Genomic DNA, 57,671 nt, shown 5'->3' with positions numbered 1-57,671 from the left:
ATCATCTATTAGAAGGGCTGAATGACGCGCAGAAAGAAGCGGTCAAAGCAACAGACGGTCCCCTCCTCTTGATGGCAGGAGCAGGAAGCGGAAAGACACGGGTGCTCACACATCGAATTGCCTACTTAATGGCCGAAAAGCATGTGGCTCCGTGGAACATTTTAGCGATTACGTTTACAAATAAAGCAGCACGTGAAATGCGTGAGCGTGTACAAGCCATTTTAGGGCCTGGTGCCGATGACATTTGGATCTCTACGTTCCACAGCATGTGTGTGCGCATTTTACGACGCGATATTGACCGTATTGGTGTGAATCGCAACTTCTCTATATTAGACACATCTGATCAGCTTTCAGTCATAAAAAATATTCTGAAAGAACGAAATATCGATCCTAAAAAGTTTGATCCACGCAGCATTTTAGGTTCAATCAGCAGTGCAAAAAACGAACTCATAGACGCAGAGGAATACGCCAAAACAGCTGGTGATTTCTATGATCAAGTGGTCAGCGACGTCTATACAGATTATCAAAAACGGTTACTCAAAAACCAATCACTCGATTTTGATGATTTAATTATGATGACGATTCGTCTGTTTGAGCGCATCCCTGAAGTATTAGAACACTATCAGCGGAAATTCCAATACATTCATGTCGATGAGTATCAGGATACGAACAGAGCGCAGTACATGCTTGTGAAACTGCTCGCTCAGCGTTTTCAAAATATATGTGTTGTCGGTGACTCGGATCAGTCCATTTACCGCTGGCGCGGAGCGGATATTACAAACATTCTCTCCTTTGAAAAAGATTATCCGTCCAGTGAAGTGATTCTGCTTGAGCAAAATTACAGATCGACTAAACGTATTCTAAATGCCGCAAACACGGTGATCCAAAACAATTCAAACCGTAAGCCGAAAAATCTTTGGACAGAAAATGATGAAGGAGCGAAGATTGCCTATTACCGTGCAGATAATGAATTCGGTGAAGGTCAATTTGTTGCTGGAAAGATTCATCAGCTTCATCAGAGCGGTAAGCGTAAATTATCCGATTTTGCGATTCTTTATCGAACCAATGCCCAGTCTCGTGTCATAGAGGAAACATTATTGAAGTCAAACATTCAATACAACATTGTCGGCGGCACGAAGTTCTATGACAGGAAAGAGATCAAGGACATTTTGGCATACTTACGCCTAGTAGCTAACCCAGATGACGACATTAGCTTTGCACGTATTGTCAACGTACCAAAGCGTGGAATCGGTGCGACATCTGTTGATAAAATCGCAGCATATGCGGAGATGAATGACCTGTCTATGTTTGAAGCGCTTGGTCAGGTAGATTTCATTGGACTCAGTGCAAGGGCAGCCAATGCGCTTGATGAGTTCAAACAGCTCATTGATCAAATGACGAACATGCAGGATTATTTATCTGTCACAGAATTAACAGAAGAAATCCTAGAGAAAACAGGCTATCGTGAAGCACTGAAGGTTGAAAAAACGATTGAAGCACAAAGCCGTCTAGAAAATATTGACGAGTTTCTCTCCGTGACTAAGAACTTTGAAGAACAAAATGAAGACAAGTCTCTCGTGACTTTCCTGACAGATCTCGCCCTCGTCGCAGACATTGATAAGCTGGATGAGAATGAGGAAGAAGATCAGGATGCCGTCATCTTAATGACTCTTCATGCTGCAAAAGGTCTAGAATTCCCTGTTGTTTTCTTAATGGGCATGGAGGAAGGTGTTTTCCCGCACAGCCGTTCATTAATGGAAGATGCAGAGATGGAAGAAGAGCGCCGCCTTGCCTATGTAGGCATCACACGGGCGGAAGAAGAGCTCTATTTATCAAGTGCCAAGATGAGAACACTCTTCGGCCGGACAAACATGAACCTTGAATCAAGATTCATTCGAGAAATACCAGCTGATTTATTGGACAACCTAAATGAGAAGAAAGAAACGAAAACACCGTTTGGCCAAACAAGAGAAAGACCGCAAAGACGGGGACCTGTCTCACGTCCGCAAACTCAAACCATTCAAAACACAGGCGGCGGAAGTATTGGCTGGGCTGTGGGTGATAAAGCGGCTCATAAAAAATGGGGCGTTGGAACGGTTGTGAGTGTAAAAGGCAGTGGAGACAGCACAGAGCTTGATATTGCCTTCCCAAGCCCTACAGGCATTAAGCGTCTTCTCGCAGCATTTGCGCCAATTGAGAAGCAATAAACCGATAGCACTTATAAAACGGATGAATTGAAAGGAAGAAGCAGATGGATAAAGAAGCAGCGAAACGCCGGATCGAGGAACTGCACCAGATTTTGAACCAATACAACTACGAATATCATACACTTGATCGTCCAAGTGTTCCTGACGCTGAATATGATGCGCGGATGCGTGAGCTGATCTCTTTAGAGGAAGAGCACCCTGATTTAAAAGCAGCGGACTCCCCTTCACAAAGAGTAGGAGGCGCTGTGTTAGACGCCTTCCAAAAAGTGCGTCACGGCACACCGATGCTCAGCCTCGGGAATGCGTTTAATGAACAGGACCTTCTTGATTTTGACCGACGGGTTCGTCAAGCAGTTGGTGACGATGTCGCATACAATGTCGAGCTGAAAATTGACGGACTCGCTGTTTCTCTCCGTTATGAAAACGGTGTGTTTGTCCGAGGTGCCACGCGTGGAGATGGGACAACGGGTGAGGATATTACTGAAAACCTCAAAACCATTCGTTCCATCCCGCTCAAAATCAAACGTCCTCTGTCGATTGAAGTGAGAGGCGAGGCATTTATGCCAAAACCTTCTTTTGAAGCATTAAATGAAAAAAGATTACAAAACGAAGAAGAGCCGTTTGCGAACCCGCGTAATGCGGCTGCAGGCTCGCTTCGTCAGCTTGATACGAAAATTGCGGCGAAACGAAACCTTGATATCTTCGTCTACAGTATAGCGGAGCTTGATGAAATCGGTGTTGAATCGCAAAGCGAGGGACTTGATCTTCTCGACGAACTTGGCTTTAAAACGAACAAAGAAAGACGGATGTGCCACACGATTGAAGAAGTGATCGACCTCATTGAAACATTGAAAACGAAGCGTGCCGATTTTTCATATGAAATCGATGGAATTGTGATCAAAGTCGATTCGTTAGCTCAGCAGGAAGAGCTCGGCTTTACAGCAAAAAGTCCCCGCTGGGCTGTTGCGTACAAGTTTCCGGCTGAAGAGGTCGTGACAAAGCTGCTTGATATTGAACTAAGTGTAGGACGTACAGGCGTCATCACACCAACGGCGATTCTTGAACCTGTCAAAGTAGCAGGGACGACAGTGCAGCGTGCTTCTCTTCATAATGAAGATTTGATCAAAGAAAAGGATATTCGCCTTTTTGATCAAGTGATTGTGAAAAAAGCGGGCGATATTATTCCGGAAGTCGCAGGCGTACTGATCGATCAGCGTACAGGAGAAGAAAAGCCGTTTCACATGCCGACTGAATGCCCAGAGTGTCATAGTGAGCTGGTGAGAATTGAAGGCGAAGTGGCTTTGCGTTGCATCAATCCAGAATGCCCTGCTCAAATACGTGAGGGACTCATTCACTTTGTTTCCCGTAATGCAATGAACATTGATGGGCTTGGCGAGCGGGTCATTACACAGCTTTTCCAAGAACAGCTTGTGTCTCGTGTGTCCGATCTTTACCGATTAACGAAAGAAGAGCTCATTCAGCTTGAGCGAATGGGCGAAAAATCTGTCGACAATTTACTGCGTTCGATTGAGCAATCGAAAGAAAACTCTCTAGAGCGTTTACTATTTGGACTCGGTATTCGATTTATTGGCTCTAAAGCGGCAAAGACCTTGGCGATGCATTTCGGCGACATCGATCAATTAAAGCAAGCGACGAAAGAACAATTACTCGAAGTCGACGAAATCGGTGAAAAAATGGCTGATGCCGTCGTCACGTACTTTGAGAAAGAAGAAATTCTCAACCTGCTAAATGAACTAAAAGAGCTTGGGGTCAATATGACCTATACAGGACCAAAGCCGGTGAAGGTTGAAGAAAGTGATTCCTATTTTGCAGGCAAAACCATTGTACTGACAGGGAAATTAGAAGAAATGGCCCGAAACGATGCAAAAGCAGCGATCGAAGCATTAGGCGGCAAACTGGCAGGTAGTGTGAGTAAAAAAACAGATTTAGTCATTGCCGGAGAAGCAGCGGGAAGTAAGCTGACAAAGGCAGAAGAACTCAATATTGAAATTTGGGACGAAGCTAAAATGCTCGAGGAGCTAAAGAAATAAGAGGAGTGTTTTCTATTGAAAAAGTTGTTATTGCTGCTGACAATGCTCACACTGGTATTGTCAGCGTGTGCACCTTTTGGGGGAAAGGAAGAGGAAGAGGTTACACAAAAAACGGATGAAACGAAGGAAACAGCCATCATCCCGATGTACAATATCTCTGACTCCTATTACAAAATGGTGCTGCCGTTTAAACAAGGGGCTGCGCGAGGATTAACAGCAGAGCGTCTCAACACACGCCTGGACATCGATGAATTTGAAACAGGACTTATGCGCCTTGCAACAGAGTCATTTAATACAAACGACTATCTTTTCCAAGAAGGACAGCATTTAGATGAGGACACCGTTCTCAGCTGGCTGTCGCGCAAAAAAACAGGCAGTGATCTGAAAAAGGCAGAAAAAGAAGATAAAGACTTTAAGAATCTCGGCTTAAACCCAGCTCTTCCAAACTCAGGTTCAACAAAGTCTAAAAATGAAAATAGTCCAATTTACTTAGCTTCGATGCTAGAACATAATTACTTAATTCGAAAAGATAAAAACAGCTTACAGCTTGGCGGAGTTGTCATTGGTCTTGCACTGAACTCTGTTTATTATTACCGTGAAAATATCGGTGATCCGCAGCAAGAGGTGACGATCGATTCATCGAAAAGTTCAAAGAAACTTTTGGCAGAAGGTGAAAAAATCGCTGAACAAGTGATCAAACGAATTCGTCAAATGGATGGACTGCAAAAAGTGCCTGTCATGATTGCACTTTATAAGCAAGCACCAAAATCATCTATCGTTCCAGGAAACTTTATCGCCAAAACGGATGTGAAAGCAGGCTCAGCTGATATCGGCAATTGGGATACGATCAAAGAGGAGAATGTCTTCTTCCCTTCAGATAATGCGAAAGGCAACTACAAAGATGATTCCGAGCGATTTGACCGCTTCAAAACAAAAGTCGAAGACTACTTCCCGAATTACACTGGTGTCGTAGGAAAAGGCTTTTACAAAAACGGCAACCTGCAAAAAATGAAAGTCGAAATTCCAATGCAGTTCTATGGAAAAACGGAAGTTGTAGCCTTCACGCAATATTTAACAGGTGAAGTCATGGATTACTATAAGAGTACCAATATCGAAATTAACATCACATCTTCTGATCAACAAGAAGCCCTGATCACGAAAAATGCTGAAGACAAAGAACCAACTGTTCATATATATGACTAAATAAAAACCGCCTATTGGCGGTTTTTTAAATTAGGTAAAATGTATCAAGTTATGAAAATATTGTTATAAAAAGTAGAAGTGTAGAAAATAATGTATTATTATGGGTGATAATGAAGAGAAAATGGAGATCAATATGAAAAACAAATCATTTTACTTTTTATTAGGGGGACAATCCCTAGCTAATTTTGGGGATTCGCTATATGTCCTCGTTCTGACCATCCTGACATATCAATTAACAAATTCTACACTGATTGCTTCAATGGTGGCTGTTTCGCAGTTTGTTGGACAAGCCCTTGGAGCGGTACTCATTCCTTTCTTTATGTATCAATTTAAGCTGAAAAGACTCATTATCTATTTGCAAATGTGTCAAATTGCTTTCTTCGGTTGCTTGATTTTCATTTATATTCTACAACTATCAACTTTTACTATTCCTTTCTTTTTTATCATTGTATTTTTCCTGTCTTTGATAGATGGAGGAACCATTCCTGTTCGAAATTCGATGATCCCGCGTTTAGTAGAAAAGAACTTTTTACTAAAAGCCAATAGTTATATCTTAACTTCTGATCAAATTGTTCTTTTACTAGGCTGGCTTTTAGGAGGGCTGTTTATTGGTATTCTTGGACCGCAGTTTCTCCTATTGACGACACTTGTTTTATACAGTTTGTCGCTCATATCTATGCTCTTTATGATTGATACTGGGGCTGCAGCTAAACAAGAGCAACAGTCTGAATCATTTGCTACAAGGGTCTTTTCAGGGTGGAAGCTCATGTATGAAAAGCCAACTATTCGAACATTAACGGTTTTAGAAATGCTATCCATGAGCGGTAGAAGTATCTGGACTGGAGCCATTATCCTTGTGTATGTCACAGAAGTCTTACACCAGCCTGAAACATGGTGGGGATTTATTAACGCAAGCTATTTTGGCGGAACCATTCTAGGCGGCCTGCTCGTGCTGCGGTTCGCAAAGCATGTGGAACAGCGTTTGTTTGATCACATTTTTTACAGTTCGGTGATCGTAGCTGTGCTAACCCTTTGCTTAGGATTGAATCATTCAGCATGGATGAGTTTGTTGTTTGTCTTTTTATTAGGGCCAGCTTTTCAGCTTCGCAGCATTTCTATTCGTACCTATGTACAAGATACACTGAGTGAAATTGAATTGCCCAAAATACTGTCAGCTCAACATACACTATCAACTTTTATATACGGAATGTCCATCCTTGTTATGAGCACCATGACCGATCTCTTTGGGGCAAGAGTCGTCTTTTTTATAAACGTTGCTCTGTTTACTGTGTCGGCTTTCCTAGCGTCTAGATTAAAAAATGAACAAATTTAGACATTTTATCTCAATTATTTACAAAAATACCGTTATATGATTTAATATGTTCGTAGAAATGTTAACTATATGAAAAGTAGAGGTGGCGTAATTGACTAGTAGTTTAGTATATTGGCCATTAACACATCCGCAGCGGCGCGTGATGAACATGGAAACATTTTATCCAGAAACACCGATCAATCATATTGGCGGTATCATTTTCGTCAATGGGCCGTTGCAGCTTGATAAACTGAAGCAGGCCATTGCATCTTGTATCATGATGACAGAATCTCTTCGTCTCAAGCTAGTAGAGAAAGATGGTGAGACGCTTCAATACGTTGATCCAAACGCCGATAATCCAATTCCTGCCTATGAGTTTTCCACACATGAAGACATGCTAGAATGGGCCGAAAAAGCCTTCAAAACACCATTTCAATTAACAGAAACCCCTCTCGCCGAATTTGCTGTATTAAAAGTCGGTGAACAACAATCCGGTTATTTCATCAAATGCCATCATACAGTAGCAGATGGATGGTCGATGAAAGTAATCATCGATAAAATTAGCCAGCTTTACACTGCTCTTACCCAAAGCTCCTCTATCGAACAAGAAGCAGACAATCATTCTGTATTTATTGATAAAGAATCAAAATATATGAACTCCCCAAGATTTAAAAAAGATCAGCAATTTTGGAAAGAAACATTATCTGATGTGTCTGATAGTTATTTGGTACAGGGAACTGACCAAATCAAAGGCCATCGGCACAGCCATTACCTTGATCGACAACTCTCAGAACGAATCTATGAATTTATAGATACCCATCATTGTTCAATCAACTCTTTATTTACTTTAGGACTCTTCGTTTACTTGCATAAAAGATACCAGCAAAAAGATTTTATTATTGGGACGCCAGTTCTCAATCGTTCCGGACAAAAGGAAAAAGCCACGTCCGGTATGACCGTCAGTACAATGCCATATCGAATGAAGATCGATCCTCATCTATCTTTGTTAGAAAGTCTGACAGACGTTCAAAAAAGCTATAAGGCTTACTTTCTGCATCAGCGTTATCCTTATGATGCACTTGTCAAAGATTTAGAGCTTGCCAAAGCAGGATATGATCAGCTTTTTCAAATCTATATCAACTCCTACAGCACAAATATGGTGCAGGAGATGGAAGGATACAAAGTTGAATACATAGAGCTTTACAATGGCTTCCAGCCATATGGCTTACAAGTTGCTGTGAAAGAATGGGATGAAAAAGGGCAAATCGAACTTCAATATGACTACAAGATCTCAGATTACAGCAATGAAGACATCGACTTTCTACACGAAAGAATGCTTCTCTTTGTCGAAACCATACTCGCTCAGCCAAAGCAGCTGTTAAAAGACGTACTTCTCATGACAGAAGACGAGGAACATCGAGAGCTATATCAATGGAACGACACGGGCGTACTATTTCCACAGAAACAAAAAATCCATGAATTGATCACAGACATGTCAAAGTCTTCTCCTGATCGAATCGCGCTTCAGGACGGATCTCATATCATGACATACGGTGAACTTGAGAGAAAAACCAATCAAATGGCGCGTTTTCTACAAACACATGGCTTACAGAGACATGACTTTGTTGCAGTATGTATGAATCATTCACCAGAACTTATTGTGCTGCTGCTGGGGATTTTAAAGGCTGGAGGTGCATATGTTCCGATTGATCCTGAGTATCCGCAGGAACGCATTCAGTTTATTTTGGATGACAGCCAGGCAAAACTGTTTTTCACAGATCACGCATCTGCATACCATTTTAATGGCGGTACGTACAATATCTACAACGTGTGGGATCAGTTGGCTCAGTATGATGCGGAACATCCATTCATTGGGGATGCTGAAGACGTCGCATATATGATTTATACGTCTGGCTCTACAGGACAGCCAAAGGGAGTCATGATTGAGCACAGAAGCTTAGTAAACTATATTATGTCTGCCAAAACACATTATACTGATTCACCAGATGATCATTTTGCCTTGTATTCATCCATTGCATTTGATTTAACTGTGACATCCATTTATACGCCATTGGTCATTGGCAGTACAGTGGTGATCTATCGTCAAGAGGATCAGCCAGGCTTTTTATTAGAACATATTTTGTTTGATCAAAAAGCAAAAGTCATCAAGCTGACACCAGCTCATATGGCACTGTTAACAGATGCTGCACTTTCTCAATCAGTTGTGAAACGGATGATTGTGGGCGGGGAACAATTATCGACCGCTTTGGCCAAAAGAATCACAGAGGCAAGTGATGGAAGGATATCCATCTTTAATGAATATGGACCAACTGAAGCAACCGTCGGCTGTATGATTCATCAATTCCATCAAGATGATGGGGGGACATCGGTGTCAATTGGTGTGCCAATGCCAAATACAGAGATTTACCTTTTAGATGAGAATCAGCAAGCCGTGCTTCCTGGGACAGTAGGAGAAATCTATATTTCAGGTGCGGGTGTTGGCAGAGGGTATTGGCAAAGACCTGATTTGCAAGAATCGCGCTTTCTGCCCAATCCATTTGTAAACGATCGCCGCATGTATCGAACAGGTGATATAGCCAAACGAGCAAATGATGGAAAGATTGATTACATTGGCAGGATTGATCATCAAATCAAGCTGCGAGGCTACCGGATTGAGCTGGGAGAAATTGAACTTGCACTTATGGCACTTGAAGAAGTTGATAAAGCAGCTGTCATTGATCTAACCGATGAATCTGGAGAAAAACAGCTGGCTGCTTATATTGAATTGAAAGAAAAAGAGCTGACGTCCTTTTTACTTAGAAAGAAATTATCAGATCAGCTTCCAGCTTATATGGTACCTGCCTATTTTGTTTTACTAGATGAGCTTCCGCTTACTCAAAATGGGAAAATCAATCGGACAGCACTGCCTGATCCATTGTTGTCTCAAGTGGAAACAGCCGTTGAATGGTCCAAGGAAACAGCGGACATTGAAGAGATCATAGTAGATACAGCAAAAGACATCTTAGGGCATGAAACGATCGAACCGGCTGATCATTTTTATCAGCTTGGCGGTGACTCCATTAAGGCGATTCAATTTATTGCGAAGTTAAAAGACAAAGGACTCTATTTAAAAACCAAAGATCTTTTTACGTATCCCATTTTTAGAGAAATGGCACAAGTCGTTCAGCAGGAACCTGTCTTACATATTTCACAAGAGCAGGCTGCGGGCGATGTGAAATCGATCCCAATTATCGAATGGTTCTGGTCCCAGCGATTAAAAGATGAACATTTTTGGCATCAATCCATCATTGTTCATTCAAAGAAAAAGATGGATGAAAAAATCGTGCAGGATGCTTTCAAAGAGCTCGTCATTCATCACGACGGACTAAGGTTAAAAGTACATGAGGCAACAAACACGCTTCATTATGATGAAGACATTCAGGGTATTCCGCTGATGATCCACGATTTTACGGCATTGTCAGAAGAGAATGTGGAAGAAGCGCTACAAGAAGTAGGGTGTCAGGTCAAGCAAAGAACTCATCTTTATCAAGGACCATTGATTCAGGCAGCGCTTTGTCAAACTGCTTTTCAATCACATCTCATTTTTGCCGCCCATCATCTTTTAGCTGATGGTATGTCATGGCAAATTCTTGTGGAGGACTTGATTCAATTATTGCATGCAAAGAAGGTCACAGCTGAAGTGCTTCCGCCTAAAACCCATTCCTATCAAACATTTACAGAGCGGGTGAACGAGTATGCAGTATCAGAGGAGGTAAAAGAGTCGCTCAGCTATTGGCAAAAAGCGGTGCAGGATATTCAGCCTCTGTATCCAGTTTCTTCAAATGAGGGATATGTCAGAGACGAAGTCAAATTAACCAAGGCATTATCAGTGGAGCTCACGGATCAATTGATCAATCAAGCGAATAAAGCGTATCAAACGCAGCCTCACGAACTGTTAATTTCAGCCTTAACGCAAGCCTGTTATCAGCAAACGAATCAAAAGAGGATTTCTTTGGAATTAGAAGGTCATGGCAGGGATGCTGTGGAGGAAGATATTGATGTATCTAGAACGTTCGGCTGGTTCACCACCATGTACCCTGTGAATGTTCATGTGTCTGAATCTCTCTCAGATCACATACGGGCTGTCAAAGAAACGATACGTGAAGTGCCAAATAAAGGTGCAGACTATGGGCTGCTCTCACTCATCAATAGGCAGCTTCCTAATCATTCAGCGCCGCAATTACGCTTTAACTATCTAGGTGAAATTGATCAGGTGCTGAAACAATCATCTGATTATGAGATGTCTTACTTTACATCGGGGATTGATTCGTCATTGGATAATCCATTAACAACCGTCATCGATATGGTCGCTACCATCAAAGGCGGTCAGCTGATCTTCCATCTTTCTTTCAGCGAAAAACAGCTGCGTGAAACAGACATGACGCAGCTATTGCAAGCGGTAGAGCAGCAAATTGAGCGTTTGGTACAGCATTGCTTAGAGAAAGAAGGAATCGAATTTACACCGTCTGATTTTGAAACAGTGGATATGTCTCTTGAAGAAATGGATTCATTATTTACATGAGGAAAAATCAGTATGTTATCTATCTTTCATTTTTATTAGCGATCTTATGGATAAGCAGCTTTGCGGGGGGGACACATGCAAAAGCAGTGATTACACCTAAAGCCATTGATCAAGTGATAGAGGAACAGATGAAGCTTGGGCGCATTCCAGGCATGTCCGTTGTGGTTGTGAAAAAGGACGAAGTGGTGTACCAAAAAGGCTTTGGTTATGCGGATCGAAAGAAAAAGGAGCAAGTGACAGCCAGCACTTTCTTTGAAATTGGTTCTACATCAAAGGCGTTTACCGCCCTTGCTATTGTGGAGTTAGAGAAGCAAGGAAAACTTCATTTCAAAGATCCGGTGAGCAGCTATATTCCAGGTTTTTTTCCGACATACAATGGAAAGCCTCAGCGTTTGACGGTGGAGCAATTAATGCATCACACAAGCGGCATTCCCTTTCAAACCATTGCGCTTATCCAGCCTGATCATGCAAAGGATGCATTGAAAAAAACAGTTGATCAGCTGAAATCAATCGAGCTTAATCGTAAGCCAGGCAGCTCCTTTGAATATGCCACCATCAACTATGATGTCCTTGGTCTCATCATTGAAAATGTAACAGGAACGTCGTATGAGGCTTATATGAAAGAACTGTTTAAAAGGCATCATCTTGACCAAACGGAGGCTGGGCTAAAACGCATGAAGTCCGGTGTTGTCTCAGAAGGATTTAAACTGCAATTCCTTGCTCCGCATGCTTATGAAGCACCAGAATATCGAGGCAACACCCCTGCAGGCTATATTGTGATGAATAGTCAGGATGTGGGGACTTGGCTGCAATATCAATTGACCGATTCAACTTGGTCTCGTTTTGTAAAAAATCCTGATCATTTAACTGTGAATGTCCCAGAAGAAGGGAAGCATGTCTATTACAATGCCGGCTGGTATATAGAAAAGGCGCATGGGCAGGTGGACTCGCTTTTTCATGCAGGCTCTAACCCAAACTATTCATCATTTTTTCTGATCCAGCCAAAAGAAGATATTGCTATCGGAGTGTTAGCAAATATGAATAGCAGCTACACCGAGCAAACGGCACGTCTTATTGCCAATACGATCGCGGGTACAAATGAAGAAGCAGAGTCATCAATAGATCCATTTCAGCTCATTGATCAATTGAGTTTAGCAGCGACATGTCTTTTTATTTTGCTGCAAATGGTGTCTATCGTTCGTTTTATCAAGTGGAAAAAGCGTGTAAGAAACGGCGCTTTAGTTCGCAGGGACATGTCACTTGGCGTCTGGCTGAAAAGCATCGGCTGGGTGCTGCTGCTAATTGGGATATTGCTCCTGCCAATGATTCTTTCGCAACTAGCCTTTAATGGGCTGCCTTGGAAAATGACTTTTGTATGGGGACCTTCCTCTCTCATTGAATTAGCGATTTCTTATTATTTGTTTTTCATTTGGTTTTGTACGATTGGTTTCATCAAAGGATTTATGGTGACATCTACTGCTGGAAAGAGAGGAAAAAAAGATGACCGTCAAACAGATTTCGGGCATTCATCCTTATAATGATTTGTTTTATCGAAGCTGTTTCTTCAATTGCTTTTTTCCAATTGTGAAGCTGCATGATCAAGAAGTCGCTCCATACTTATTAAATGATCAATTTGCCTATGGGCTTTCAGAGGACGGCTTGCTGCAGATTGACTGGATGTCGGCACACGATCCAGAAAAGATTATGAATTTACAAGGCATTCAAGTTGAAAAAATGACGTATTGTGTCAATCTCATTGAAAAGGTCAAACAAGATGTGATGCGGGACCGCCCCGTCATTGTTTGGGTAGACCCTTACGTTCAGAGAGGCAGAAAAGAGTATTTGACAACCCATAGCCGTCATTCAATTTTAATTAAGGGTTTCGATGAAAATCAGCAAACCTTTCAAGTATTAGAGAATCGGCATTTAGATAATTTGTCTTATGAGCATCAAGTGCTGTCATTTAAAGATGTACAGAAAGGGTATGACACCTTTCATGATCATTTTCAACCGAATGATCAATTTCATTCCTATGCGTCCTTCTACTTTGATCCGGACAAGCTCTCGACTGAATTATTTGATCAAAAAACGACTTATTTCCTGAGAAATATGCATGGTCAGATAGACGTAATCGAAAAAGGAATCACAGCTCTTGAAACATTTTATGAGCAGTATCCGCAATTGGATGATATCGAGAAGCTCGTGGCGTCGTTCAATCAGATCATCAATACGAAGAAAGTGGAGCTGTATCGGCTGAATCTCATCAAAGGCGATCTACCTGAGCTGGTGGGATGGATGGAACGTATTGTATCAGAATGGGAGAAAGCGAGGCATCAGGCAGCAAAACTCCTTTTTTCAGGTGAGATGTCTAGTAGGTACCAAGCCAATATCAAAGCTTCTTTAGAACAAATCATCGTTGATGAAAAAGACTGGCTGGAAGCGTTGGCAATCAAATGCAAAAGGGAGTGTGGCGTGTCGTGAAGTTATTTTGCTTACCGTACGCAGGTGGGGCAAGTACCGTATTCAGTACGTGGAAATCTTATATAGACCAGTCGATAGAAATTCATGCCCTTGAACTCCCTGGGCACGGGACAAGAATGACAGAGCCTGTTCTAACCGATTTACAGCAGGTCGCAGATGATCTTTATGTACAGGCGTCCTCCTCTTTAAAAGAAGGAGAGCCCTATGCCATTTTCGGTCATAGCATGGGAGCCGTCCTTGCGTATGAATTACAAAAAAGAATGAAAACAAGGTTAAACAAAGAGCCTGTCCATGTCTTTTATTCTGGGCGCTTTCCACCACATATTCCAGAAAAGAAAGTCTATCATCAACTGTCAGATTCCAAACTAAAAGAGGCGATCATTGCGATGGGAGGCGTTCCTGAGGAACTTGCCGATAACCATGCAGTGCTTGATTTCTTTCTGCCGATTTTAAGAGCAGACTTTCAGCTTTTGGAGACCTATCTGTGTGATGAAGTCGTTCCAGCTGCTTGTCCAATTTCTATTTTTTATGGTACACGTGATTTGCCTTCTGTGCTGTTCGATTTAGACGATTGGGATCAATATACAAGCGAAGATTGTGCGTTTTTTGAATTCGATGGAGATCACTTTTTTATTCATTCATTAACAAATGAAGTCGTAGAAAAAATCAATGTCATTTTAAAGCGAATTGGAGTGTTGGAGAAATGAACACGAAGCACGTAGGTGTGATTGGAGCAGGTGTGATGGGGGCTGATATGGCATTAGACCTTTCAGCAAATGGCTATCAAGTCACATTAGTTGATGTCACAGAAGAAAAACTAAATGAAGCGCTGGAAAAAATCAAGAAGACCTATCAACTGGTTCAATTTGTGAGAAAGAAGAAAATCTCATTGTCTTTAGAAGATGTATTGTCTCAAATCCAGCTGTCAACTTCACTTGAAGGCTTACATGACGCGCATATCGTCATTGAAAATGTGACGGAAGATTGGGAGATTAAAAAAACCATTTATGAAGAGCTGCGAGATATTTGTGCGAAAGAAACCATCTATTTTGTAAACACGAGCTGTATTTCGATTACAAAGGTAGGGTCCCTTATGCATCACCCTGAGAAGGTCATTGGGGCGCACTTTATGAACCCTGTTCCTCTTAAAGCGTTGGTTGAAGTGATTAGAGGAAAAGCAACTTCTGATGACACAGTTGAAACCGCAAAAGGTTTCTTGAAATCGTTTGATAAAACACCTGTTGTGGTGCATGATTTTCCGGGATTTGTTTCCAACCGTGTGCTTATGCTGACAATCAACGAAGCGATTTGGGCGGTGCAAGATCAAGTCGCCACACCAGCGGATGTCGATAAAATTTTCCGCGGAGGTTTCGGCCATAAAATGGGACCACTTGCGACAGGGGACTTAATTGGACTTGATACGATTTTGAATTCATTGCTTGTTTTATACGAGAGCTACAAAGATCCGAAGTTCCGTCCATGTCCTCTACTTGTCAAAATGGTCGACGCAGGCGAGTACGGCAAAAAATCAGGTAAAGGCTTTTTCCAATATGACATGTGAGAGGAGAAAAACAAATGGCTAAGCAAATCAAGTGTGTTGTCTGGGATTTAGATCATACATTATGGGATGGAATTTTACTTGAATCAGATGAAGTGATGTTAAAGCCTTCGATGAAGGAAGTGCTAACAGAATTAGATGAGCGCGGTATCCTTCTTTCTATTGCAAGCCGGAATGATGAAGCAGCCGTGAGGGAAAAGCTCTCCGCCTTTGGGATCGAGCATTTCTTTCTCTATCCAGAGATTCATTGGAATGCCAAATCTAGTTCTTTAGAGAGAATCAGCGAGCGCCTAAATATTCATAAAGATACCATTCTCTTTATTGATGATCAGCCATTTGAACGAGAGGAAGTGAAGGCTGTTCATCCAGAGATTACGTGCTGGGATGCAGTGGATTATATGTCATTACTCACTGATGATCGGCTGCGTCCAGTCTTTATCACAGAAGATGCCAGACGACGCAGAAGAATGTATTTAGAAGCGGACCAAAGGCAGCAGGAAGAAGAGAAATATGAAGGGCCGCCTGAGAAATTCTTGGCGTCTTTACATATGAAATTCGTGATTTCAGAAGCAGGAGAACAAGACCTCCAGCGAGCTGAAGAACTGACCGTCCGTACCAATCAATTAAATGCGAGCGGGAAAACCTATGATTATGAAGAACTTGATTTCTTCCGTCAATCAGATTCTCACTTGCTGCTTGTCTGTGAACTTGAAGATAAATTCGGTTCCTATGGAAAAATTGGACTCTCATTAATAGAAGAAACAGGCGACACCTGGCATGTCAAACTGCTGCTTATGTCTTGCCGCGTCATGTCTCGTGGTGTCGGGACCATTTTACTCACAACGATTTTGCAAGAAGCGAAAAAGCGAGGAAAGCGGCTTGTGGCTGACTTTAAACAAACCGACCGAAACCGCATGATGTATATCACATACAAGTTTGCGAATTTCAAAGAAATCGAGAAGGGGGAGGATGGCTATATCTTGTTTGAAAATGATTTAAGCATGATTCAGCCTTTCCCAGAATACGTAGATGTCAATATTGAATTAAATCAGAAAGATCCAGCCAAACAATAAAAAAGCGAAAAGCGAGGAGATTAAATCATGAACCTACACGAACAAGTAAGAGCCTATATCGAGCAAAACCTAGTGGTATTTGATGAGGAAATTGAGCTTGGAAATGATGATCATATTTTTGAACAAGGCTTTGTCAATTCTCTATTTGCGATGAAACTAGTGAACTATATCGAACATGATTTTCACTTCCAATTAGATAACGAAGACCTCGACATTGCTCATTTTAGTACGGTCAATCGCATTGTCGCTTTAATTGAGAGAAAACAACAGGGGGCCGCTCTTCATGAAAACAGCTGAACAAACGATCGATGCCATTGAAGAAATACGACAGTATTGCAATGAACATATCCGTCCGTTTGCCAATGAATTCGATGAGACGGAACATTTACCAGAGTCGCTCATTCGAGATATGGCGAAAAGAGGCTACTTGGCAGCAGGTATCCCGTCTTCCTATCAAGGGCTGGGGCTTGATCCAATAGCATATGGACAGTTCACGGAACAAGTGGGAAAAGCTTGCTGTAATGTACGGACATTATTGACAGTGAATTCACTTGTAGGAGAAGCCATTCTTCGTTATGGAACAGAAGACCAAAAACAAGGCTGGCTTGTTGAATTAGCTAAAGGAGAAAAAATCGGTGCCTTTGCTTTGTCAGAGCCGAATATTGGTTCAGATGCCAATCATGTTGAAACAAGCTATCAAAAAGAAGGACAATCCTATGTATTAAATGGGAAGAAAAAGTGGATTTCCTTTGGAGCGATTGCAGATTTCTTTATTGTGATTGCAAGAGACGGTGAACAAGTCACGGCATTCCTTGTCGATCGAGATCAGCCGGGTGTAGAGATTGAGAGAATTACAGGAATGATGGCCAATCGAGCATCATATTTAGCGGAAATCACTCTAGATCATGTCCAGGTGCATGAAGACTGTGTCTTAGGACCTGTTGGGGGCGGATTTAACCACGTGGTGTCACTCGCATTAGACCATGGAAGATACAGTGTCGCTTGGGCAGGGCTTGCCATCGCACAAGAAGCCGTTGATTCTCTTGTCACGTATTCACGTAAAAGAACACAGTTTAATGAAAAATTGTACAAGCATCAAATGATCAAAGGCATGATCGGAGATGCGGTTACCCAGCTCCATGCAGCGAGAGCCTTATGCCTAAAGGCTGGAGAAATGAGAGAAGCGAATCACCCTGATGCGATCACAGAAACATCCATTGCAAAATATTTCACCTCTAAAATCGCCGTTGACATTACAAATACAAATGTCCAAATCCATGGCGGAAGTGGATTTAGCCGGGAAAACTCAGCTTCAAGACTATATCGTGAAGCGAAGGTGCTTGAAATTATTGAAGGAACTTCGCAAATTCAGCAGCAGGTTATTGCTAACTATGGTTTACGCCATTATTTCGTGAAACATTCTTAGAGAGAAAGGAGATGATCCCATGGCTTTACAGCCGCAGAAGCTGGATAAACAGAACATTGAAAATATGTTAGGTATCACTACGATCCAAGAGGGACTGCTGTTTCATCATTTAATGGAACCGAACGGAACGGCTTATTTTGAACAACTGCTGATCGAAATAGACGGACCGATAGATCGAGACATTTTTGAACAATCATGGACGAATGTCACCAAACAGCATGAAATGCTTAGAACATTGTTCAGATGGCAGGAACTCGCAAGACCAGTACAAATTGTGCTGAAGCAGCACCAGCCAGACATTCGATATCGTGATTTGACACAAGCGAAGGAGCCTCTTCATGTGCTGAAAGAGGAGGTGACGGCACAGAACCGAGAAGAACGCTTTGATCTGCAGGAAGTCCCATTTCGCCTGACGTTATGTGAAGTGAATGATGAATTCAGCTGGGTTCTCATTAGCTTCCATCACATTTTATTGGACGGATGGAGCCTTGGGATTGTATTAAGCGATTGGATGAGTGCATATGAGCGCTTATCGAATGGGGACAAACCCCTTCTTGAACAAAGACCGTCCTACCAATCATTTGTCAAATGGCAGCAAAAAAACCTTCAACAGACAGAAGCACAAGCCGCCTATTGGAAAAATGTTTTCAATGGCTGGAGTTATGCAGAACTGCTTCCGAAGTCAAGCGGCGCATATGAAAATTCAGAAGTTTTTCATCAATATGAACATCAAGTGGATACTTCCATTGCGGAGAGCCTGAGCAAATTCACGAATCAATATGACGTGACGCTCGCATCTGTGATGTATACGCTGTGGGGAGTTTTGCTATCTAAGTATGCCAACCAAGATGATATTGTCTTTGGGACAACAGTATCAGGGAGAAATGCGGATGTCCCTCATATTGAAAAGATGACAGGGCTGTTCATTAACACATTACCGCTGCGGGTCTCATTCGAACAAGAGCGGCCGATTCTTGAACAGATGCAGGAAGTGAGTCGTGAGATAGCTGTAAGAAATGAATATGAACATACACCGCTATCTGATTTAAAGAAATATGCAGGAATGACGGCAGAGCAATCGTTATTTGATTCAATCGTCGTCATTGAAAACTATCCACTAGATCAAATGCTCACGAAAAACGATCAGCCTATTCGTATTCGTGGATTTGAGATGACTGAGCAGACAGAATTCGATCTCACGCTTAGTGTCCAGGCGTTTGATGATCAGCTGCACTTTTCATTGGTGTATAACCCCGTCAGCTTTTCAGCTGAACAAATTGAAAAGTGGTGTCAGCATTTTCTTCATCTCCTGTCTGATGCCTGTGCTCATCCGCTCAAATCTGCTGCTCAGCTACAGCTGCTATCAGAAGAAGAGAAAGGAAAGCAATTAGCTGTCTTCCGGCAGTATGGCGGGGCAACATCTAGCAATGAACCAACGGTGATTGACCTTTTTGAAGCACAAGTGGAACGAACGCCAGCGGCAGCCGCAGTTGAGTTTGGCGATACGACGGTTACATATGAACAACTCAATAAGAGAGTGAACCAGCTCGCACATTATTTACAAAACAAAGGAGTCAAACAGGAGCAGCGTGTCGGCATTTTAGCAGAGCATTCCATTGAAATGGTGATAGCATGCTTAGCGATCTTAAAAGCTGGCGGTGCATACGTGCCGATTGATCCTGAATACCCGCAGGAACGAATAGAATATCTATTAGAAGACAGCGGAGTAGAATGGCTCTTAACTCATCCAATTAAAGGGCTCACCTATGCCTATCATGGAGAAAAAATTGATATCACACAGCCGGATCTATACACCGGACCATCAGACAACTTGGCAGAAGCCATCACCTCAGACCAAACAGCCTACTGCATTTATACATCAGGTACGACCGGAAGACCTAAAGGTGTACTCATTCATCATCTTGGCTTAGCCAACTACATTGATTGGGCGAAGCAAGTATATGTTCGAGGAGAAACAAGGCATTTTGCTTTGTATACTTCACTGTCCTTTGACCTGACGGTTACTTCTATTTTCACGCCGCTCATTTCAGGAAATACCATCATGATTTACCACCATGAAAACCGGCAGCTGCTTGTCGAAGACATCATAAAAGATAATCGCGTACATGTGATGAAACTGACACCATCTCATTTACAGTTTATTAAGCATTTGTCTTTCCCAGACAGCCAAATGAAATGTTTCATTTTAGGCGGAGAACAGCTGGAAACATCTCTAGCGAAATCCATTCAGCAGTCCTTCCCGCAGCCAATTGAAATTGTGAATGAATATGGACCAACTGAAACGGTGGTTGGCTGCATGATTCATCGATATGACCAGGATTTTGATCAAGACGTGTATGTACCGATTGGAAAGCCTGCACAGCATACAGATATTCTTCTTTTTGACAGACATATGAATCTCATGCCGGAAGGAACCGTCGGTGAATTATATATTGGCGGGAAAGGTGTCGCAAAAGGGTATTTGAATCGACCGGAACTCACCGAAGAAAGGTTTGTCGATCACCCTTTCCAGCCAGGTGAAAAAATTTATAAAACAGGTGATGCAGCCCGCATTCTGCCTAATGGGCTCATTCAATTTTTAGGTCGAAATGATGATCAAGTGAAGCTGAGAGGCTATCGTATTGAAACAGGTGAAATTGAATTTTGGCTGAATGAACAGCCAGGTATGAAAGCAGCAGCTGTTGTTGTAAAGCCAGATGCTTCTGGTACACCATGTTTGGCCGCATATGTTGTCACGACAGCCAGACTTGATCAAGCTGCAATGAAACAAGCGTTGGCTGATCAGCTGCCGGATTATATGATCCCAACTCACTTTGTTCAATTGGATGATATGCCCCTGACTGCCAATGGCAAACTAGATAAACGGGCATTACCTGCTTTGAAACAGGCGCAGCAAACGAATAAGCAGGCGGGCGCTGCCCATCTTTCTGATACTGAGAAAGTCATTCAAGACATCTGGAAAAAAGTCCTCGGCTTAGATGAGGTAAGTGTTCATGACAAATTCTTTGACATTGGCGGGCATTCACTCAACTTAATCCACGTCAATCAACAGCTCGCTAAGCAATTGAATCAAAGCATTCCAATGGTCGAAATGTTCCGCCGTCCAACGATTAGAGAGCTTGCCGCATATTTAAGCGGCGATTCAGAGCAGGTAGCGGCAGGCACGCAGCCTGTGAAACAAAAGACAAGAAAAGCCAATGAGCCGATTGCCATTATTGGAATGGCTGGTAAATTCCCTGGTGCGAAAAATGTTGAGGCATTTTGGCGAAATTTGAAGAATGGAGAAGAATCAATTTCCTTCTTTTCCGATGAAGAACTGCTTGAAGCTGGTATTGACCGTCAGACCTTCGAACGATCCGATTATGTGAGGGCAAAAGGTGTAATTGATGGACCTGATTTATTTGACGCATCCTTCTTCGGCTATTCGCCAGGTCAGGCAGAAATGATGGATCCTCAAATACGCCTCCTGCATGAGTACGCATATAAGGCGCTGGAAGATGCGGGGTATGTGCAGGAAGATTATACGGGTAAAGTTGGGTTGTTTACTGGGTCCACATCGAATTTTCAATGGATTCAGCGTTTTGCAGCTTCCCTTGATAGCAGTATGTCAGAGCTGTTTGAAGTGGGTTCACTCAATGATACGTACACCGTAAGTACAAGAATTGCCCATAAATTGAATTTGAAAGGACCGGCGCTCACGCTGCAAACCGCTTGTTCGACTTCTTTGGTCGCTTTGCATTTGGCCTGTCAATCCATTGCAAATGGTGATTCAGATGTAGCACTTGCGGGAGGTGTGTCGATCCTGCACCCAGTGAAATCAGGCTACGTTTATCAGCAGAACATGGTGAAATCAAGCGATGGCCATTGCCGCGCCTTTGATGATCAAGCAGATGGAACGGTTGGCGGAGATGGTGTTGGTCTTGTTGCTTTAAAAGCACTGAGTGAAGCCATAGAAGATGGTGACCATATTTATGCGGTCATTAAGGGCTCTGCTATTAACAATGATGGTGATCAAAAGGTTGGTTTCAATGCTCCAAGCGTTGAAGGACAGACACGTGTCATTCAGGATGCCTTACATCAAGCAGATGTTTCACCAGATACGATTGAATATGTAGAAACACATGGAACTGGAACATCACTTGGTGATCCGATTGAAATAGAGGCGCTCACAAAGGCTTTCGACACAGAGAAAAAACAATTTTGCCGTATTGGGTCTGTCAAAACCAATATTGGACATTTGGATGCAGCGGCAGGAGCAGCTGGCTTGATCAAAGCTGTGCTTTCGCTTCAGCATCACACATTTGTACCTAGTCTTCACTTCAAAAAAGCCAATGAAAACATTGCATTTGAGCATAGCCCTTTCTTTGTAAACACTGAGCTGACTGACTGGAAGCAGCCAGCTTCACATTTGCGGCGGGCTGGGGTGAGCTCATTTGGAATGGGTGGAACCAATGCACATGTCATATTAGAAGAAGCACCACAAAGAGATCGTCAGCAAATGCCTCGTTCTGCTGAGCTGCTTGTTCTTTCAGCAAAGAGCAAAACGAGCTTGGAACGAATGAAAGACAAACTCGTAAACCAAATAGAAAACACGCCTTCTATCAATTTGGCAGACGCAGCTTATACTCTGCAAACAGGAAGACAGTTCTTTGGTTTCCGTCAGGCATTTGTTGCGGCAAGCAGAGAAGATGCTTTGCGAGTATTAACAGAAAAGCAAGGCAAGGGCATTGGAAAGCTCATGCATTCGCATGTGGAGCAACAAAAGATTATTTTTATGTTTTCTGGACAAGGCAATCAATATCTCAATATGGGATTAGATTTGTACCGGGAAGAGCCTTACTTTAAGAAGCAAATGGATGCTTGTTTTCAAGTATATGAAGAAGCAACGGGGCGAAGTCTTGCCCGTATTCTTTACCCATTAGCGGCTGAAACAGAAAAGGCGCGTGAAAAATTAGCAAGTACTCAATATGCACAGCCGGCCATTTTTGCCATTGAATATGCCTTATCCATGCTCTTCATTGAATGGGGCATTCGTCCTGATGCAATGATCGGCTATAGCTTTGGCGAATTAACGGCGGCCGCTATATCAGGGCTATTCAGCTTAAAGGACGCAATGTCCATGGTCGCCTATCGTGCGAATGCGATGCAATCGTCACCAGCTGGCGTCATGATGAGTGTTCCATTACCTGAGGCAGAGCTAAAACCGATGCTTCCAAAAAATATTTCTCTCGCGGTTGTCAATGATTCCTCATGTATCGTGTCAGGTCTAGAAGAAGCGATAAGTGAATTTGAACAAGAGCTGAAAAGCAACAGATTGATGTGTATGCGGTTAGGTGGAACCATTGCTGCCCACTCACATGTCATGAAGGAGGCAGCGGAGCAATTCGGAGAAAAATTAAAGCATATGAAAGCCAAAACACTTCGTATTCCATTTATTTCGAATTTGTCAGGAGATTGGATGACAGATACGAGTGCGAAAGATATGTCTTATTGGAAAAGGCATATGACCGATACAGTTCGCTTTGCTGAAGGCATCACCAATATTTTACAAGAGGACAATATTCAATTAATTGAGATTGGACCAGGACAAGATTTAAGCGTGATGGTCAACAGGTCATTGAACGGCCTGAATCAGCATGTATGTCATGTGTTAAGGCATGCAAAACAAGATGTGACGGATACTGAATTTTTACTTAGTCAAATGGGACGTCTATGGACAAACGGATTATCTATTGATTGGGACAGGTTCCATCTAAACCGTCAGCCGCGGAAAATGCCGCTGCCAACGTATGCGTTTGATCAAACCTCCTATTGGTATGATGCAGCAGATCGTGTGAAACAAGAAAAACCAAAGCAGTCTGGACGAAAGCAGCAAATGGATGAATGGTTCTATACCCCTCATTGGGAAGCGGATCTTTTACCTTGCGTGCCATCAGAAGATACATCTGGCGGAGCCTTGCTTTTGTTTGCAGAGCCATCTGCTCTCGGAGAGAAGATTGCGGCTGAGCTCCTGACGAAACGGAACGAGTTCGTAGTGGTTCGTAAAGGAAATGAATTTACGAAGCATGACGAAAAAAGCTATACCATTCGGTCACATGAGCCATCTGATTATGAAAGGCTCATTTCAAATCTGGCAGATGACGAAATGAACGTGTCAGAAGTTTGTCATCTATGGGGGCTTTCAGAACGACAGCCATCTCACACGGAAGAAGAATGGGTGAAGCAAACGCAGCAAGATGCTTATTACTCCTTGCTTTATATCGGCCAGGCATTGAAAAAATATGTTTTGGACCAAAAGGTATCGATTACCGTTCTTTCCTCATTGACATATGCTGTTGGCGGTGAACCTGTACTTTATCCTGAAAAAGCGATCCATCTAGGACCTGCCATGGTTATATCACAAGAAACACCGAACTTGCGTTACCGCATTCTTGATATTGATCGCCCGGTGGAAAATGGGGTTCAAGAAAAGCGATTGCTGAAGCAAATAAGCGATGAGCTAGATCGAGCGTATGGACAGCTTCTCACGGTCTATCGACGAAATAAGCGATATGTGAAAAAGTATGCGAAAGGTTCAGTTCCCGAAACAGGACATGCTCATTTGGCTAAAAAAGATGGTGTCTACATTTTAATTGGCGGACTTGGGTTTATTGGATTGAATATCGCCCAGACTTTGGCCGAGCAAACGAAGGGAACCTTAATCTTAACGAGCAGGTCTGGACTCCCTGATAGAAGCAAGTGGCAAGAATGGCTGTCTACGCACGATGAACAGGATCCAACAAAGAAAAAAATACAAAAGGTAATGGCACTGGAAGAGACAGGCGCAGACGTTCTCATACAGAAAGTAGACGTTCGTCACAGGGAAGATATCCAGCAATTGATCAACACAGTGGATGCGTCATATGGACAGATCGACGGTGTGATCTATGCAGCTGGAGTGACAGGCGACCAATCTTTCCGGGTGATGGAGCAAACAGATGTCACATTTTCGGAGCCGCATTTTGAAGCGAAGATGAATGGCGTACTTCATCTTGATGCCGCCTTAGGTGATCGATCCCTTGATTTCTGTTTTGTCCTGTCATCTTTGTCACCGATCTTGGGCGGACTCGGTTTTACAGCCTATACAGCTGTGAATCATTTCATCGATGCGTACGTGTATGAACGCAATCTACGTTCAGAAACACAGTGGTCTGTCATTAGCTTTGACGGCTGGGAATTTGAGCAGGGGAAGCAGCTCGATCTTCCAATCGGAGATGATGTCACCGAAACGTTAATTACAGAAAAAGAAGGAAGAATGATCTTTGAACGATTGCTTTCACTGGATCAAGTGGAACAAATGGTTATTTCGACAACATCTTTACATGATCGTATTCACAGATATGTAGACCGTTTATCCCGTGAGGAAGAGAGCGGCGGAGAGCATGTACAAGATGGAAACTTGTATTCTCGGCCAGCGCTTTCAACGAATTATGCGGCACCTGAAACAGAGCTGGAGAAGGAATTAAGTCAACATTGGCAAGCATTCTTTAAGATTGATGACATTGGCATAGATGATCATTTCTTTGAAATGGGTGGAGATTCTCTTAAGGCGATTACCTTCATTGGCATCATTCATCGTGCATTTAGTGTAGAGCTGACGCTGCCACAATTTTTCCAAATACCTACGATACGATTAATGGCAGCATATATCGACCAAGCAGATACTGCTGCTTATCATGCGATTGAAAAAGCCGAAGTGAAGGAGCATTATCCTCTGTCGTCTGCGCAAAAACGGTTGTATCTCATGCAGCAAATGGATGTAAACAGCACAGGATACAACGAGTTTAAAGCGGGGCGAATCAAAGGAAAACTCGATATCAGCAGGTTGGAATGGGCATTTCAGCAGCTCATTAAGAGACACGAAAGTTTGCGGACAGCGTTTGTACTAGAGAATGGCGTCCCTTATCAAAAGATTGAAGAAGAGGTACCATTTGCAGTCACATTGTTTGACCTCACAAAGGGATCGACACAAGGATCTGAGGAAGATCAAAAACAAGTGATTGAACAATTTTTGACTGCCTTTACGTTAAGTGAGGCTCCATTGATGAGAGTCGGTGTGATGAAGCTGGCAGAAGAGGAATTCGTGCTCATGCTGGACATGCATCACATTATCTCAGACGGTCTTTCTCAAGATATTTTGGTCAACGACTTTATGCAGTTATATGACGGCAGGACGCTTGAGCCTCTCGCTCTGCAATATAAAGATTTTTCAGAATGGCAAAATGACATGCTTGCGTCTGAAGCACTGAAAGAATCGAGTGATTACTGGAAAAACCGGTTAGAGGGTGCCCCGCTACTTGATCTGCCAACAGATTTCGATCGGCCAGAGGTGAGACAATTCCGCGGTGGACATTATACATTCCGTATAGAAGAAGCGGAGCTGAACGCGTTTAAGCAAATGATTTTAAAAGAAGACGCCACTCTGTTTATGGGTCTGTTAAGTGTGTATCAGATTTTGCTTCATAAATTAAGCGGACAATCAGATATCACGGTCGGGGTTCCGGTAGCAGGCAGAAAACAAGAGGAGCTGCAGCAAGTCATCGGTATCTTTGTCAATATGCTGCCACTTCGTTTATATCCTAAAGCAGAGCTGACGTACCAGCAATTCCTTCAGGATGTGAAGGCACATGTCATCGGTGATTTCGGACATCAAGAATATCAATATGAACAAATGGTTCAAGACCTCCAGTTAAGCCGGAGTGTCAGCCGGAATCTATTGTTTGATGCTGTGTTCGCCTTGCAAAATATGAATCAGCCAGAACTGAAGGTAGGCGGTTTAACCTTTAGTGATTATCCGTATGAGACAGGAACGTCGCGCTTTGATTTACTCTGGATTGCGTATGAGCAGGAAGATGGTCTTTCTTCAACGATTGAATATAATACTGAGCTTTTCAGTGAGGAAACCATTCAGCGGATTGCAGGCTTGCTGAAAGACATCATGCGGGCTGTTTCAGCAGATGCGATGAGAATAGAAGAGATCGAACTGACTTCTTCATTCAAGCAATTAGACGACGTATCTCTTTTCGAATTAGATGACTTAAAAATATAAGTAAAGAGGTGAATGGAAGAGTGATTGAACATGATGATTTTCAACTGAAAGCAGCGGCGAAGGAAAGGGCGTTAGAAAGAGCCTACTGGACATCTGTCTTATCAGGTGTCCAGCTTGATGGCCGCATTCCTCATACGGTTTCGCAAGCCAAGCCTGCTGAAATAAACCGATCGCTTCATTCGTCCTTCCCGGTGGCTATGAACCATTCGTTAAAGCAATTATGTGGAGATTCTGATTTACGCCTGTTTATCGTGCTGACCACAGCTGCTTTTGGCTTGCTTCAACGTTATAGCGGAAAAACTGAGTTGATGGTGACTGTTCCTACAATGGAACAGTCTGCCAATCAATCAGCCATTAATCATATGCTGGCGCTTAAGGCAGAGATTGAGCCTCATATGAGCTTTAGCGCAGGGCTAGAGGCTGTGAAACAATCGTTTCAGGAGGCAGTGCGTCATCAAAACTATCCTGTTCATATTTTAATGGATGAGCTTTGGCGTTCAGTAGGAGAAGACAAGAAGCGTGTCAATCTGGCATGTGCGTTTGAGCCATTGCATGGGCATGCTGACCGAGAGCAGCTGCATGCGGATGTGCTCATTGTTTGGAAGAAAGAACAAGATCACTTTCATGCTGAAGTTCACTGGGATGCTTCCATTTATGACGATCAAATGATGGAGCAGTTCTCCAGACATTTCATGACACTCACAGAGCAAAGTCTCAGAACGCCTGAACAAGCGATGAGCACACACTCATTTTTATCTGATATGGAGAAAAGTCAGCTGTTTGATTCGTTTCAAGGAGAGTCGCTCGCTTATCCAGTGGATCGTGATATTGTGTCGTTATTTCAAGAACAAGTCCAATTGCATCCAGCACGAACGGCCGTTGTGTTTGGCACCACCTCCTATACATATGAAGAGGTTGATGATTTATCGAATCGCATTGCGCTTAGACTGTCTCAAAGTGAGATGACACGTGAGACTCCAGTTGGTCTCAGAATGAATCGGTCTGCTGAACTGGTCATTGCCATTCTTGGCATTTTAAAGGCTGGCTATGCTTATTTACCGATTGATGTCCATCTGCCGATCGAAAGAATTCGGTATATGCTCAAAAACAGCGGTGCTGCAGTTATTGTCTCGGATGCGGACGGGCACGAAGGATTGGATGTCGAGGTTCATGTGATTCAAGACATGCTTCAAGAATCGCCAATAAAAGAGAATCTGACTTGGTCTATTTCGCCTTCGGATATGGCGTATGTCCTGTATACATCAGGAACGACAGGGCATCCAAAAGGGGTCGTTATTGAACATCGTCATGTCATTAATTTGGTATATGGAATGAAAACGCGCTTTTTTGATCTGCTCCCTGATCCTTTGCAAGTAGGGATGCTGGCTTCACACATTTTTGATGCGTCTGTGCAAACGTTGTTCCCGGCATTGCTCCTCGGGCATACGCTGCATATTGCCAAAGATGAAGTCCGTATGGATGGGCATGCGTTATGGTCGTTTTACCAAGAAAACCACATTCAGCTGTCAGATGTGACCCCCTCTCATTTAAAGCTGATGAACAAGGCAGCAGCGCAATCGAAACAAGACCTGCCTGCTTTGAATATGCTGCTGGTGGGCGGAGAGGTGTTCACAAAAGAGCTGATGGATCAATTTTTACAGCATATATCAGGTGAAAAACCGATCATGATTAATGCGTATGGGCCGACTGAATGTACGGTTCAGTCATCATCCTTTTTGATTCCCAAAGACTGGAATGAGCAAGTCATTCCTATTGGGCAGCCGATGCCGAATGAGCATATTTTTATATGTGATGCGCAAGGAGAGCCAGTTCCGATTGGCGTTTTTGGCGAAATATATATAACTGGCGATGGTGTAGGTCGTGGGTACATCAATCACCCTGATCTGAGCAAGGAGAAATTTATCAAAAAACCAGAGCTCAGCAGCGGGATGTTATACGGTACGGGAGATCTTGCAAGATGGCGGTTTGATGGTTTATTAGAGTTTGCCAAGAGAAACGACGGTCAAGTGAAAATTAGGGGATATCGAATTGAGCTAGAGGAAATCCGCAGAGCGATTCTTGATGACCCGCATATGCAAGGACTGATTCAAGATGTCATTGTCGTTCCTAAGGAAACGCAGGATCAGGACCAATACATTTGCGCATATATGATGGCAAAACAAGTGATAGATCAGCGTGCGCTTCGTCAGTCTTTAAGTGAAAGATTACCAGGTTATATGGTGCCGAGACATGTCATCCAAATAGAGCAATTTCCTTTGAATCTATCAGGGAAATTGGATATCCAAGCACTGCCGAATCCAGAAGATCAGGCGGCAGGCAATCAAGAGCCGTTGACCATTCAAGCACATAATGAAACAGAGCAGAAGCTTGTTCGCATTTTCGCCTCTATTTTACAAGTCCCTGCTTCGCAGATTCGTATAGATGAACCGTTTTTTGACTTAGGCGGGAACTCTTTTAATATCGTAGAGCTGTCCAATAAAGTGAAAGAGGAGTTTCAGCAGGAGCTGACAGTGATGGAGCTGTTCCAATATACAACTGTTTCGCAAATAGCTGCTCAATTAAAAAATAAAGCATCAGGGCAAGAGAAACAAATCGAAGATGATGGAGAAAATGAAGCGGATGACTTAGAAAGTGCCGCTCAACTGTTAGGCGGGATGATAGATGAGTAAGTTCACAGGATTAGAGGTTGCAGTGGTTGGGATGGCCTGCCGTTTTCCGGGAGCAAAGAATATTCATCACTTTTGGGACAACCTTGCAAATGGAAGAGAGTCCATTACGTTCTTTTCGAAGGAAGAGCTGCTTGAGGCAGGGGTTGAGAAAAAAGCATTAGACCATGAGCAATATGTACGTGCTAAAGGAGCAGTCGATCAGCATGATCACTTTGATGCAGATTTCTTTGGTTATTCACAGCGTGAAGCAGAAGTAATGGACCCGCAAATCCGCATGTTTCATGAGGTGGCATGGGAATCCCTTGAAGATGCAGGCTATAACCCTGAAACCTATCAGGAACCGATTGGTTTATTTGGAGCTGCTTCTGCTAATTTATATTGGCAAGCTGCTTCCATGCTGATGAGAACGAATCACTCATCTGAACAATTTGCGGCTGTTCAATTAACAGATAAAGATTTCATGAACACAAAGGTATCCTACAAATTGAATTTGAAGGGACCGAGCGTAGCTGTTGATACAGCTTGTTCTTCCTCTTTGACTGCCATTCATATGGCGGCGCGCGCCCTGATTACTGGAGAATGTAAAATGGCACTCGCAGGCGGCGTCACCATTACGACCCCTCACAAAAAAGGATACATGTATCAAGAGGGCATGATCATGTCGCCAGATGGGCACTGCCGGGCTTTTGATGAACAGGCAGAAGGAACCGTTGGCGGCGAGGGCTGTGGAGTTGTTGTGCTCAAATCATTAAAGCAGGCACTAAAGGATAAGGACCATATCTATGGCGTGATTAAAGGTTCAGCCTATAACAATGACGGCGGGCGGAAGGTTGGCTACACAGCACCAAGTATAGAAGGACAAAGCGAAGTCATTAAAAAGGCACTCAACATCAGTCGTGTAGAAGCTGAGAGTATATCTTATATTGAAGCACATGGCACAGGTACAACTCTTGGAGATCCAGTTGAAATTGAGTCACTAAAGCAAGCTTTTCAAACGGATAAAAAACAGTTTTGTGCGATTGGGTCTGTGAAAACCAATATTGGTCATCTTGACTCAGCCGCAGGGATTGCAGGTTTTATCAAGACAACGCTTAGTCTGTACCATCAGATGCTGCCGCCTAGCCTTCATTATAAAAAACCGAATCCGAAAATTGATTTTGAATCAAGCCCATTTTATGTAAATACAACACCCGTACCATGGACGAAATCAGAGCAGCCGCTGCGTGCCGGTGTCAGTTCATTTGGAGTCGGCGGAACGAATGTACATCTGATCATGGAAGAGGCACCCGCCGCCGACAAACCGTCAGTAGAAAGAGATCATGAACTAATGGTGATTTCGGCAAGATCGAAGCAGGCGGTTCAAAAGTCTGCTGAACAAATGACCTCTTATTTAAAAGAACATAAGCATGTCACACTATCCGATGCTGCATTTACCCTGCAAGAGGGACGAAAGCATTTTCCTTATCGACAAGCTTTTCTTGCAGGTCCGGGCCGCACATTCCAGTCAGCCGGCCAGCCGCAAAAGGCCTTTCAACAGCCTGCGATCGTTTGGATGTTTTCTGGTCAAGGTGCTCAGTATGTGAATATGGGCAAGGATTTATATGAGAAAGACCCTGAATTTAAAGAAACGCTTCAGAAATGTTTTGCCATTATTTTATCGTTATCAGGTGTTGAGATCGAGAACGTGTTATATCCAACAACCGAAGAAGAGTTCATAGAAGCAGAACAACTCATGCAGCAAACATCATATACACAAATCATCTTGTTTAGTTTTGAGTATGCGCTCGCATCGAAGCTGATGGGACTAGGCATACGTCCGCATTATTTCATTGGTCATAGTATTGGAGAAATCACGGCTGCCTGCGTGGCCGGTATGATCAACCTTGAAGATGCCATCCGGATCGTTTTAAAAAGAGGCAGTTTGATGCAAAAAATGCCTCCAGGTGAAATGGCCGGTGTGTCACTCCCTGCCGAAGAGATTGAACATGATCTTCCAGAAGGTGTCGAGCTTTCTGCAGTGAATAGCTCACAATTATCTGTTGTTTCCGGTCCTTCAGAACGGTTACAGATTTATCTCGAACAAGCTGAAAAAAGAGGAGCTTCTGTCCAAAAGCTGAAAACCTCTCACGCCTTTCATACGAGTATGATGGATGAAGCGTCCGAACAGTTTAAGAACGTTCTCTCGGAGATCACCTACCAGCAGGGCGAGATTCCGATCCTTTCGAATGTGACAGGGAGCTGGTTAACAAATGAACAAGCCGCATCACCTGATTACTGGGCATCTCATATCAGGCAGCCTGTTTTATTTAGTCAAGGAGTAGAGACGTTACTTGGACTTGGAGAAGTGGTTTTCATTGAAGTGGGGCCAGGTCATACGTTAACTCAATTTGTGAGACGACATGATGACTATGATGTGAACAAAGCAGCGGCTGTTTCAATGGTGAGACATCCAAAAGAACAAGCTGCTGATGATGAATATATGAAAAAGGCTATAGGGAAGCTGTGGAGTTTTGGAGTGGAACCGAATTGGAGCGCTGTCAGAAAAGAAAAGGCCCCATATCGAGTGTCACTGCCAACATATCCATTCGAGCATCAAATATTCCCCTCTCCGCAGTTTAAAGCGGATCAGCTGATGACCGCTTTAGCGCCATCAGAAAAGGGGGAGAAACTCTCAGCTGATTTTCAAGACTGGTTTTACATTCCGGTATGGGAACGCTCTGCACCTGTACTAAAAGAGCAGCATCATCAAGGGAAGCGTATCTTGGTTTTTGAGAAAAATGGTCATATTGGCGCTTATTTGAAAGAACGGCATGCAGAGGTTGTCAGCGTCTGTCAAAGTGATCATACGATCAAAGAAAATGACCAGTTGATGAAGGCGGACGTTCATATGCTGTCACATTTAGAGTGGGTGATGGCTGAACTGCAGCAATCTGAATTTATACCGGAAGAGATCATCTGGATGCATGATGAACTAACAGAAGATACAGGTGATCAGCCAAACTACTTATCTGTGCTCGATCTCGTCAGGCTGATCAGCCAGTATCATAACACAGCCATCCGTCTTCATCTTGTGACAAACCAAGCGCATGATGTAATCGGGATGGAGAAGGTCAATCCTCTTCAAGCAACATGTACTGGGCTGGCTCTGACCATTCCTCAAGAATATCAGCATATTGCGTGTCAGCACATTGATTTATGTCAGGAAACAAAGGCGGACTGGCCGCTATTTCTTTCATACGAGGTTGCAATGCACGATCAAGATGCGGTCGTGGCGTATCGCGTGAACAGCAGGTGGGTTCGAAAGGCTTCAAGCACCCCTTTAAACAAAGAGGAATCGTCCAAGCAGCCTTTCAGGACTCATGGCGTTTACCTCATGACCGGCGGTATGGGGGGCATTGGCTTCACATTAGCTAAACATTTAGCAGAAACGTATCAAGTGAAACTTGTGTTCATGAGCCGAGTACAAATACGTGAACGCTCTGCATGGCTTGATCTGCGTGATGCGGAGGGGAAAGAAGCTGAAACCGTGAAAAAGCTGATGACTCTTGAAGGGTTAGGAGCTGATGTACAAGTTGTACACGGTGATGTGTCAGATCAAGATGCTGTGCAGAAAGCGGTCCAGCTGGCTCATACGTCATTTGGTGATTTACATGGTGTCATTCATGCGGCAGGAGAGGCAGACGGGAAGATCATCCAAGCAAGAACAGCAGACGATGAAATTCGCATGTGTCAGGCAAAAATCAACGGGACCTATGTGCTGGATGAAGCACTCAAGGATGAAACGCTCGACTTCTTTTTACTTTGTTCATCCCTAGTGTCCTTTCTTGGAGCGGCTGGACAAGTGGCTTATGCGGCTTCCAATGCTTTTATGGACAGCTTTGCTCATGCGAAGAGGCAGGAAGGAAAGCCAGTGATTTCTTTAAACTGGGATCGGTGGGAAAAAGTCGGTATGGCACACGACTCAGCATTAGCGGCTAAAGTCAATGACATGATGGCACTTGAGGAGCAGGCGGGAATTTTACCAGAACAAGGGATAAAGGCCTTTCAGGAAGTGCTGCGTCTAGATTATCCGCAAATTCTTGTTTCTGTTCGAGACATGGGTGAGAGAATGAAACATCGATTAACACCTATGCAGCAGGAAGAAGAGCCGTCTCAACAAATATCGAAGGTCATAGATGATCGTCTAGAAGCATCATTGAGTGATGTACTCAGCTCCTTTTTTCATCATGAACCGGATGTGAATGAGAACTTCTTTGAAATGGGTGCGACATCCCTTGATTTGCTGCAGATGAGCGGTCATATCAAATCAATTTATGGCATAGAGGTTCCGGTAGTCATGATGTATAGCCACCCGACCATCGCGTCATTGGCTGCCGAACTGAAGAAGATACATGGGGTAAAGGAAGAAAAGCAAGCTGTCACTGAATCATCTAATCTCCGTAAACAGGCGATGGCAGATGGGAAAAACCGCCGTAAACAGAGATTAAAACGAAAATAGATGGGAGAAATGCAGCGTATGTCTGATCAAGAGCAATGGAGCGAATCTGGACTTGAAATTGCAGTCGTAGGATTAGCAGGTACGTTTCCCGGAGCACCGAATGTGCAAACGTTTTGGGAAAATGTATCGCAAGGGAAAGAATCCGTTACGTTTTTCACTGATGAAGAATTAAAGGCAGCGGGTGTAGATGAGACGCTGCTAAAGCGTTCTGATTATGTGAAGGCAAAACCATTTTTACAAAATGCATCATCATTTGATGCAGACTTTTTTGGCTACTCTCCGCGAGAGGCATCCATTATGGACCCGCAAATTCGATTGATGCATGAATGCACATGGCATGCGCTAGAGGACGCAGGCTATGAGCCTGAGCAATACGAAGGATTAATTGGTCTTTATGCCGGGGCATCTAGCAATCTATCGTGGATGGGGCAGCATATGTCGTCACTTGAAAAGAACGAAGATGTATTTCAAATCATGCATCTCAATGACCCGTCCTTTGCTTCTCGGATTGCTTATAAATTAAATCTAAAAGGTCCAAGCGTATCGGTACAAACGGCTTGCTCCACGTCGCTTGTTGCTATTCATATGGCCTGTCAAGGATTAATCGGAGGTGAATGCGACCTTGCGTTAGCAGGAGGTGTCACACTCCATCAGCCGCAAATCACAGGCTATCAATACCAAGAAGGAATGATTTACTCTCCTGATGGCCATTGCCGTCCGTTTGATGAAAAAGCAAAAGGAACCATTTTTGGTGAAGGTGCAGGCGTGGTTGCGCTAAAACGATTGAAAGATGCGATAGAAGACGGAGATTTTATTTATGCCGTCGTAAAAGGATCTGCAACGAACAATGATGGAAGCAATAAAGTCGGCTATACAGCCCCAAGTGTGAGTGGACAGGCAAGTGTCATTGAATCTGCGTTAGAAATGGCTGAGACAGAACCAGAGACGATTTCTTATATCGAAGCACACGGAACGGGTACGCCTGTTGGAGATCCGATTGAGATTGAGGCGCTTACTCGAGCTTTTCAAACAGATCAACAAGGCTATTGCCGGATTGGATCAGTCAAAGCCAATATTGGGCATTTAGATGCTGCAAGCGGCGTGGCTGGTTTTATCAAAACAGTCATGATGCTGCATCATCGTCAATTTGCCCCGATGCCGCACTTTGACAAGCCGAATCACCGTATTCCGTTTGATCAAACGCCATTTTATGTTGGGACAGACAAAGCGGAGTGGAAGACGTCTCATTTGCCAAGGAGAGCTGGAGTCAGTGCCTTTGGTATAGGGGGAGCAAATGCTCATGTCATCTTAGAAGAGGCGAAGCCGAGAAAAGCAAACAGCACGGCCTCGTCCAAAGAATTAATTGTGCTTTCAGCTAGATCAACGCATGATATGAAGAACATGACAAAAAACTTGAAGGAATATGTCTCCTCACATCATGAACTCTCACTTGGCCAAGCAGCTTACACCTTACAAAGTGGAAGAAAAGCCTTCAAATATCGAAAAACGTTTGTCTGTTCGTCGCGGGATGAATTATTAGAGCAACTGCAAGTGCAAGATACAGCAGGGAGAGAAAGTCTTCTTTATAAACGGATCAGCATGAGGCTGACGGGGTATCATGAGTCAGGTTTACGTGATTACATCAAGCTGTATGAGAAAGATCATTCTTTCAAAACAGAAGTGGATCGATTAATGAGCCTCGTCCAATCTGCGGTACCTATCAAAAAAGACGAGCTGTTCCATTCCAAACAAAGCAGACAATCAGAAGTGGCTATGCTGATCATGACATCGGCTTTTGCCAACGAGCTAAGGTCACTCGGAATTGAACCAGATGGTTGGATTGGAGAAGGCAGCGGAGTCTGGACAGCTTTGTATGCAGCAGGCGGGCTTGAGCTAAGAGACGCAGCATCAATTGTGTACGACCTTCATGACACCGAGACGGTTAATCAAAGGCTGGTTTCCCTGCCTCAGAGAACACTCCAACAGCCTGTTTACATGCAGCAAACCGGGGAGGAACTAACCACTTTCCACCCATCGTCTGCAAAGCGTTTTCTTGATATGGATCAGCCTGTAAAACCGCCTTTGATTGAGCAAGAATCAACAGCCTTGATCATTGATCTTTCAATAAAACAAAGCATTGTGGTTGAAAAGGGAGCAGAAAAATCAATCGAACCACTTGATGGAGACATTCTTCAAATCGCCGGTGTTCTTTGGGAAATGGGGGTCGGCTTATCCTTTCCTTTAACAGAGGAGAAGAACAGGCAGCGCATTCCGCTACCTGGGTATCCATTTCATAAAACCGATTTTTCTGCACAAACAAATACGATGGCAGCCATTGAGCCACAAAAGCCGCAGGATGTAAAGCGTGTTTTTACTTCGTTCGCTTCTTTACAAAAAGATATTCACGACATTGTTCAAACTCATTTTGGATTTGATCAAATGGATGATGAATCGCCATTTTTTGAATTTGGTGCGACATCACTTGATATATCTCAGCTTGCAGCGAAAATATCTGAGCGAATGGATCAACAAATTGACACTGTTCAATTGTATCGGTTTGCTACAGTGTCAAGCCTTGCTGAATATTTGTTTGAAGAACAGATGGAACGTGATCAAACATCTGCTTCTCTCCCAATAAAGAACACGTCCCAGGAGCATACGGATATTGCGATTGTCGGAATGGCAGGAAGATTCCCAGGGGCTTCGTCGCTAGAAGACTTTTGGCAGCGTCTTGTGAATGGCGAGGAAATGATTCACTTTTTCACAGAAGAAGAACTCAAGAAAGCAGGGCTGGATGCGTCTGTCTATCAGCATCCGAATTTCATTGGAGCAAAAGGCCGTTTACAAGAGATCGAAGGCTTTGATGCAGACTTCTTCAACTATTCTGCTAGAGAGGCAGAGCTCATGGATCCGCAGTTCAGGCTCTTGCATGAATGTGCTTGGGAAGCGCTGGAGGATGCTGGCTGTGACCCTGATCGAATGGCAGGGAAAATTGGCGTTTATACAGGAACGAGTCCAAATCATGAGTGGCTGACGCGCTTTGCACATCAAATGGAAGCAACCGAGCAATTCAGCGCAATGCTGTTAAATGATCGTGAATTCTTTAGTACGCAGCTTTCTTATAAATTGAATTTACACGGGCCTAGCGTGACCATGCAGACAGCTTGTTCGACCTCACTTGTCAACATTGGCATGGCTTGTCAAGCATTATTGAATCAAGAATGTGATGCAGCACTGGCTGGCGGTGTGACGGTCAGTTCTCCAGAAAATATCGGCTACATCTATCAAGATGGGATGATTCAATCAAAAGATGGACATTGCCGTCCGTTTGACCAAGAGGCGAGCGGAACCATTTTCGGAGATGGAGCGGGGATTGTTCTGCTAAAACGTTATGAAGATGCGATGAGAGACGGCAACCCGATTCATGCGGTCATCAAAGGGGTTGGTGTGAACAATGATGGCAGCCGAAAAGCTGGTTTTACCGCTCCGAGTGTGGAAGGACAGGCAGAGGTTTTAAAAGAAACGTATGAAAAATCAGGTATCGATCCCGCATCCATTGGTTATGTAGAAGCACATGGTACGGGGACAAAAATGGGAGATCCAATTGAGGTATCTGCCCTTAGTCAAGTGTTCAAAGGGACAGATCCGCTGACGATTCCGATCGGTTCTGTGAAAAGTAATGTCGGCCACTTAAATAGTGCGGCAGGGATTGCAGGTCTGTTTAAAGCCATTTTGGCCCTCCAGCATAAAACGATCCCGCCAACCATTCATTATGAATCACCCAATCAGGAGATCCCTTTCAAAGATACACCGTTTTATGTGAATCAAAAGGCGTTGTATTGGAAGGAAGCAGATGGCCCGAGAAGAGCGGGGGTTAGCTCTTTCGGTATCGGTGGAACGAACGCCCATATGATCATAGAAGAGGGCATACAGGCGAAGCAAAAACCAGCTTCTAACCAAAAGCAGCTGCTCGTCTTATCAGCAAAAACGGATACTGCTTTAGCGAAAATGACAGAGCAATTAAAGCAGTATGTGATCCAGCACCCTCAAGTTCCGCTTGAAGATATTGCTTATACATTGCGGTATGGCAGAAAGCAATTTCCATACCGAAAAGCCATCGTGCTCGCGTCTGCTGATGAATGGATGCAGCAGAACCAGCTTGAAACGAGTGTGTTCCGAAGCAAAAAATGGCGTAAAGCGACCTTTATGTTTTCGGGTCAAGGCGCTCAGTATGCTGGTATGATGCGCGGATTATACGATGCAGAGCCAGTGTTCAAATGGGAAGTAGATAGATGCTTTAAATATGTAATGGAAACGGAGCAAGTTGATTTAAAGGGCTTTGTTTTTTCCAAGAATGAAACGAACGAAAACATCACAAAAACGTCAAATGCTCAGCCGCTTCTCTTTATATTTGAGTATGCATTAGCCAAATTGCTTCAGCATAGCGGTGTTGAGCCAGAATCAATGATTGGACACAGTATCGGCGAATACGTTGCCGCTTGCTTGTCAGGGGTCTTTTCTCTGGAGTCTGCATTAACACTCGTGATGGCAAGAGGAAGATTGATGCAAGACATGGAAAAAGGCGCCATGCTTAGTGTGCAATTACCTGAGGCAGAGCTGACTTCGATGATTGATGAATCGCTTTCTGTTGCTGCTGTCAATGCAAAAGACCTTTGTGTCGTTTCTGGAAGAGAAGAGCATATCACTGCATTTGAAAAGAAACTGCAAGACAAAGGAATTGTCACAAGACAGCTCCATACTTCTCATGCCTTTCATTCCTATATGATGGAGCCGATGCTTGAGGCGTTTCAACAATTCGTAGAGAAAGTAGAATTGCATGAGCCGACGATTCCGTTTATATCGAATGTGACAGGCACCTGGGCAACAAGTGAAGAGGTGATGACAGCATCTTATTGGACGAGCCACCTGCGTGGAACCGTTCGTTTTCATGAAGGTCTATCTCAGCTGTTAACCGATGAAGTACGAGCGCTCATTGAAGTTGGACCTGGAAACAGCTTGACGGCATTAGCGAAACGTCATGATAACAAAGAGTCTCATCATGATGTTCTGAATATGGTGAGGCATGCAAGAGAACAAGCGGATGACCATGCATATTTCTTAAAAAGAATAGGAGAGCTATGGGCAGGCGGCTACGAGGTCAAAGCGCAGCAACATCCAACTCAAGAGGAACGTCAGCTCGTATCGCTGCCGACCTATCCATTCGAGCGGAAACGATATTGGATTGAAGCAGGAAAGCCGGTTTCTCCGCAGCTATCCGTTCCTAAGGAAACGAAGAAGAAAGAGATGGAAGAATGGTTCTACCTGCCTTCATGGGAGCAGCAGCCGCTAAAACCTGTTTTCGAAAAAGAAACAGAAGAACAAACGTGGCTCATTTTCAGGGAACAGGATGCTTTTCATGAACTGTTTACCCATTCATTTAAGCAACAAGGTATCAAGGTCATTTCTGTCACAAAGGGTGAAGCTTATCAAGAGCAAGAGCAGTCGTTTACGATCAATCCGGCAGAAGGCCAGCACTACCGTAACATGCTAGATTCATTGTCTAATAGAGGTGTCAATATCCATCGGATTCTGCATTTATGGGAAGCTGCGAAAGAAGATGACAACTCGAATCGTCAATCCGCTTTTCAGGCGCACATTGAAAAAGGCTATTACAGCTTAATTTTCTTATCTCAAGCGATTGCTGCCCAAAAAAATATTCGAGAATGCCGTCTGTTTACGATCACTAGCGGAATTCAGCCAGTCACAGGCAATGAGACGATATGTGCAGAGAAAAGTGCAATGCTTGGACCGTGTAAAGTGATTTCACAGGAATACCATCATATCAAATGCTGGAATATCGATGTGGAAGATGTGCCAGAAGTCATGTCTTGGAAGGAACAAGTACTTGTCGATCTTATTGTGCAGGAAATCATGCAGCCTGGAAAGGATCAGCTTGTGGCGTATCGTAATCGTCAACGCTGGGTGCAGAGCTACAAACATTTGCCGCTGCAAAAAGAAGATGGACTTCCGAAGATGATCAGGCCAAATGGTGTGTATCTGATCACAGGAGGTTTAGGCGGCATCGGATTTGTTCTATCAAAGATGCTGGCGAAGGAAGGAAATGTACATCTTTATTTAACTGGAAGAACGGCATTGCCGCCAAGAGATGAATGGGCGTCATACGTTCACCAAGTAAATGCCGATGAAGCGCAGCGTACGAGAATTGAGAAGGTGCTTGAGCTCGAACGATTAGGTGCAACAGTAGAAGCGGTGCAGGCGAATGCAGGAGATCTGGATCAGATGAAACGTGTATTTGATGCCATTCGCAAAAAGCATGGCGGCGTTCATGGTGTATTCCATGCGGCAGGATTACCAGGAAGTACATCCTTCCGTGCAATCAAAGATATCCCTTCTACACTGGCGCAGGGAGAGGATCAATTCCAATCAAAGGTGAAAGGGCTCGATGTGCTAGAGCAGCTGCTGGAACAAGAACAAGCAGATTTTTGTCTTCTCTTTTCTTCCATTAGTGCATTGCTTGGGGGCTTAGGATTCTCCGCTTACTCAGCGGCTAACTTATATATGGATGCATTTGCAGCTAGACTTAATCAACATAGTCAAACCCCGTGGATGTGTGTGAACTGGGATGCGTGGAATTTCTGGGGTGAGCTAGAATCCACAATTGGTGAATCGATAAATGAGCTTGCGATATTACCAGAAGAGGGTGCTGAGCTGTTCCAGTATGTTCTGTCTAACCGGCAGAATCGACACATGCTCGTGTCCACGGGAAATCTTGAAGAACGAATGGATCAATGGCTGTCACTAGAGTCGAAGGCAGCAGAGAATGAGGATTCATATGAGGTGTCTAAGCACGAAAGACCAGAGCTCGGCAATCCATATGTGGCTCCTCGAAATGAAACTGAAAAAGCGATCTGTCAAGTTTGGCAGGATTTTATGGGCATGGAACAAGTGGGCATTCACGACAATTTCTTTGATCTCGGCGCAAGCTCGCTGGATATTGTTCAAGTCACCAATCGGTTAAATCAAGCACTTCAAACAAATGAAGCGGTTGTGACCTTGTTTACGTACCCATCTGTTGCTGAGCTTGCGAAATATATCCAGCCTTCTGAGGACTCGCAGGAAGAAGCGATGGAAGAAGAACTAGCCGTCGTCACTTCAGGTGATCGAAGAGCTCGTTTTAAACAGCAACGGAATAAAAGATTGAGAGGCGGAATCGAGAATGAATGATACAACGAATCACTATCATGGCGCAGAAATTGCTGTTATCGGTCTTGCAGGTCGTTTTCCAGGGGCCAAAAATGTAGAAGAGTACTGGGAGAATCTGAAAAAGGGAAAAGAAACCATCTCTTTTTTTACAGAGGAAGAATTACGGCGTGAAGGTACAGATGAAGCCTTATTGAAAAACCCCCGTTTTGTTAAAGCAAAAGGGATGCTAGATGATGTTGATTTATTTGATGCGGATTTCTTTGACTATACACCAAAGGAAGCGGCTATGATGGATCCGCAGTTCAGACTGTTTCATGAATGTGTGTGGACGGCGCTTGAAGACGCTGGGTACGATCCGTTTGAATATAAAGGGCAAATTGGTCTTTATACAGGTGCAGGAATCAATACAGAATGGGTCATGAGAGCACTTCAAGGGGCGGCTCAAGGTGAGGATTCGAAAACACTGGAAGCTGCCGTTCTGAATATGCGTGATTATTTGGCGACGATGATTTCATATAAATTAAATTTGAAGGGGCCGAGTATGGTGGTGCAAACCGCCTGTTCGACCTCGATGGTGTCGATTCATTTAGCTGTTCAGGCTTTATTAAGCGGTGACTGTCATATGGCTGTTGCAGGCGGCGTGTCCATTCGCCTGCCGCAAAAATCGGGCTATCTTTATCAAGAAGGCATGATCCATTCATCTGACGGACATTGCCGCGTCTTTGATAACAAGGCCGATGGAACCGTTTTTGGTGATGGTGCAGGAGCCGTTATTTTAAAAAATTTAGAGGATGCCATTGAAGACGGCGATCACATTTATGCTGTCATTAAAGGATCATCTATTAATAATGACGGAAATAGAAAAGTAGGATATACAGCGCCGAGTACGAAAGGTCAAGTATCAGCGATTAAAACAGCACTTCGAATGGCTGAGGTGGAACCTGAAACCATTTCGTACATTGAAGCACATGGAACCGGAACAACCCTCGGAGATCCGATCGAAATTGAAGCGCTCAAGCAAGCGTTTGATACAGATAAAAAAGGCTTTTGCCGCATTGGTTCTGTCAAATCAAATGTTGGTCATTTGAATGATGCGTCAGGTGTCGCCGGCTTTATTAAAACCGTTTTAAGCTTAAAGCATCAAGTGATTCCGCCGACGATTCATTTTGAAACGCCGAATGAAAAAATTGAATTTGCCAATTCGCCTTTCGTTGTAAACACAGACTTGACGCCATGGAGCAAGCATGAATCTCCTCGCCGTGCAGGTGTAAGCTCATTTGGGATTGGTGGAACAAATGCTCATGTCATTTTAGAAGAAGCACCTGCTACACGTGTCGCCGCAGATAGCCCTGAGGATAGTGAACTCCTTTTATTATCTGCCAAAACACCAGCAGCTCTTGAGAAAATGACCGATCGCCTTGCGGACTATTTACTTCAGCATCAGCAGCATGTTCGTCTAAGTGACGTTGCCTATACGCTGCAAACAGGGCGCCATCATTTCCCGCATAAACGTGTCATTCTTGGAAGTAACACGGCTGACATGTTACAGGCGCTGAATCAAAGGTCAAAAGAGGTGGTCAAGACGGCAAGCTCCCAAACATCGAGCCGGCCAGTCGTCTTTCTTTTCCCAGGTCAAGGATCTCAGTATGTAGACATGGGGCGTCAGCTTTATGACAAATATCCAGTCTTTAAGGAAGCGCTGGATCAATGCTTGAATCAATTCAAACAGCATATCTCAGTTGACCCATTCAGCATTTTATTCTCAACAGAAGCAAGTGATGATCCTCAGCTGATCAACCAAACAGAATATACGCAGCCGCTTCTGTTTAGTGTGGAATACGCTTTGGCTAAATTGCTGATTCATTTTGGCGTCAAACCGCAGGCACTGATCGGCCACAGTATTGGAGAATACACAGCTGCTGCCGTATCTGGTTTACTATCTGTTGAAGATGCCGTAGATCTTGTGTCTTATCGCGGACAGCTCATTAGCAAGCTTTCAAAAGGCTCTATGCTGAGCGTTCCTTTGAGTGAACAGAACGTGCTGCCATATTTAACAGATGATCTTTCACTTGCAGCAGTAAATGGTCCTGAGTTATGTGTAGTGTCAGGGGAGACCGCAGCCATTGATGCACTTACTGAGAAGCTGGAGGCTGCTGGACATGGGTGCAGGAAGCTTCACACCTCTCATGCCTTCCATTCTAAAATGATGGATGACATCCTGCCATCATTCAAAGAAAAGGTAGCTGAGTATCAATTGAATGCACCGTCTATCCCGTATATTTCTAACGTCACAGGTACGTGGATTGACCATGAAGCAGTGCAAGACCCGGCATATTGGGCTGATCACTTGCGGCAAGCGGTCCGTTTCCGTGATGGAGCGGAGACATTATTAACGGAGCTTGATCCTATTTTCGTTGAAGTCGGGCCGGGGAATACGTTAAGTGCCTTTATTCGCCAAGCCTCAAAGGAACACCATCAGCAGCCGATTCCATTGATGCGTCACCCGAAAGAAGAGGCAGCAGACGACCGCTACCTGCTGGGCAGGCTTGGTGACATCTGGCTTCAAGGGGTGCCGGTTGACTGGACAAAATGGCGAAATCAGACATCAAATCAAAAAGTATCCTTGCCGACCTATCCATTTGAACGACAAAGATATTGGATTGAAAAGGTAGATACATCCGCATTATCTTCATCCTCAGGTGTGCAAATGGTGGTGCCGAAGGAAAACAAGGGGCAGGGAATAGAAAAAAACAATCAAGTCCATTCCGCCGCAGCGAATGATATTGAGGCAACGTTACAGCGGATGTGGAAAGACATTTTAGGAATTGAAAAGGTGGAAAGAGACGACCACTTCTTTGAGCTTGGCGGACATTCGTTAAATGCGACCGGTCTGATTTCTCAAATTCACAAAGAGTTTGGTGTAGAACTTACGCTCACAGACATGTTCAACAATCCGACGATTGAAAAGCTCCAAGCATTCATCGAAAAGGCAGAGAAGCATCAATATTTCAAGATTGAACCAGTGGAAAAGAAAGACACGTATCCATTATCTGCTGCTCAAAGACGGACATTCCTCATTCATCAGCGTATTGGTCAAGTGACCTCATACAACATGCCGATGGCACTAAGATGTAAAGGTGAAATTGACGTCGAGCGCTTTGAGCAGACCTTCAAGCAATTAATTGATCGTCATGAAACATTGCGAACGACCTTTGAATTAAAAGATGGAGAACCGGTTCAGCGGGTCCATGATGATTTCCAGTTTGCTGTTGAAATAACAGAGGCTGATGAAGAAGGATTAGAAGCACAAATCGATGAATTCATTCGTCCATTTGACTTAAAGGCTGCACCATTGATCCGTGTGCGTTTTGTGAAAATCGCAGCACATGATCATCTCTTATTAGTCGATATGCATAATATTGTGGCGGATGGAGCGAGCATGAACATCTTTATTAAAGAATTTACTGAGCTCTATCGAGGGGAAACCTTGCCGGAACTGACCGTTCAATATAAAGATTATGCAGAATGGCAAGACAAATATTTCCGCAGCGAGATGTTTCAAAAGCAGCAGGGTTATTGGAAGCAGCAAATTGGCTCAAATGTGCCAACTTTGACAATGCCATATGATTTTGAACGGAAGGAACAATCCTTCTTAGGAAGAGCGATTAAATTTAATATTGAACCGCACATCGTTGAGAAAATTGAACAGCTCGCTGAACGGTATCAACTGACAAATAACGTCATCTTGTTCCAGCTATATGGGCTGCTGCTCTCACGTTATGCGGTTCAGGAGGAATTGATTGTCGGTTCACTTGTGGCTGGACGACGTCATGCAGATATCGAGCATACAATTGGCATGTTTACGAACTTCCTGCCAATTAAACTAGACATGGTACAAGAAGCAACCTTTACAGAGCAATTGGCGCAGACAAAGCAAGTACTGCTGGATGCGTATGACCATCAAGAGTACCCATTTGACCAAATGGTTGAGCATCTGAATCCAAAAACAAGACCGCATCGCAATCCATTCTTTGATACGATGCTCATCTATCATAATGAGTACGATCCGAATATTAAAATTGAAGCCGATGGACTAACATTTGAAACACATGAGTTTGCAAAGGGGATTTCCAAACTTGATATGAAAATGGATGTTGTCAGAGAGGTAACGGGGGAGTTAAAGTGCGTCCTTCAATACAATCTGGCTCTGTTTAAACATGAGACGATGCAAGCTTTCGTCAACCACTTCCAGCACTTGGTCGAACAGGCTGTTCAAACACCTGATCAACTGCTCAAGGATTTCGCTGTTCTTTCACAGGAGGAAGAACAAGCAGCAAAAGAGAAAAGGGAGCGCGCAGAGGAAAAAGCACCGCTCGTACTGACAGTCAGCTCGACATTTACAGCAGATCCAGTCGCACCTTATATTCAGTACTGGACCAAGCAGTTTGATGTGCAGCTTGATGTTCAATTTGCACCATATGGGCAGGTTTATCAGGAATTACTAAATGAGCGCAGCCTTATCTCACAGAAGAAAAACGGTGCGAATCTTCTGCTCATTCGTTTAGAGGATATCACTGGTCCCGCTCATCTTTCACTGGAAGAAAAGAAAAAACTGGCTTCAGAGCATGCTGAAGAACTTGCAAACGTTCTGAAATCAAAAACGAAACATAACCTATATTTTGTTGGGATTCTGCCGATAAGTGCTGCTCTTAAAGACACCCTGCAAGACGTGGAACAAGAGTGGATTGCTCAGTTATCTGAGATAGGCGGTGTTCAGTTGATCGACTGTCGTCAGCTTGCACAGCAATATCAGATGTATGACATCTTTGATGAAAAAGGAGAGCAAGCCGCACACCTCCCATTCACTGAAGTCTTTTGTGGAGCTATCGGTACAAAAGTCGCACGCGAGATCATTGCATGGCAAGGTGCACCATTTAAGGTAGCGGCCATTGACTGTGATCATACGCTTTGGAGAGGTGTCGTTTCAGAAGACGGTGTGGAAGGCATCGACATTACGCCAGAACATCAAATGCTTCAGCGCTTTTTAAAACAAAAGCAGCAAGAGGGGCTCCTGCTTGTCTTGAGCAGCAGGAACAATGAAGAAGATGTGTGGCGCGTGTTTGAAAACCACCCAGATATGATCTTGCAAAAAGACGATATCGTCGACTGGCGCATCAATTGGGAAAGTAAACCGGCACATCTAAAAGAGATGGCAGATTCTCTGAACCTTTCATTATCTCAGTTTATTTTCTTAGACGATGATCCAGCTCAGTGCTTGCGTATGAATGAAGAGCTGCCTGAAGTAATGACGCTGCTGTTACCTGCCAATGAAAAAGCGATTCCATTATTCGCCCAGCATGCTTGGGCATTCGACCGCTATGATGTCACAGATGAAGATAGAGGACGAACAACGAGCTACAAGGCTGAAAAGGCTCGTCAAAAAGAGAAAGCAGAGTCGCCGTCAATGGAGCAATTTTTACAAGATTTGAATTTGAACATGAGTGTAACAGAGTGGGGAGAAGAGCACCTTGCCCGCGTGGCGCAAATGAGCAGCCGTATTAACCAATTCCGCTTAAATGAGCAGCGCTTTGATGAACAGCAGCTGAGAGAGCGGATGGAAAATGAGCATGTCCAGGGCTGGGTCATTGAAGCAGCGGATCGCTTCAGTCATGAAGGGATTGTAGGGGCTATCTTGGCTCATCATGCAGACGGCACCTTGAAAATTGATGCATGGATGCTAAGCTGCCGTGCTCTAGGGAAAGGGATTGAGCAAAAATGTCTGACATGGCTCGCTGAATACAGCCGTCAGCACCAGCTTTCTTCCATTGAATTTACATTTGCATCGACTGGACGTAATGAGCTGTTCAAGTCATTTATGCAAGAGCACCAGATGCAGGAGGTTGAGGGGCAGCAAACATATCGTATACAAGTGGAAGAAATCGATTCACTGAGCAATCACATTCAGATCGTCGACCACCTGTCACCTCGTCAGCACTCGGCAGAAGAAATAGAGGGTCAAAGGGTGGAGGCAGCAAGTCATTCAGCTTCTAAAGGTTATACATGGGAAACGGTTCAACCAGATCAAACGCTGCACAGCGGTTATGTAAAAGCCCTTAAGGTACATGATCAAGAAGGTCTTCGTGCATTATTAAAGACGGAACTGACACAGGATCATGGACTTTACGCACAGCCAACCAATGAACGCGAGGCATTGCTTTTTGATATTTGGTGTGACATTCTTCATGTGGAAAAAGTAGGAATTGACAACGACTTTTTCGATTTAGGAGGAAATTCTTTACTTGCTGTCAAAATGGAAGTAGAGATTGAAAAGAAGGGTTGGTATGTTGATGATTTGAATTTTGCTGAAAAACACACCATTCGAGAATTAGCAAAATATATGAAGAGGGAGAATCAGCATGCATAAAGATGTAAAAGCCATATATGAAGAATCAAAAATTTTAGATGAGGCCACTCATTTATACGGGGTCCAGCGAAGTGACATCCACTTTATCGCAGATGCAGAAAACTATGTGTATGAACTTAAAAAAGACGGAGAGTCTTTCATTTTAAAAATTACCCATACCATCCGCAGATCACCTGATTATATTTTAGGTGAAATGGAATGGCTCCATCACTTAGCGAAGGGCGGACTTTCGGTTGCGAAACCAATTGCTTCATTAAATGGCCGTGATATCGAGCAAGTAGACGATGGGCAAGGCGGTTCATTTTTGCTTCGAGTCTATGAAAAAGCATCAGGCCATAAAGTGGAAGAGGCAGACTGGAACGATGAATTATTTTATGCCCTTGGACAGTACACAGGGCGCATGCATAAACTGACAAAAAGCTATCAGCTGTCAGACCCACGTTATAAAAGACAAGAGTGGGATGAAGAGGAGCAGCTTAAACTGCGTAAGTATGTCCCAGCCGATCAGACTCTTGTGTTTGAACAAGCGGATCGGTTGATGGAAAAGCTGGCAAAGCTTCCGAAAAATCAGGATACGTACGGATTGGTTCATGCGGATCTTCATCACGGAAACTTCCACTGGGATCAAGGGAAAATTACGACCTTTGATTTCGATGATATCGGGTACAACTGGTTTATAAATGACATCAGCATTTTGCTATACAATGTCTTGTGGTACCCTGTCATTCCATACGAAGACAAAGCTGCTTTTGCAGGAAACTTTATGAAGCAATTCCTTAAAGGCTATCGTGAAGAGAATGAACTTGGGGATGAATGGCTTGCCTACATTCCTGACTTCCTTCGCTTACGACACATGCTGATCTATGGCTTGCTGCATCAAGCATTTGATTTGGCCACCATTGGAGAAGAAGAGAAGGCCATGCTCGCTGGCTTCCGCTCCGACATTGAGCAAGCAGCACCGATTACGACGTTTGACTTTACAAAACTAAGTCAATCTTAAAATGAAAATCCCCGCCTATATGATGAGGCGGGGGTTATTTTTTATGGGCGATAGGTGGACGGTGATTCAATAATGTGAAACAGGTTCTTTCCTTGCTTTGTATTATCGATCCAGCCTTGAAATGCTGCTTTACCAGGTCCATATGCATAGACAGGGACATCCTCACCTGTATGGGCAAAGGTTGTCCAGCCTGAGAAAGAACGCTGATCAAAGATATGTTGAATGCTGAGTTGGATCGTACTGGCCTTCCCTGATTGTGCCGCTTTCTCTACCTGTGAGATTTCCTCTTTTGTGAGCGCGAAATCAATATTGGTGTCAAGGACATCACGTACAGATTGACCCCCTGCGATTTTCTTTGCCATATACACAGGCGTTTTCTTAGCAGCTAGAATGGGTGCTGGGTCCCATTTATAGCCGGTCTCACTTGTCATACCATCTGCGCCAAAGGAAAATCCTCCAGTCGCATGATCTGCTGTGATGACGACGAGGGTTTCTTGATCCTTTTTAGCGAATTGAAGAGCCGCATGAACTGCTTTCTCAAAATCCTCCATCTCACTCATTGCGCCGACCACATCATTTTCATGTCCAGCAGAATCAATGGTACTGCCTTCAAGCAGCATGAAAAATCCATGCAGGTTGTCTTGATTTAATTGGGTTAATGCTGCCTGCGTCATGTCTTTTAAAGTAGGCACATGCTTTGGGCGATCAATGGCTCGATCCAGCTCGTCCTCCTGGAATAAGCCGAGCATTTTCGAAGATGATTGAGAGGTTAAATCATCTTTTGATCGCAGAATGGAATACCCGCTCTTCTTAAATTCTTGCACAAGATTACGGTCTTTTCGATCAAAATATTGCATTCCGCCACCTAGAAGGATATCAACTTTGTGCTCTCCGCCTATTTTCTCATCAAAAAAGTGGTCTGCAATTTGTTCTTTGTTTTTTCGGGAGACGTTATGTGTGCCAAAAGCGGCAGGTGTTGCATCGGTGATGTCAGATGAGACAACAAAGGCTGTTTTCATTTGTGCTTCCTTTGCTGCTTCAACGACACTTCTAAGAGGTTCTTTTTCTTGGTTGACGGCGATGGCATCATTGTATGTCTTTTTCCCAGTCGCCATGGCCGTGGCTGCGGCTGCTGAGTCGGTAATATTATCTCGAGGATCATCTGGATGTGTGGTCTGCATCCCGACTAAATACGGGTCCCAGACGGTTTGTGCTTTTGTAGAACCAAGCTTTTCCTGCTTGAATGTGCGGTAGGCTTTGATCACGGGCATCCCCATTCCATCGCCAACGATAAAAATAATATTTTTTGGTGTTTTCGTTTGTTTCTTGTCTGCCGCATTTGTTGATACGGGAGTGACATCATGTGAGGTTAATAGAACAGCTAATACGAGTACCGCTAGAATCCCACTCATAAGAAAAATACGATTTTTACGATCCATAGAGCCCATGAAAAATCTCCTTTTATCATTTATTTCATAATTTGTATTTTATTTGAATGAAGGCGATGGTTCAACCCTTTTCCCATAAAAAAAGGCGATGAGACTTTTATCTCACCACCTTTTATACCGTATCACACTTCACGCCAACGACGCCTTTTAGATCTTTAATATCAAAGTACACATCTGTTGTATAGCGATCTTTATGCACGCGTACGCGTACTTCCATAATCGGGTAGTTCTTTTCTGTTAAATCATCAATTCGAACAGAATGAATGCGAATATTGAGGGCTTTCATTTCTTTTAAAATATCCGTCATGCGGTTTCGATCAGAAAGAGACATTCTGATGCGGATTTCTTTTTCCTGTAAGCGAATCGGTCCGATCCGCTGGAAGAGCCACGGTAGAAATTCGACACTAATCAGAATAAAGAAAAGACTGAGGAAGGCTTCTTTATAAAATCCTGCACCTGTTGCAACCCCAAGTCCTGCTGCTCCCCAGATCATCGCAGAAGTCGTGAGACCTGAGATGACATCATTGCTTTTTCGCAGAATCACACCTGCTCCAATAAAACCAACACCAGATATAATTTGCGCCGGTAACCTGAGTGGGTCCATTTGAAGCTTAGAGACTCGAGGGAAATTGTAGGCTGCATCAATGCTGATGATGGTTAATACGCAGGAGCTGACAGCAATGACAATACACGTTTTTAAGCCGAGGGGCTTTTTCTTCAGCTCTCGTTCAAGCCCGATAATCAAACCGATTAAGGTGGCCACGGCTAATTTTAAGACCGTATCCCATTCAATTGTCCAAAACATGCGTATCGCTCCTTCACTTCATGTACGTTTCACATCATGTATATGATCTTCTCACAGCCCATATGGCTGCACAACTCTTATTTTATTCAGAATCAGAAGAAAGAAAAGCTTTTTATTTTATTTAAAAAGAGAGTCATCCGCATAAGGCAGATGACCCTTCATGTTCTTTATTTTGTTTCTTCTTCAAGATGATTTTCCATTTTGGTAAAAAGCTTCTTAGAAGCTTTAGATGGTTTATTGGTCAAGAGGCTGACAATGATGGCAGTCAAACCACTCAAAATAAATCCGGGAACCATTTCGTACAAGCCAGTTGTATTATTCAAGCCAGTTGAAATCCATGTTAAGACAACAACTGCTCCTACAACCATTCCTGCTAGTGCACCGTGATGGTTCATACGCTTCCAATATAGGCATAGAAGGATAACTGGACCAAATGAAGATCCAAAGCCTGCCCAAGCATAACCAACAAGGTCAAGAATGGTATCACTTGGATTAAGTGAAAGACAAAGCGCGATAATGGCAACGACTAGTACAGACATACGTCCAATCATCACCAGTTCTTTGTCTGACGCTTTCCTTCTAAAGAAGGTCCGGTATAAATCCTCTGTCATTGCACTTGCAGTCACGAGCAGCTGTGAAGAAATCGAACTCATAATCGCAGCTAAAATGGCAGAGAGTAAAAATCCAGTAATATACGGATGGAATAACACCTTAGAAAACACAATAAAGATGGTTTCTGGGTCTGCTAAAGTGGTACTAGTCTCATGTACATAAGCTACACCGACTAATCCAACAGACAGTGAACCAATGACAGACACAATCATCCAGCTCATACCGATACGACGTGCTGGCTTTAAATCTTTTACGGTCGTAATGGCCATAAATCGAACAATGATGTGCGGCTGTCCAAAGTAACCAAGCCCCCATGCTAAGAAGGAAATAATGCCAATGACGCTCGTTCCTCTGAATATATCAAGCAATTTTGGATCAATTTGTTGTATATCTTGATACGTGGCAATTGGACCACCTAATTGAGTAAAGGCAACGATCGGCACGAGCACTAATGCTAAAAACATAATGGCCCCTTGAACAAAATCAGTTAAACTAACTGCCAAAAAGCCGCCGAATAAAGTGTATAGGATCACGATACTAGAGGTTAAAATTAAACCAAACATATAATTCGCACCAAACGCAGATTCGAATAAACGTCCGCCAGATACCATACCTGATGAGGTGTACAGTGTAAAGAAAATCATAATAATGACAGCTGAGACAGCTTTTAATAAAGTAGAAGAATCTTTAAATCGTTTGTCAAAAAAGTCTGGAATGGTGATCGCGTCATCAGCAACCTCTGTATACGATCGTAAGCGAGGAGCTAAGAATAGATAATTCAAGTAAGCTCCACTAATCAAACCAACAGCAAGCCATCCTGACGAAAGTCCTGTTGTATACATCGCGCCTGGAAGTCCCATAAGCATCCAGCCGCTCATATCTGAAGCACCAGCAGATAGAGCTGTCACGTAAGGACCTAGCCCGCGTCCGCCTAACATATAATCATTCAAGTCATTTGTTTTTCTAAATGCATACCAGCCAATGGCCAGCATTCCAATAAAATAAATAGATAGAGAAATTCCAATCTCAATACTCATGTTTCCATATCACCTTTTTCGTATTAATTTGACATCACCTCATTCAAAATATAAAACACAGAACATCTGATATAGCTGTCTGCTCACTGCTATGGTTACTTAACCTATCAGAGTATTCCCGACTGATCAACCTTCTTAAACCTCCTTCTTACATAAAAAAATGCGTGAATTATTGATGAGAATCCATATGTAAGCGTTACCAATAATATTTAAAAGAAAAAATTTTCTGAGAAATAATCAATTCCTGATACAAATCATTTTCATACTTTCTGGTTTTAAAGGGGGATTGGGTGAATGGCTACCTTCTCAAGCCTCCGCAAAGTTGCTTTAGAACAGTAAAATTTGATATGATAAAGTGTATATGACTTATGATCATGACCATGAACACGTATCATTTTTGGAGGTGAACCTGCATGTCTAGAATTTCAATAGAAGAAGTAAAGCACGTGGCGCATTTGGCACGGCTTGCAATCACAGAAGAAGAAGCTGAAATGTTTACTGAACAGCTTGATAGCATCATTTCATTTGCAGAGCAGTTAAACGAGGTAGATACGGAAAACGTTGAACCAACAACACACGTATTAAAAATGAAAAACGTCATGAGAGAAGATGTTCCGAATAAAGGTCTTTCCATTGAGGCAGTCATCAAAAACGCGCCTGATCATAAAGACGGCTATATTCGTGTGCCATCAATTTTGGACTAAAGGAGGCCTGAGACATGTCACTGTTTGATCACAAAATTTCTGAATTAAAAGAGCTTTTACATAAAAAGGAACTGTCTGTTTCTGATTTAGTGGATGAGTCTTATAAACGAATCAATGAAGTAGACGGGAAAGTACAAGCATTCCTTGCACTGGACGAAGAGAAAGCTCGTGCGTATGCAAAGGAATTGGACGAGGCAGTTGGTGAAAAGGACGAGCTTGGTCTATTGTTCGGTATGCCAATCGGTGTGAAAGATAACATCGTCACAAAGGATTTACGTACAACAGCATCTAGTAAAATCCTGCAAAACTTTGATCCTATTTATGATGCAACGGTTGTCAATCGTCTGAGAGATGCGGAAGCAGTCACAATCGGTAAATTAAATATGGACGAATTTGCGATGGGATCTTCTACAGAGAACTCAGGCTACAAAGCAACGAAAAACCCGTGGAATTTAAACACTGTTCCAGGTGGATCAAGTGGTGGCTCAGCAGCTTCTGTTGCAGCAGGTGAAGTACCATTCTCACTTGGATCAGATACAGGCGGTTCGATTCGCCAGCCGGCATCATTCTGCGGAGTTGTGGGACTGAAGCCGACATATGGCCGTGTATCTAGATACGGTTTAATCGCATTTGCTTCATCATTAGATCAAATTGGGCCGATTACGCGTAACGTAGAGGACAACGCATACGTACTTCAAGCGATTGCTGGTGTCGATCAAATGGACGCAACGAGTGCAAATGTCGACGTGCCAGATTTTCTTTCTTCATTAACTGGAGACATCAAAGGCATGAAAATTGCAGTGCCAAAAGAATACCTTGGAGAAGGTGTTGGCGAGGAAGCAAAAGAGTCTGTTCTCAAAGCGTTAAAAGTATTAGAAGGACTTGGTGCAACATGGGAAGAAGTGTCTCTGCCGCATTCTAAATATGCGCTTGCGACTTACTACTTACTGTCTTCTTCAGAAGCATCTGCGAACCTTGCGCGCTTTGACGGCATCCGCTATGGCTACCGTACAGATAATGCCGACAACCTGATTGATTTATATAAAAATACACGTTCAGAAGGCTTTGGAAACGAAGTGAAACGCCGCATCATGCTTGGGACATTCGCTCTTAGCTCAGGATATTATGATGCATACTATAAGAAAGCACAAAAAGTCCGTACATTGATCAAAAAAGACTTCGAAGATGTTTTTGAAAAGTATGATGTCATTGTAGGGCCAACAACGCCAACTCCTGCATTTAACATTGGAGAAAAGACAAGCGATCCACTGACTATGTACGCGAACGATATTTTAACGATCCCTGTGAATCTTGCAGGCGTTCCAGGAATCAGTGTGCCTTGTGGATTTGCAAATGGTCTTCCGTTAGGACTGCAAATCATCGGCAAGCACTTTGATGAAGGAACGGTTTACCGCGTGGCTCACGCTTTCGAGCAAGCAACAGATCATCATAAAGCAAAACCTGAACTGTAAGGGGTGAATCAGAATGAACTTTGAAACGGTAATTGGACTTGAAGTCCACGTTGAGCTAAAAACACAATCGAAAATTTTCTCCAGCTCGCCGACACCTTTTGGTGCAGCTGCCAACACGCAAACAAGTGTCATTGACCTTGGATATCCTGGCGTACTGCCTGTATTGAACAAAGAAGCGGTAAACTTTGCGATGAAAGCGGCCATGGCGCTGAACTGTGAGATCGCAACAGATACAAAATTTGACCGTAAAAACTACTTCTATCCTGATAACCCAAAGGCGTATCAAATCTCTCAATTTGATAAACCGATCGGTGAAAACGGCTGGATTGAAATTGAAGTAGAAGGCAAAACAAAACGAATCGGTATTACGCGTCTCCATTTGGAAGAGGATGCAGGTAAACTGACGCACACAGGCGACGGGTATTCACTAGTCGATTTCAACCGTCAAGGCACACCGCTTGTTGAAATCGTATCTGAGCCAGACATTCGCACTCCAGAAGAAGCGTATGCGTACTTAGAAAAACTAAAATCCATTATTCAATATACAGGCGTTTCTGACTGTAAGATGGAAGAAGGCTCACTTCGCTGTGATGCCAATATTTCACTTCGTCCGATCGGCCGTGAAGAGTTTGGAACGAAAACAGAGCTCAAGAACTTGAACTCGTTTGCTTTCGTACAAAAAGGTCTTGAATTCGAAGAGAAACGCCAAGAGCAAGTATTGCTATCTGGCGGGTTGATCGAACAGGAAACGCGCCGCTATGACGAAGCGTCTAAAAAGACGATCCTTATGCGTGTCAAAGAGGGCTCAGATGATTACCGCTACTTCCCAGAACCAGATTTGGTGGAGCTGTACATTGATGACGAGTGGAAAGAACGCGTAAGAGCATCCATTCCAGAGCTTCCAGACGAGCGCCGCAAACGCTACATCGATGAGCTTGGACTTCCTGCATATGATGCCATGGTGCTGACGCTGACAAAAGAAATGTCTGATTTCTTTGAAGCAACCATTTCAGAAGGTGCAGAAGCGAAGCAAGCTTCAAACTGGCTGATGGGTGAAGTATCTGCCTACTTAAACTCAGCTCAAAAAGAGCTGGAAGATACTAAGCTAACGCCGCAAGGCCTGGCTGGTATGATCAATCTCATCGAAAAAGGAACGATTTCTTCTAAGATTGCCAAAAAGGTATTCAAAGAGCTCATTGAAAATGGAGGAGACGCAGAAACAATCGTCAAAGAAAAAGGACTTGTCCAAATTTCTGACGAAGGTGCACTGCTCAAACTTGTCACAGAAGCACTTGATAACAACCCGCAATCCATCGAAGACTTTAAAAATGGAAAAGACCGCGCGATTGGTTTCTTAGTCGGACAAATCATGAAAGCATCGAAGGGACAAGCAAACCCGCCGATGGTCAACAAGATTCTCCTAGAAGAAATCAAAAAACGCTAAATAGCAAAAACCGCCTCATGAGAAGAGGCGGTTTTTTTGCTTGAAAGGACAGGGTCTTATCATAGATTCAGACCACCGCCGTATATCAATTCGGAGATTCTTTTCTTATAATGAAGTATAAGCGAAAGTGCACATTCGAAGGGGGATAAAGGTGAACTAACCGGAAAAACAGCACGTAATATTATTGAAGAAACAGCTTCAATTGTTCCACTACTTTTAAGACAGCAGGGTCCTCACACTTTTCTAAATTCGTCAGCATCCCTTGAATGACTGGCTTACGAGGCTCAGTTTTCACCAGTTCTTCTTCAATGACTTCAATGGATACAAGGGTATCATCAGAAAGCAGATGCTCAAGCTTTAACAAACGAAGCTCCTCTTGAAGGGAAGCAGCACTCGGCGCTTCATCGTCCCAAATGGTCTGCTTCAGGATCGGTTTCGTCTGAGAACGAAGCAAGCCTTGGACCAAATCATCGAATCGTTCGAGTATAAAGGAAGAGAGCTCATCAAATGATAATTGCATCTGATCTTGTAAAAGCAGGACCTGCACATACGATTGGATGATTCCTTGAATCATGACTGACAGGTCAGTTATATATGGCTCGATCTCCTGTCCATAAGTGGTCAAGATGGAAATTTGAATTTCATCATTCATTTGCTTTTTCACTGTTTTTGAATACTTTTTAATTTGCTGGTTTTCTGGAATAATGTTCTCGCTGAGGATCAAAATGATAAAATCCTTGTTCTCAGCAAAATGCTGAAACTGTTCAGCGATTTGTTTCTGGAAGATCTTTCTCGGCGCGAGATGCTGATTCTCTTTTCGAATCGTTTCAATACTTTGCATAGAAGTGTCGATATAATATTCAAAGGCTCGATTGAAAAGCTGTTCTTTTGATTTGAAATGTAAATAAAATGCGCCTTTTGATATTCCGCACTCATCTGCAATTTCCTGAATGGTCGTAGAAGAAAAACCCTTTTTCGCAAACAACTGGATGCTTGCTTTAATGATTTTTTCTTTTTTTTCGTTCATGAAATAAGGCCCCTTCAGCTTTAGAATGTTACGTCAAACGCAAGTGAAATGGTTGACGGCATTGTATATCACCGTTTATTATGATATAGAATGACCAGTCAGTCAATACATAAAGGAAAATGGAGGACATAATGAATTCGATCATCAATTTTGTATTAAAGAATAAGTTCGCTGTATGGCTCATGACGATTATCGTAACAGTTGCTGGTCTATATGCCGGATTGAATATGAAACAAGAATCAATCCCGAATATCAACACTCCAGTCATTACGGTTTCTACAACG

The 57,671-nt window shown here is 43.4% G+C and carries 26 protein-coding genes and 2 pseudogenes (2 of these 28 cut by a window edge); 24 read left to right on the top strand and 4 right to left on the bottom strand.

Annotated elements, in window-relative coordinates; translation table 11 throughout:
* The 20 genes and pseudogenes from pcrA to C6Y06_RS15980 all read left to right on the top strand — a co-directional run.
* Nucleotides 1–2,207, top strand: the 3' portion of a protein-coding gene (gene pcrA / locus C6Y06_RS16065; RefSeq protein ID WP_060595698.1) for a DNA helicase PcrA. Its footprint begins 16 nt before the window's first position; 2,207 of the gene's 2,223 nt are visible here — the last part of the coding sequence; the start codon falls outside the window, past its left edge; its stop codon occupies nt 2,205–2,207.
* 44 nt (nt 2,208–2,251) lie between these two features.
* Nucleotides 2,252–4,258 (top strand): NAD-dependent DNA ligase LigA, encoded by a 2,007-nt coding sequence (gene ligA / locus C6Y06_RS16060; RefSeq protein ID WP_066031212.1) that lies wholly within the window; start codon nt 2,252–2,254, stop codon nt 4,256–4,258.
* A gap of 15 nt (nt 4,259–4,273) precedes the next feature.
* Nucleotides 4,274–5,461: a CamS family sex pheromone protein gene (locus tag C6Y06_RS16055; RefSeq protein ID WP_060595700.1), complete on the top strand. Its 1,188-nt coding sequence runs from the start codon at nt 4,274–4,276 to the stop codon at nt 5,459–5,461.
* Nucleotides 5,462–5,594: 133 nt separating this feature from the next.
* Nucleotides 5,595–6,794, top strand: coding sequence for an MFS transporter (locus C6Y06_RS16050; protein WP_060595701.1), 1,200 nt, complete (start codon nt 5,595–5,597; stop codon nt 6,792–6,794).
* A 91-nt stretch (nt 6,795–6,885) separates the two neighbouring features.
* Nucleotides 6,886–8,175, top strand: a pseudogene (locus C6Y06_RS20650) (condensation domain-containing protein); the annotation flags it as partial.
* Nucleotides 8,170–9,447 (top strand): annotated as a pseudogene (locus C6Y06_RS20645) (non-ribosomal peptide synthetase); the annotation flags it as partial. The pseudogenes C6Y06_RS20650 and C6Y06_RS20645, both read left to right, overlap by 6 nt.
* Nucleotides 9,424–11,355, top strand: a complete 1,932-nt coding sequence (locus C6Y06_RS20640) for a condensation domain-containing protein (RefSeq protein WP_411265988.1) — start codon at nt 9,424–9,426, stop codon at nt 11,353–11,355. The pseudogene C6Y06_RS20645 and the gene C6Y06_RS20640, both read left to right, overlap by 24 nt.
* Nucleotides 11,352–12,893 carry a serine hydrolase domain-containing protein gene (locus C6Y06_RS16040; protein WP_106037211.1) on the top strand — a complete coding sequence of 514 codons (1,542 nt, stop codon included), beginning with the start codon at nt 11,352–11,354 and terminating at the stop codon, nt 12,891–12,893. Before C6Y06_RS20640 ends, C6Y06_RS16040 begins: the two co-directional genes overlap by 4 nt.
* A complete protein-coding gene (locus tag C6Y06_RS16035; RefSeq protein WP_106037210.1) occupies nt 12,856–13,836 on the top strand; it encodes a C39 family peptidase in 981 nt (326 codons plus the stop codon). Before C6Y06_RS16040 ends, C6Y06_RS16035 begins: the two co-directional genes overlap by 38 nt.
* A complete protein-coding gene (locus tag C6Y06_RS16030) occupies nt 13,833–14,543 on the top strand; it encodes a thioesterase II family protein (RefSeq protein WP_034664703.1) in 711 nt (236 codons plus the stop codon). Before C6Y06_RS16035 ends, C6Y06_RS16030 begins: the two co-directional genes overlap by 4 nt.
* Nucleotides 14,540–15,397, top strand: coding sequence for a 3-hydroxyacyl-CoA dehydrogenase family protein (locus tag C6Y06_RS16025; RefSeq protein ID WP_106037209.1), 858 nt, complete (start codon nt 14,540–14,542; stop codon nt 15,395–15,397). The genes C6Y06_RS16030 and C6Y06_RS16025 overlap by 4 nt, the downstream gene beginning before the upstream one ends.
* Nucleotides 15,398–15,411: 14 nt before the next feature.
* Nucleotides 15,412–16,467: an HAD-IIIC family phosphatase gene (locus C6Y06_RS16020; RefSeq protein ID WP_034664698.1), complete on the top strand. Its 1,056-nt coding sequence runs from the start codon at nt 15,412–15,414 to the stop codon at nt 16,465–16,467.
* Nucleotides 16,468–16,494: 27 nt separating this feature from the next.
* Nucleotides 16,495–16,764, top strand: coding sequence for an acyl carrier protein (locus tag C6Y06_RS16015; protein ID WP_034664694.1), 270 nt, complete (start codon nt 16,495–16,497; stop codon nt 16,762–16,764).
* Nucleotides 16,751–17,893, top strand: coding sequence for an acyl-CoA dehydrogenase family protein (locus tag C6Y06_RS16010; RefSeq protein ID WP_060595704.1), 1,143 nt, complete (start codon nt 16,751–16,753; stop codon nt 17,891–17,893). Before C6Y06_RS16015 ends, C6Y06_RS16010 begins: the two co-directional genes overlap by 14 nt.
* Before the next feature lie 19 nt (nt 17,894–17,912).
* Entirely contained in the window at nt 17,913–27,002 is a 9,090-nt protein-coding gene (locus tag C6Y06_RS16005; RefSeq protein ID WP_106037208.1) for a hybrid non-ribosomal peptide synthetase/type I polyketide synthase, read from the top strand.
* 20 nt (nt 27,003–27,022) lie between these two features.
* Nucleotides 27,023–29,692, top strand: coding sequence for a non-ribosomal peptide synthetase (locus C6Y06_RS16000; protein WP_106037207.1), 2,670 nt, complete (start codon nt 27,023–27,025; stop codon nt 29,690–29,692).
* Nucleotides 29,685–34,190: an SDR family NAD(P)-dependent oxidoreductase gene (locus tag C6Y06_RS15995; RefSeq protein ID WP_106037206.1), complete on the top strand. Its 4,506-nt coding sequence runs from the start codon at nt 29,685–29,687 to the stop codon at nt 34,188–34,190. Before C6Y06_RS16000 ends, C6Y06_RS15995 begins: the two co-directional genes overlap by 8 nt.
* Nucleotides 34,191–34,208: 18 nt before the next feature.
* A complete protein-coding gene (locus C6Y06_RS15990; RefSeq protein WP_223251464.1) occupies nt 34,209–41,435 on the top strand; it encodes a type I polyketide synthase in 7,227 nt (2,408 codons plus the stop codon).
* Nucleotides 41,428–47,838, top strand: coding sequence for a type I polyketide synthase (locus C6Y06_RS15985; protein ID WP_106037204.1), 6,411 nt, complete (start codon nt 41,428–41,430; stop codon nt 47,836–47,838). Before C6Y06_RS15990 ends, C6Y06_RS15985 begins: the two co-directional genes overlap by 8 nt.
* Nucleotides 47,831–48,838, top strand: coding sequence for a phosphotransferase enzyme family protein (locus C6Y06_RS15980; protein WP_060595710.1), 1,008 nt, complete (start codon nt 47,831–47,833; stop codon nt 48,836–48,838). The genes C6Y06_RS15985 and C6Y06_RS15980 overlap by 8 nt, the downstream gene beginning before the upstream one ends.
* Nucleotides 48,839–48,879: 41 nt before the next feature.
* Here C6Y06_RS15980 and C6Y06_RS15975 read toward each other — a convergent pair whose 3' ends face one another.
* The 3 genes from C6Y06_RS15975 to putP form a co-directional block, all read right to left on the bottom strand.
* Nucleotides 48,880–50,286, bottom strand: a complete 1,407-nt coding sequence (locus C6Y06_RS15975; protein ID WP_066031201.1) for an alkaline phosphatase — start codon at nt 50,284–50,286, stop codon at nt 48,880–48,882.
* Nucleotides 50,287–50,398: 112 nt separating this feature from the next.
* Nucleotides 50,399–51,091, bottom strand: a complete 693-nt coding sequence (locus C6Y06_RS15970; RefSeq protein ID WP_106037203.1) for an MgtC/SapB family protein — start codon at nt 51,089–51,091, stop codon at nt 50,399–50,401.
* Nucleotides 51,092–51,258: 167 nt separating this feature from the next.
* On the bottom strand, nt 51,259–52,740 hold the full coding sequence (gene putP / locus C6Y06_RS15965) for a sodium/proline symporter PutP (RefSeq protein ID WP_012009183.1): 1,482 nt from the start codon (nt 52,738–52,740) through the stop codon (nt 51,259–51,261).
* A gap of 413 nt (nt 52,741–53,153) precedes the next feature.
* Here putP and gatC point away from each other — a divergent pair, with 413 nt between their 5' ends.
* The 3 genes from gatC to gatB are packed head-to-tail and all read left to right on the top strand — an operon-like array spanning nt 53,154 to nt 56,360.
* A complete protein-coding gene (gatC, locus tag C6Y06_RS15960; protein WP_003213898.1) occupies nt 53,154–53,444 on the top strand; it encodes an Asp-tRNA(Asn)/Glu-tRNA(Gln) amidotransferase subunit GatC in 291 nt (96 codons plus the stop codon).
* Between the two features lie 14 nt (nt 53,445–53,458).
* Nucleotides 53,459–54,916, top strand: coding sequence for an Asp-tRNA(Asn)/Glu-tRNA(Gln) amidotransferase subunit GatA (gene gatA / locus C6Y06_RS15955; RefSeq protein ID WP_034664650.1), 1,458 nt, complete (start codon nt 53,459–53,461; stop codon nt 54,914–54,916).
* 13 nt (nt 54,917–54,929) lie between these two features.
* Nucleotides 54,930–56,360, top strand: a complete 1,431-nt coding sequence (gene gatB / locus C6Y06_RS15950) for an Asp-tRNA(Asn)/Glu-tRNA(Gln) amidotransferase subunit GatB (RefSeq protein WP_003214292.1) — start codon at nt 54,930–54,932, stop codon at nt 56,358–56,360.
* 181 nt (nt 56,361–56,541) lie between these two features.
* On the opposite strand, the gene C6Y06_RS15945 is transcribed toward gatB, so the two are convergent.
* A complete protein-coding gene (locus tag C6Y06_RS15945) occupies nt 56,542–57,387 on the bottom strand; it encodes a TetR/AcrR family transcriptional regulator (RefSeq protein WP_060595713.1) in 846 nt (281 codons plus the stop codon).
* Between the two features lie 131 nt (nt 57,388–57,518).
* On the opposite strand from C6Y06_RS15945, the gene C6Y06_RS15940 reads away from it, so the two are divergent.
* Nucleotides 57,519–57,671: the 5' portion of an efflux RND transporter permease subunit gene (locus C6Y06_RS15940; protein ID WP_106037202.1), read on the top strand. It continues 3,072 nt past the right edge of the window; 153 of the gene's 3,225 nt are visible here — the first part of the coding sequence; it begins with the start codon at nt 57,519–57,521; its stop codon lies off the right edge, out of view.

This window comes from Bacillus sp. MZGC1 (assembly GCF_002998605.1).
Classification (GTDB): Bacteria; Bacillota; Bacilli; order Bacillales; family Bacillaceae; genus Bacillus.
This window is presented reverse-complemented; position numbering and strand designations above follow the sequence as displayed.

Bases quoted from the DNA above. Each gene is read 5' to 3' on its own strand.
- ligA (WP_066031212.1), top strand. From the start codon at position 2,252: ATGGATAAAGAAGCAGCGAAACGCCGGATCGAGGAACTGCACCAGATT.
- gatA (WP_034664650.1), top strand. From the start codon at position 53,459: ATGTCACTGTTTGATCACAAAATTTCTGAATTAAAAGAGCTTTTACAT.
- C6Y06_RS16005 (WP_106037208.1), top strand. From the start codon at position 17,913: ATGGCTTTACAGCCGCAGAAGCTGGATAAACAGAACATTGAAAATATG.
- C6Y06_RS16020 (WP_034664698.1), top strand. From the start codon at position 15,412: ATGGCTAAGCAAATCAAGTGTGTTGTCTGGGATTTAGATCATACATTA.
- C6Y06_RS16040 (WP_106037211.1), top strand. From the start codon at position 11,352: ATGAGGAAAAATCAGTATGTTATCTATCTTTCATTTTTATTAGCGATC.
- C6Y06_RS15945 (WP_060595713.1), bottom strand. From the start codon at position 57,387: ATGAACGAAAAAAAAGAAAAAATCATTAAAGCAAGCATCCAGTTGTTT.
- C6Y06_RS15985 (WP_106037204.1), top strand. From the start codon at position 41,428: ATGAATGATACAACGAATCACTATCATGGCGCAGAAATTGCTGTTATC.
- C6Y06_RS15995 (WP_106037206.1), top strand. From the start codon at position 29,685: ATGAGTAAGTTCACAGGATTAGAGGTTGCAGTGGTTGGGATGGCCTGC.
- C6Y06_RS15980 (WP_060595710.1), top strand. From the start codon at position 47,831: ATGCATAAAGATGTAAAAGCCATATATGAAGAATCAAAAATTTTAGAT.
- C6Y06_RS15975 (WP_066031201.1), bottom strand. From the start codon at position 50,286: ATGGGCTCTATGGATCGTAAAAATCGTATTTTTCTTATGAGTGGGATT.
- gatC (WP_003213898.1), top strand. From the start codon at position 53,154: ATGTCTAGAATTTCAATAGAAGAAGTAAAGCACGTGGCGCATTTGGCA.
- C6Y06_RS15990 (WP_223251464.1), top strand. From the start codon at position 34,209: ATGTCTGATCAAGAGCAATGGAGCGAATCTGGACTTGAAATTGCAGTC.
- gatB (WP_003214292.1), top strand. From the start codon at position 54,930: ATGAACTTTGAAACGGTAATTGGACTTGAAGTCCACGTTGAGCTAAAA.
- C6Y06_RS16015 (WP_034664694.1), top strand. From the start codon at position 16,495: ATGAACCTACACGAACAAGTAAGAGCCTATATCGAGCAAAACCTAGTG.
- C6Y06_RS16035 (WP_106037210.1), top strand. From the start codon at position 12,856: ATGACCGTCAAACAGATTTCGGGCATTCATCCTTATAATGATTTGTTT.
- C6Y06_RS16010 (WP_060595704.1), top strand. From the start codon at position 16,751: ATGAAAACAGCTGAACAAACGATCGATGCCATTGAAGAAATACGACAG.
- C6Y06_RS15970 (WP_106037203.1), bottom strand. From the start codon at position 51,091: ATGTTTTGGACAATTGAATGGGATACGGTCTTAAAATTAGCCGTGGCC.
- C6Y06_RS16025 (WP_106037209.1), top strand. From the start codon at position 14,540: ATGAACACGAAGCACGTAGGTGTGATTGGAGCAGGTGTGATGGGGGCT.
- C6Y06_RS16050 (WP_060595701.1), top strand. From the start codon at position 5,595: ATGAAAAACAAATCATTTTACTTTTTATTAGGGGGACAATCCCTAGCT.
- putP (WP_012009183.1), bottom strand. From the start codon at position 52,740: ATGAGTATTGAGATTGGAATTTCTCTATCTATTTATTTTATTGGAATG.